Annotated in this window: 47 protein-coding genes and 1 pseudogene (1 of these 48 running past the window's edge); 12 read left to right on the top strand and 36 right to left on the bottom strand. The window is 57.1% G+C overall.

Annotated features, from left to right (window positions below; genetic code table 11):
• Positions 1-62: 62 nt before the first annotated feature.
• The 6 genes from Q675_RS20355 to Q675_RS20380 all read left to right on the top strand — a co-directional run bounded on the left by Q675_RS20355 (position 63) and on the right by Q675_RS20380 (position 8254).
• A complete protein-coding gene (locus Q675_RS20355; RefSeq protein ID WP_023010315.1) occupies positions 63-1805 on the top strand; it encodes a LysM peptidoglycan-binding domain-containing protein in 1743 nt (580 codons plus the stop codon).
• Positions 1806-1817: 12 nt separating this feature from the next.
• Positions 1818-3647: an extracellular solute-binding protein gene (locus Q675_RS20360; RefSeq protein WP_031210929.1), complete on the top strand. Its 1830-nt coding sequence runs from the start codon at positions 1818-1820 to the stop codon at positions 3645-3647.
• A 43-nt stretch (positions 3648-3690) separates the two neighbouring features.
• Positions 3691-4776, top strand: coding sequence for a microcin C ABC transporter permease YejB (locus Q675_RS20365; protein ID WP_023010126.1), 1086 nt, complete (start codon positions 3691-3693; stop codon positions 4774-4776).
• Positions 4777-4778: 2 nt separating this feature from the next.
• The gene (locus tag Q675_RS20370; RefSeq protein ID WP_023010317.1) at positions 4779-5801 is read left to right on the top strand and encodes an ABC transporter permease; all 1023 of its coding nucleotides are present in this window, start codon (positions 4779-4781) and stop codon (positions 5799-5801) included.
• 1 nt (position 5802) lies between these two features.
• Positions 5803-7401, top strand: a complete 1599-nt coding sequence (locus tag Q675_RS20375; RefSeq protein ID WP_023010318.1) for an ABC transporter ATP-binding protein — start codon at positions 5803-5805, stop codon at positions 7399-7401.
• A gap of 67 nt (positions 7402-7468) precedes the next feature.
• Positions 7469-8254 carry an enoyl-ACP reductase gene (locus Q675_RS20380; protein ID WP_022991189.1) on the top strand — a complete coding sequence of 262 codons (786 nt, stop codon included), beginning with the start codon at positions 7469-7471 and terminating at the stop codon, positions 8252-8254.
• A 56-nt stretch (positions 8255-8310) separates the two neighbouring features.
• On the opposite strand, the gene Q675_RS20385 is transcribed toward Q675_RS20380, so the two are convergent.
• Positions 8311-8727 carry a PilZ domain-containing protein gene (locus Q675_RS20385; protein ID WP_022991188.1) on the bottom strand — a complete coding sequence of 139 codons (417 nt, stop codon included), beginning with the start codon at positions 8725-8727 and terminating at the stop codon, positions 8311-8313.
• An 8-nt stretch (positions 8728-8735) separates the two neighbouring features.
• On the bottom strand, positions 8736-10562 hold the full coding sequence (locus Q675_RS20390; RefSeq protein ID WP_031210931.1) for a DUF1631 family protein: 1827 nt from the start codon (positions 10560-10562) through the stop codon (positions 8736-8738).
• Positions 10563-10745: 183 nt separating this feature from the next.
• Between Q675_RS20390 and Q675_RS20395 the strand changes: the two genes are divergently transcribed.
• Positions 10746-11825 carry a 3-deoxy-7-phosphoheptulonate synthase gene (locus Q675_RS20395; RefSeq protein WP_011785031.1) on the top strand — a complete coding sequence of 360 codons (1080 nt, stop codon included), beginning with the start codon at positions 10746-10748 and terminating at the stop codon, positions 11823-11825.
• Positions 11826-11841: 16 nt separating this feature from the next.
• Here Q675_RS20395 and cobA read toward each other — a convergent pair.
• The 20 genes and pseudogenes from cobA to leuC form a co-directional block, all read right to left on the bottom strand.
• Positions 11842-12648 (bottom strand): annotated as a pseudogene (gene cobA / locus Q675_RS20400) (uroporphyrinogen-III C-methyltransferase); the annotation flags it as partial.
• Between the two features lie 41 nt (positions 12649-12689).
• A complete protein-coding gene (gene serS / locus Q675_RS20405) occupies positions 12690-13964 on the bottom strand; it encodes a serine--tRNA ligase (protein ID WP_011785033.1) in 1275 nt (424 codons plus the stop codon).
• A gap of 114 nt (positions 13965-14078) precedes the next feature.
• Positions 14079-15413 (bottom strand): replication-associated recombination protein A, encoded by a 1335-nt coding sequence (locus tag Q675_RS20410; RefSeq protein WP_023010319.1) that lies wholly within the window; start codon positions 15411-15413, stop codon positions 14079-14081.
• Positions 15413-16033 (bottom strand): outer membrane lipoprotein chaperone LolA, encoded by a 621-nt coding sequence (gene lolA, locus Q675_RS20415; protein ID WP_023010320.1) that lies wholly within the window; start codon positions 16031-16033, stop codon positions 15413-15415. The genes Q675_RS20410 and lolA overlap by 1 nt, the downstream gene beginning before the upstream one ends.
• A 40-nt stretch (positions 16034-16073) precedes the next feature.
• Positions 16074-18674, bottom strand: coding sequence for a DNA translocase FtsK (locus tag Q675_RS20420; RefSeq protein ID WP_023010321.1), 2601 nt, complete (start codon positions 18672-18674; stop codon positions 16074-16076).
• A 22-nt stretch (positions 18675-18696) separates the two neighbouring features.
• Entirely contained in the window at positions 18697-19920 is a 1224-nt protein-coding gene (locus tag Q675_RS20425) for an O-succinylhomoserine sulfhydrylase (protein WP_011785037.1), read from the bottom strand.
• 27 nt (positions 19921-19947) lie between these two features.
• Positions 19948-21471: an amidophosphoribosyltransferase gene (gene purF / locus Q675_RS20430; protein WP_011785038.1), complete on the bottom strand. Its 1524-nt coding sequence runs from the start codon at positions 21469-21471 to the stop codon at positions 19948-19950.
• Between the two features lie 34 nt (positions 21472-21505).
• Complete coding sequence (locus Q675_RS20435) at positions 21506-22075, bottom strand: CvpA family protein (RefSeq protein WP_011785039.1); 570 nt, start codon at positions 22073-22075, stop codon at positions 21506-21508.
• A 93-nt stretch (positions 22076-22168) separates the two neighbouring features.
• The gene (locus tag Q675_RS20440) at positions 22169-22840 is read right to left on the bottom strand and encodes an SPOR domain-containing protein (RefSeq protein WP_011785040.1); all 672 of its coding nucleotides are present in this window, start codon (positions 22838-22840) and stop codon (positions 22169-22171) included.
• 92 nt (positions 22841-22932) lie between these two features.
• Positions 22933-24249 carry a bifunctional tetrahydrofolate synthase/dihydrofolate synthase gene (gene folC / locus Q675_RS20445; RefSeq protein ID WP_023010322.1) on the bottom strand — a complete coding sequence of 439 codons (1317 nt, stop codon included), beginning with the start codon at positions 24247-24249 and terminating at the stop codon, positions 22933-22935.
• Positions 24230-25159, bottom strand: coding sequence for an acetyl-CoA carboxylase, carboxyltransferase subunit beta (gene accD / locus Q675_RS20450; protein WP_023010323.1), 930 nt, complete (start codon positions 25157-25159; stop codon positions 24230-24232). The genes folC and accD overlap by 20 nt, the downstream gene beginning before the upstream one ends.
• Before the next feature lie 38 nt (positions 25160-25197).
• Positions 25198-26010: a tryptophan synthase subunit alpha gene (trpA, locus tag Q675_RS20455; RefSeq protein ID WP_014421380.1), complete on the bottom strand. Its 813-nt coding sequence runs from the start codon at positions 26008-26010 to the stop codon at positions 25198-25200.
• 17 nt (positions 26011-26027) lie between these two features.
• Entirely contained in the window at positions 26028-27236 is a 1209-nt protein-coding gene (gene trpB / locus Q675_RS20460; protein ID WP_197536003.1) for a tryptophan synthase subunit beta, read from the bottom strand.
• Positions 27229-27858 carry a phosphoribosylanthranilate isomerase gene (locus Q675_RS20465; protein WP_023010324.1) on the bottom strand — a complete coding sequence of 210 codons (630 nt, stop codon included), beginning with the start codon at positions 27856-27858 and terminating at the stop codon, positions 27229-27231. The genes trpB and Q675_RS20465 overlap by 8 nt, the downstream gene beginning before the upstream one ends.
• Positions 27855-28763, bottom strand: a complete 909-nt coding sequence (gene truA / locus Q675_RS20470) for a tRNA pseudouridine(38-40) synthase TruA (RefSeq protein WP_023010325.1) — start codon at positions 28761-28763, stop codon at positions 27855-27857. The genes Q675_RS20465 and truA overlap by 4 nt, the downstream gene beginning before the upstream one ends.
• Before the next feature lie 84 nt (positions 28764-28847).
• On the bottom strand, positions 28848-32015 hold the full coding sequence (locus tag Q675_RS20475) for a FimV/HubP family polar landmark protein (RefSeq protein ID WP_023010326.1): 3168 nt from the start codon (positions 32013-32015) through the stop codon (positions 28848-28850).
• 313 nt (positions 32016-32328) lie between these two features.
• On the bottom strand, positions 32329-33444 hold the full coding sequence (gene asd / locus Q675_RS20480) for an aspartate-semialdehyde dehydrogenase (protein ID WP_031210934.1): 1116 nt from the start codon (positions 33442-33444) through the stop codon (positions 32329-32331).
• Between the two features lie 126 nt (positions 33445-33570).
• Complete coding sequence (gene leuB / locus Q675_RS20485; RefSeq protein WP_011785049.1) at positions 33571-34644, bottom strand: 3-isopropylmalate dehydrogenase; 1074 nt, start codon at positions 34642-34644, stop codon at positions 33571-33573.
• Positions 34645-34662: 18 nt separating this feature from the next.
• The gene (gene leuD, locus Q675_RS20490; RefSeq protein ID WP_011785050.1) at positions 34663-35310 is read right to left on the bottom strand and encodes a 3-isopropylmalate dehydratase small subunit; all 648 of its coding nucleotides are present in this window, start codon (positions 35308-35310) and stop codon (positions 34663-34665) included.
• A 17-nt stretch (positions 35311-35327) separates the two neighbouring features.
• Entirely contained in the window at positions 35328-36746 is a 1419-nt protein-coding gene (gene leuC, locus Q675_RS20495) for a 3-isopropylmalate dehydratase large subunit (RefSeq protein WP_023010328.1), read from the bottom strand.
• A 365-nt stretch (positions 36747-37111) separates the two neighbouring features.
• On the opposite strand from leuC, the gene Q675_RS20500 reads away from it, so the two are divergent.
• A complete protein-coding gene (locus tag Q675_RS20500) occupies positions 37112-37999 on the top strand; it encodes a LysR family transcriptional regulator (protein ID WP_023010329.1) in 888 nt (295 codons plus the stop codon).
• Here the strand turns inward: Q675_RS20500 and Q675_RS20505 are convergent.
• From Q675_RS20505 to Q675_RS20550, 10 genes are all read right to left on the bottom strand, one after another.
• Positions 37993-39147 (bottom strand): MFS transporter, encoded by a 1155-nt coding sequence (locus Q675_RS20505; RefSeq protein ID WP_031210935.1) that lies wholly within the window; start codon positions 39145-39147, stop codon positions 37993-37995. The genes Q675_RS20500 and Q675_RS20505 overlap by 7 nt on opposite strands.
• 18 nt (positions 39148-39165) lie before the next feature.
• Positions 39166-40260 carry a chorismate synthase gene (aroC, locus tag Q675_RS20510; protein WP_023010331.1) on the bottom strand — a complete coding sequence of 365 codons (1095 nt, stop codon included), beginning with the start codon at positions 40258-40260 and terminating at the stop codon, positions 39166-39168.
• 37 nt (positions 40261-40297) lie between these two features.
• Positions 40298-41203, bottom strand: coding sequence for a 50S ribosomal protein L3 N(5)-glutamine methyltransferase (gene prmB, locus Q675_RS20515; protein WP_023010098.1), 906 nt, complete (start codon positions 41201-41203; stop codon positions 40298-40300).
• Between the two features lie 75 nt (positions 41204-41278).
• Complete coding sequence (locus Q675_RS20520; RefSeq protein ID WP_023010332.1) at positions 41279-42487, bottom strand: patatin-like phospholipase family protein; 1209 nt, start codon at positions 42485-42487, stop codon at positions 41279-41281.
• Positions 42488-42491: 4 nt separating this feature from the next.
• On the bottom strand, positions 42492-43400 hold the full coding sequence (locus Q675_RS20525) for a DUF4892 domain-containing protein (protein ID WP_023010333.1): 909 nt from the start codon (positions 43398-43400) through the stop codon (positions 42492-42494).
• Positions 43393-44313, bottom strand: a complete 921-nt coding sequence (locus Q675_RS20530; RefSeq protein WP_011785058.1) for an alpha/beta fold hydrolase — start codon at positions 44311-44313, stop codon at positions 43393-43395. Before Q675_RS20530 ends, Q675_RS20525 begins: the two co-directional genes overlap by 8 nt.
• Positions 44314-44325: 12 nt before the next feature.
• Positions 44326-44676 (bottom strand): PilZ domain-containing protein, encoded by a 351-nt coding sequence (locus tag Q675_RS20535; protein ID WP_008171779.1) that lies wholly within the window; start codon positions 44674-44676, stop codon positions 44326-44328.
• Positions 44677-44741: 65 nt separating this feature from the next.
• The gene (gene holB / locus Q675_RS20540; RefSeq protein ID WP_011785059.1) at positions 44742-45773 is read right to left on the bottom strand and encodes a DNA polymerase III subunit delta'; all 1032 of its coding nucleotides are present in this window, start codon (positions 45771-45773) and stop codon (positions 44742-44744) included.
• On the bottom strand, positions 45766-47856 hold the full coding sequence (locus tag Q675_RS20545) for a DUF3488 and DUF4129 domain-containing transglutaminase family protein (protein ID WP_023010335.1): 2091 nt from the start codon (positions 47854-47856) through the stop codon (positions 45766-45768). The genes holB and Q675_RS20545 overlap by 8 nt, the downstream gene beginning before the upstream one ends.
• Positions 47853-48875, bottom strand: coding sequence for a DUF58 domain-containing protein (locus tag Q675_RS20550; RefSeq protein ID WP_031210936.1), 1023 nt, complete (start codon positions 48873-48875; stop codon positions 47853-47855). The genes Q675_RS20545 and Q675_RS20550 overlap by 4 nt, the downstream gene beginning before the upstream one ends.
• A 254-nt stretch (positions 48876-49129) precedes the next feature.
• On the opposite strand from Q675_RS20550, the gene Q675_RS20555 reads away from it, so the two are divergent.
• Positions 49130-49741, top strand: coding sequence for a hypothetical protein (locus Q675_RS20555; protein ID WP_014421359.1), 612 nt, complete (start codon positions 49130-49132; stop codon positions 49739-49741).
• A gap of 126 nt (positions 49742-49867) precedes the next feature.
• Here Q675_RS20555 and Q675_RS20560 read toward each other — a convergent pair whose 3' ends face one another.
• Both Q675_RS20560 and Q675_RS20565 read right to left on the bottom strand, forming a co-directional pair.
• A complete protein-coding gene (locus Q675_RS20560) occupies positions 49868-50680 on the bottom strand; it encodes a DUF6160 family protein (RefSeq protein ID WP_023010337.1) in 813 nt (270 codons plus the stop codon).
• 159 nt (positions 50681-50839) lie between these two features.
• Complete coding sequence (locus tag Q675_RS20565) at positions 50840-51388, bottom strand: hypothetical protein (protein ID WP_023010338.1); 549 nt, start codon at positions 51386-51388, stop codon at positions 50840-50842.
• A gap of 215 nt (positions 51389-51603) precedes the next feature.
• Between Q675_RS20565 and pabB the strand changes: the two genes are divergently transcribed.
• On the top strand, positions 51604-52953 hold the full coding sequence (pabB, locus tag Q675_RS20570) for an aminodeoxychorismate synthase component I (RefSeq protein ID WP_023010339.1): 1350 nt from the start codon (positions 51604-51606) through the stop codon (positions 52951-52953).
• 48 nt (positions 52954-53001) lie between these two features.
• Here pabB and thrH read toward each other — a convergent pair whose 3' ends face one another.
• Positions 53002-53616, bottom strand: a complete 615-nt coding sequence (gene thrH, locus Q675_RS20575; protein ID WP_023010340.1) for a bifunctional phosphoserine phosphatase/homoserine phosphotransferase ThrH — start codon at positions 53614-53616, stop codon at positions 53002-53004.
• Between the two features lie 206 nt (positions 53617-53822).
• Here thrH and Q675_RS20580 point away from each other — a divergent pair, with 206 nt between their 5' ends.
• The gene (locus Q675_RS20580) at positions 53823-54548 is read left to right on the top strand and encodes a phosphoadenylyl-sulfate reductase (protein ID WP_022991155.1); all 726 of its coding nucleotides are present in this window, start codon (positions 53823-53825) and stop codon (positions 54546-54548) included.
• A gap of 73 nt (positions 54549-54621) precedes the next feature.
• Here the strand turns inward: Q675_RS20580 and cysB are convergent, their stop codons facing one another.
• Positions 54622-55599 carry an HTH-type transcriptional regulator CysB gene (gene cysB, locus Q675_RS20585; RefSeq protein WP_014421354.1) on the bottom strand — a complete coding sequence of 326 codons (978 nt, stop codon included), beginning with the start codon at positions 55597-55599 and terminating at the stop codon, positions 54622-54624.
• 260 nt (positions 55600-55859) lie between these two features.
• Here cysB and Q675_RS20590 point away from each other — a divergent pair, with 260 nt between their 5' ends.
• Positions 55860-57671, top strand: the 5' portion of a protein-coding gene (locus Q675_RS20590; protein ID WP_023010341.1) for a LuxR C-terminal-related transcriptional regulator. It continues 939 nt past the right edge of the window; only the first 1812 of its 2751 coding nucleotides appear in the window; it begins with the start codon at positions 55860-55862; its stop codon lies off the right edge, out of view.

The raw sequence follows: 57671 nt of genomic DNA on the forward strand, positions 1-57671 counted from the left end.
CCTTTTAAATATGCCGGCTATTTTTACAGATACCCGCCGGCTCCACCCGGAACCCTGTGTTTATGCCGGTAAAACGACTGCCCTTCATCCTTCTCGCGTCAACCCTTTTCAGCGGCTGCAGTACCAGTCAGATCGCCGAAAACTGGCATACACCTTCGGCCTGGTTCGGGACCGAGGAAGAGAGTCAGCAAAAAGACCCCCTGGACTCACAGCAAGTGGTTGTTGCCAAGGGCGATGAGGACCTCAAGGCTGACGTCGCTGCCGGCAATGGAGAGGACAGTGCCAGCGGGGCACCATTAGATGACGCCATCTCCCCGGAACTTCAGGCCAAGGCCCAGCAAGCTCGGGAAAAACTGGACAATCCCGCCCGGCAATCCGACGCATCCACCAGAACAGACGATCTGTGGTCACGACTTCGCGCCGGTTTCACCATGGATCACTCCGTCGACAATGCCAGGGTACAGGCTCAATTGGACTGGTACGTGCGCCACCCCCGTTACATCGATCGCGTGGTGGAAAGAGGCTCCCGGTACCTGCATTACATTATCAATGAAACCGAAAAACGCGGCCTGCCCAGCGAACTGGCTCTGTTGCCAGTGGTAGAAAGCGCCTTTGATCCTTTTGCCTACTCCCACGGTCGCGCTGCCGGGCTTTGGCAGTTCATCCCGTCTACCGGCAAATACTTCGGGCTGACCCAAAGCTGGTGGCATGATGACCGACGGGACGTGATTGCGGCTACCGATGCTGCCCTGACTTACCTGGAGCGCCTGGCCAACCGGTTCGATGGCGATTACACCCTGGCCCTGGCCGCTTATAATTCCGGGGGCGGGACCGTATCCAGCGCCATGCGTCGTAACCGCAACGCCGGAAAATCCACAGATTACTGGTCTCTGACATTACCGACGGAGACGCGCCACTATGTGCCCAAACTGATTGCCCTGGCAAAAATTTTCGACGATCCGAAAGCCTACGGTATCGACCTGCCACCATTAAAAGACGAACCGTATTTCGAAGTGGTGGATACCGGCTCCCAGCTGGATCTGGCCCAGGCCGCAGAATTAGCCGGCGTGGATATTGATGAAATCTATCTGCTGAACCCGTCCTACAATCGCTGGGCAACCAATCCGGATGGCCCCCATCGCTTGCTGGTACCCAAGCAACAGGCCGAGGCATTCCAAACCGCGCTTGCAGAGTTCCCAAGCGAACAGCGTGTATCCTGGCAGAACTATAAAGTCCGCAAAGGTGACAGCCTGAACACCATTGCCCGCAAGTTCTCCACTACCCCATCGGTCATTCAGCAGGTCAACAAGCTCAACAGTGACCTGATCCGGATCGGCCAGCAACTGCTGATTCCGTCCTCCACCAAGGGCTCCGACGCCTATGCCCTAAGCCAGGCCCAGCGACTGGAGCGAACTCAGGAACGCAAGCGTAGCGGCAACAAGGTACGGTACACCGTGCGCCGGGGCGATACTTTCTGGGATATTGCCAGGGAGCACCGGGTTTCGGTTCGGGAAGTGGCTGCCTGGAATGGCATGGCACCGGGAGACCCCCTGATTCCAGGCAAGGAACTGGTGATCTGGTCGAAAACTTCAAAGCCGACCATGGTAGCTTCGAATACCCGGGGCAAGGCCATGGTGCGCAAGGTGGGATACCGGGTTCGCAGCGGCGACTCCCTGTCCGCCATCGCCAGCCGGTTTTCGGTGAATGTGCGTGACATCGCATCATGGAACGATCTTAATACGGACCGTTATCTCCAACCCGGCCAAAGTCTGGTACTCTACGTGGACATAAGAAACAGTCCGTAACGTGCGAGAACCATGACAAAAAAACCAGAAGCACCCTTGCTGACCAGAATTACCGCGACGCTGGCTCTGGCAGCGTCTGCCTGTTTCGCCTCAGCCGATGAAGGCGTCACCGAAAACCCCACTCCTGTGCATGGCATCGCCATGCACGGTGAACTGAAGTACCCTGCGGATTTCAGTCACTTCGACTACGTCAACCCGGAGGCCCCGAAAGGCGGCGAACTGAAGTTATCTGTGGTTGCCAACGGCTTCGATAGTTTTAACCCCTTTGTCATCCGGGGCATCTCTGCGGCGGGTATTAACGCCTACGTGTACGATACCCTTCTGGAGTCCTCTGCCGACGAGCCTTTTTCCGAGTACGGGCTGATTGCCGAATCCGTTGAAGTTCCGGAAGACCGCAGCTTCGTCATCTTCAATCTCAATAAAGAGGCCCGCTTTCAGGACGGTGAACCAATCACCGCTGAAGACGTGGAATTTTCCTACCGGATTCTGACCACCGAAGGTCACCCGTTTTACCGCAACTACTACGCGGATGTAGACAAGGTGACCATTGAAAACAGTCACCGGATTCGCTTTGACTTTGCGCAAACCAACAATCGGGAACTGCCCCTGATTCTTGGCCAGATGCCCGTCCTGCCAGAACATTTCTGGCAGGATCGAGAGTTTGAAAGCAGCGGCCTGACCATCCCGGTGGGCAGTGGCCCTTACCGGATTGCCTCTTTTGACGCAGGCCGCTCCATTACCTATCAGAGGGTCGACGACTACTGGGCCAAAGATCTGGGTGTACGCAAGGGCCGATTCAACTTCGACACCGTTTCCTACGAATACTACAACGACGACACCGTCGCCCTGGAGGCATTCAAGACGGGCAACTTCCACTTCCGCCAGGAGACCTCAGCCAAGAACTGGGCCACTGCCTATACCGGTCGTCAGTTCGAGAGCGGCGATATTGAGAAAGAAGCCATTGAGCACCACCGCCCCACCGGAATGCAGGGCTTTATCTTCAATACCCGCAAGCCGGTGTTTCAGGATCCCCTGGTTCGGGAGGCGCTGACCTACGGTTTTGATTTCCAGTGGGCCAACCAGAACCTGTTCTTTGGCCAGTACACTCGCACCAGCAGCTATTTTGAGAACAGCGATCTTGCCTCATCGGGCTTGCCTGAAGGGCGAGAGCTTGAAATTCTTGAAGCCTATCGGGATCAACTAAGCCCCGACGTTTTCACAGAGGCCTATGTCCCACCGGATACCGGAAACGGCGTCAGCCTGCGGGACAATCTGCGTACCGCACTGAAACTCCTGACGGAAGCCGGGTATCAGATCAAGAATGGCAAAATGGTCCATCAGGAGACCGGCAAACCACTGGCATTCGAGATCCTTCTGTTCCAGAAAAGCTTTGAACGAGTGGTTCTACCCTTCAAACAGAATCTTGAAAAGTTGGGCATCGATGTGTCGGTGCGCCTGGTCGACAGCAACCAGTATGTTCAGCGGGTTCGGAGTTTTGATTTCGACATGATCACCCAGGTGCTGCCTCAATCTGATTCTCCGGGTAATGAACAACGGGACTACTGGCACTCGAGTAATGCCGATGTACCCGGCTCCCGCAATTTCATGGGCGTTAGCGATCCTGTCATCGATGAACTGGTCAACATGGTCATTCAGGCGCCGGACCGGGAAGAGCTTGTACACCGGGTGCACGCGCTGGATCGTGTACTGCTGAATGGCCATTACGTGATCCCGCACTGGCATTTGCGCAAGGATCGGGTGGCCTACTGGAACCATCTGAAACGCCCGGCCAACACGCCCAAGAACGGCATCGACCTTAACAACTGGTGGACTGAACGCTGATACCGTTCGCTATCACGACGCTGTAGTAAGGACTGCTCCCTGAATGGGCATTTACATACTCCGCCGCCTCGCCCTGATCATCCCCACCCTGGTGGGGATCATGCTGTTGAATTTTGTCATTGTTCAGGCCGCTCCCGGTGGCCCCATTGAACAGATTCTCGCGGAGATGGAAGGCCACGGCAGCAGCGCTCTGGCGCGCGCCGGTGGTGGCGATGTCGGCAGTGAAGTGGCGAGCAGTTCCGGAGACAGCCGGGCCTCCCGGGGCCTGCCGCCCGAACTTCTGGAAGAACTTGAGGCCATGTACGGCTTCGACAAGCCTGCGCACGAACGCTTTTTCAAAATGCTGGGCGATTATGCCACCTTCGATTTCGGCGATTCCTTTTTCCGGGACAGAAGCGTCGTCGAACTGATTCTCGACAAGATGCCGGTCTCCATTTCACTCGGCCTCTGGTCCACGCTGATTATCTACCTCGTGTCCATTCCACTGGGCGTCCGTAAGGCGGTCACAGATGGCTCCCGGTTCGATGTCTGGACCAGTTCTGCGATCGTGGTCGGCTACGCCATTCCCGGATTCCTGTTTGCCATCCTGCTGATCGTATTGTTTGCCGGCGGTAGCTATTTCGATCTGTTCCCGCTCCGGGGCCTGACCTCGCCGGATTTTGACCAGATGACCTGGTACCAGAAGGTTGCTGATTATTTCTGGCATCTCGCCCTGCCCGTGACCGCAAACGTGATCGGCGGGTTCGCTACCCTCACGCTGCTGACCAAGAACTCGTTTCTGGACGAAATCAGCAAGCAGTATGTGGTCACCGCCAGAGCCAAGGGCCTGGAAGAAAAGCAGGTGCTTTACGGCCATGTGTTCCGTAATGCCATGCTGATTGTCATTGCCAGTATGCCCGGCGTTCTGGTGGCGCTGTTCTTTACCGGGTCGTTGTTGATTGAGGTAATCTTCTCACTGGACGGCCTCGGCCTGCTTGGTTTTGAGGCTGCCCTCAACCGGGATTATCCGGTCATTTTCGGCACTCTCTACATCCTGACGCTGATGGGGCTGGTGATGAAGCTGATCAGCGACCTCACGTATGTCGCTGTTGATCCGCGCATCGATTTTGAAAGCCGGGAGGGTGCGTAATCATGGCAACCCTCTCTCCGATTCAGCGCAGACGACTCAATAACTTTACCGCTAACCGGCGCGGTTTCTGGAGTCTCGGGATTTTTCTGGTGCTGTTTGGCCTTTCGCTATGTGCCGAACTGATCGCCAACGATAAACCTCTTGTAGTTTCCTACCACGGCGACTGGTACTTTCCCGTCATTCAGCAGGTGCCCGAAGAAACTTTTGGTGGGTTTCTGCCCACGGAAGCCGATTATCGCGATGACTTCATCGCGGACGAAATCGAAAGCAATGGCTGGATGCTCTGGCCTCCCATTCGCTTCAGTTATAACACTATCAACTACGATCTGACTGTTCCCTCACCTGCGCCGCCCAGTGCCGAGAACTGGCTGGGAACCGACGATCAGGGTCGGGATGTGGCCGCCCGGGTGATCTATGGATTTCGCATTTCGGTGTTGTTCGGCCTGACGCTCACCATCGCCAGTTCCATCGTTGGCGTTGCCGTTGGCGCACTTCAGGGCTACTACGGTGGCAAGATCGATCTGTTTGGCCAGCGCTTTATCGAGATCTGGTCTGGTTTGCCCATGTTGTACCTGCTCATCATTCTGTCTTCGATTGTTCAGCCCAATTTCTGGTGGTTGCTGGGCATCATGCTGCTGTTCAGCTGGATGGGGCTGGTGGATGTCGTGCGGGCTGAGTTTCTCCGCGCCCGTAACTTCGAGTATGTGAAAGCCGCCAGAGCGCTCGGCCTGGACAATCGCAGAATCATGTTCCGGCACATTCTGCCCAACGCCATGGTGGCAACCCTCACGTTCATGCCGTTTATTCTCACCGGCGCCATAACCGGGCTCACGTCTCTGGATTTCCTGGGGTTCGGCCTGCCCTCGGGCTCACCGTCACTGGGCGAGCTGATTGCCCAGGGTAAAGCCAACCTTCATGCACCCTGGCTGGGTATTTCCGCATTCGTGTCACTGGCCGTCATGCTTACGCTGCTGGTGTTTGTGGGAGAAGCGGTTCGCGATGCCTTTGACCCGAGAAAGAACTGATATGAGTGACCTGCTTTCCATCTCGGACCTGTCCATCACCTTCGACCACGGCCCACGGGTGGTTGACGGGCTGTCATTCAGCATCGACAAAGGCCAGACTCTCGCGCTGGTTGGCGAAAGCGGCTCCGGCAAGTCGGTATCTGCCCTGTCGATACTTCGGCTGCTGGATGAACGTCATGCGGATTATCCCGCCGGACAGATCCTCTACAAGGGCGAAGACTTGCTGCAGGCGCCGGTAAAGCGCCTGCGTCAGATTCGTGGCCGGCATATCAGCATGATCTTCCAGGAGCCGATGACCTCGCTCAATCCGTTGCATACCGTTGAAAAGCAGATTTGCGAGACCCTGGAACTACACAAAGGCATGCGCGGCCCCCAGGCCCGTAAACGCTGCCTGGAATTACTGGAACTGGTCGGGATTCCGGCCCCGGAGACCCGCCTGACGAGCTACCCACACCAATTATCGGGTGGGCAAAAACAGCGGGTAATGATTGCCATGGCGCTGGCCAATGAACCCGATCTGCTGATTGCGGATGAGCCCACAACGGCTCTGGATGTCACCGTGCAGAAACAGGTGCTGGAGCTGTTGAAATCGCTGCAACAGAAGCTGGGCATGGCGGTGTTGCTTATTACCCATGATCTGAGCATCGTGCGTCGGTACGCTGATAGCGTGGTGGTCATGGAGCGCGGGAAAATGGTTGAACAAGGCGCGACGGAAGCCCTGTTCGCGTCGCCCACTCATGCCTACACCCGCAAACTGATAGAAGCGGAACCACCGGAGCACCCTCTGCCTGCCGCCACCGGCACCGAAACCCTGATGACCGTAGACAACGTGAATGTGCATTTCCCCATTCGCAAGACCCTGCTGGGCAAGGTAAAGGAAAGCTTCCACGCGGTACAGGATGCCAGCTTCCGGCTGCGGGCCGGTGAAACCCTCGGCGTTGTCGGCGAGAGTGGCAGTGGTAAAACCACACTGGGCCACGCCTTGCTGAAACTCACCCCGAGCACCGGCCAGTTCAGCCTCTGCGGTACCGAGCTGTCGTCCCTCTCCCAGAAAGCGTTCCGACCATGGCGACGGCGCGTTCAGATTGTGTTCCAGGATCCCTTTGGTAGCCTCAGCCCGCGGATGTCCGTTGAAGAAATCATCCGTGAAGGCCTGGAAATCCACGAGCCCGGCAGTTCCCGGCAGCACGAAGCCAAGGTTATCCGGGCACTTCAGGATGTAGGCCTGGATCCCGACGCACGGCATCGGTATCCACACGAATTCTCCGGCGGCCAGCGCCAGCGTATTGCCATAGCACGCGCGCTGGTTCTCCAGCCAGACCTGATGATTCTGGATGAACCCACCTCCGCCCTCGACAGAACGGTACAGAAGCAGGTGATCGAGCTTTTACGGGAAATTCAGGCCCGATATAGGCTAAGCTACATCTTTATCAGTCATGATCTGGCCGTTGTTCGCGCACTCAGCCACAAACTGCTGGTACTCAGGCAAGGCCGGATTGTGGACTACGGCGATGCAGAGGCCATTTTCCGGGAACCACAACAGCCGTATACCCGGGAACTGCTGAATGCCGCATTTTTCTATCAGTCTACGACCAATTGAGCGTTACCCGACCCTGACAGGTCGGGGATAATGCGCCGAAACCACGGAACACAGGGAGCAGAAACCCATGGGAATCCTCAGTGGCAAAAAAGCACTGATTGTTGGCGTCGCCAGCAAACATTCCATTGCCTACGGCATTGCCGAGGCCTTCGCTCGTGAAGGCGCCGAAATGGCCTTCACCTATCAGAACGAGAAACTGCAGTCCCGCGTTGAGAAGTTCGCGGAACAATGGGGCAGCAAACTGACTTTCCCCTGTGACGTCGCCAGCGACGAGCAGATTGACCAGGTATTCGAGCAACTGGGCAAACACTGGGACAACATCGACATCATCATCCATGCGGTTGGTTATGCCCCAGCCCATGAGCTGGATGGAAACTACGTGGACGTCACCACCCGTGACGGATTCCGGATTGCCCACGATATCAGCTCATACAGCTTCGTGGCCCTCGCCAAGGGCGCGCGTAAGATGATGCACGAAGGCAGCAGTCTGCTGACCCTGAGCTACCTGGGCGCCGAGCGGGTGCTGCAGAACTACAACGTGATGGGTCTGGCCAAGGCATCTCTCGAAGCCAACGTACGCTATATGGCCGCCAGCCTGGGCAAGGAAGGCGTCCGGGTGAACGGTATCTCAGCGGGCCCGATCAAGACCCTGGCCGCTTCAGGCATCAAGAGCTTCCGCCGCATGCTGGCCGAGAACGCCAAGCAGGCCCCCCTGCGTCGTAACGTGACCACAGAAGAAGTCGGCAACGCCGCCGCCTTCATGTCATCCGACCTGGCCTCAGGCATCACCGGTGAAATCCTGTACGTGGACGGTGGTTTCAACATCACCGGCATGGCGGAGATGGACGCCTGATCGGTTCCTGACTTCCGCCATAGCAAAAGAGCCGGCGCGATGCCGGCTCTTTTCGTTCAGCTTTCCGATAGCGCCCTGGCAACCGCCTCGATCCAGTCCAGGTAGTCGGTTTCATCGGACTCAAGTACCCGGACACCAATCAGGTAGCCCCACTCAGCCTCGCGGCACCACATCACCTCAACACTCAGCCGGAAGTGCTGTGCGTGTTCGCCCAGACTTACTTCCGCAATCAAAATCGACCCGATACTGAGCGACTCCTCGCACAAAAGACTGATTCCACGCGCTGATATGTCACGCACCTGGCATTCCAGTCTGCCGGACACGCCATCCGGTGTAGTCGGCTCGACCTCTGGTTCCGGAGATTCCGGCAGTATCCAGGCCCGAGCCCGGGCCGTTAACCGATATTCCTCCCGAAGGTCTTTCCCTGACGGCAACTCGTCCTCTATTCCGAACCCATAATCATCATCGATCATCGTTCACCTCAGTTCCGACCAACACGGATACGCCCGACAACACGGCTCAGGGTGTCATCAAACTCGGCCGAACTGCCAAGCACACGAATTCGCCCTTCCACGATCCCGTTAACCAGTTCGTCCTGGAGAAATTCCCGGCGATTGAGCCCCAGGCGATCCACAAACACATATTTCCGCGAGGCAGAAATCTTGACGGCAAGCTTGAGCCGGACAGGGTCGTCATCCCGGGTTTCCTGGGTAAGCACAATCCAGCCACCGAGAGCGATACCTTCAACCTGTTTGGTGGCCACCAGCGCGGCCTCTTTTCGCAAACGCTCCTGCTCCGCCTTCTCATCCGCCACCCGTTGGCGCTCAACCTCTTCACGCTCCCGTTCAAGTTCCTGCTGACGTGCGAGCTCTTCTTCCCGACGGCGCTGCTCGGCCGCTTCCCGTTCCTTCCGAAGCGCTTCGGCCCGGGCACGGGCTTCCTTGGCCGCCTTTTCCCGTTGTTCCAGCTGCCTGGCGCAGACTTTCGATAGCACTTCGAGGGTTTCTACAAGTACCTGACCGAAGGCCGTTGGTTCTGGAAGCGGCCTGAGCGCACCGCGGCCAAGCTCGGCCTGGAACTCGGCCCACGGCTGCAGTCCGAGTTTAACGCCGGCACCATTGGTCCAGAGCACTTCCCCGCTATCAGACAACAAAGCAAAGAAAAAACGTCGCTGTTCCCTTGCCCCTTCACCCTCTACAAACCACTGACCGACCAGAGGTTTGGCGTGGTCGGCCGAGACCGGCTCATTTGCCAGCCAGGTGCTGTCCCAGGCAAAATCTGAACCGGTGGCGAGCGCGGGCTCCAGTTCTGGTGTCTCTCCTCGAATTCGAGCCACAATTACCGCCTGGATCTCGTGTAATGCCTGTTCAGGAGCATCCTCACCCAGAGCGCGAGTCCAGACTTCGCGCACACGGTCGCCGAGTTGTTCCCCAACGTGGTACAACCGGTTACGATCCCGATCAGAAAGCTGGGGGTCGCCCACCCAGACCAGCCACTCCAGTAATTTGTTGGCGTGCCGATGCACTTCACTGTCCGCGCCTTCGGCCCAGACACTCTGTTTCAACACCTTGTACCAGTCGGTCAGGATAAAGCGGGTAATGGCCGGCGGTAGCTGACGGCCCGTCAAGGCGCGGCCGATCAGAGCCCTGGCCACCTGATCTGACAAACGCTGGCGTGAAGCCCCCTGCTCGGTTTCCAACAAACGTTCCCGTAGCCGCGCCACCTGATCATCCCGCTTTCGGGTATCAGCAAGCCATTGGCTGCAGTAGTGCTCCAGCGGATCGCGGCTGCCAGCCTCAAAGCTGCCGGATACAGTAATAACCAGGCTATCGAGCTGATCCAGCAATACGCGGGATGATCGACCACCGGTATCACTCCAGCCACGCCATTCCTGAAGGTTATCAAGCCAGTCCAGAAGCACCCCGCTGAACACCTCCGCACCACACAGATCCAGTTGCCATGCCAGCCAGAACCGCAAGCGCGCTATGCGCCCCACCAGGGCGGCATGCAGGCCTGAGGTTTTCAGGAAGACATCCATGATCCGGTCGGAGAGGTAGGCCGCATTCACCTGTCGGACGGTCCACTCAATCTGAACCGAACGCAGCACTTTGGTTACCCGCTCATCCCGCTGTTCCGTCCAGCAGGACATCAATAAGGGACGCCAGTCCGGTTCCTGCTCCGGAGAAGACTTACTGGCGGGGTATGGCAGATCGGGCACCCGGATCCCGGACAGAACCTGGGTAATCCTTTCTGAAACCACCTTTCGGGAGGGAGCGACAGCCTGTGGTTTCGTTGATGAAGGCGACATCCGTTACCTGTTGTCCTGAAGCGTTGAGAAGCGTTGAAAAGGGCCTGCAAATAACGCAGTATAACCAACTCGCCGGGGTTTACTGCAACCTAGTATCCCACTCGCACTTATTATTCAATCATCCGGACAAAAGAATGAATATACCGGGTGAGGTAACGACAAGATTCGGGGAAGCACAACAAGATGTCGGGTAAGAAACTGGAAAACCTGAACGTGGCCAGCCAGGAAACACTGATCACTCCTGAAGCACTGAAGCAAGAGATGCCACTGTCAGACAAGGCAGCCGAAACCGTTGCCAATGGTCGGCAAGCCATCTACGACATTATGGATGGCAAGGATCATCGTTTGTTCATTGTCGTAGGCCCCTGCTCGATTCACGATGTAGAAGCTGCCCGCGATTATGCCGCCCGACTGAAAAAGCTCGCCGATGAAGTCAGCGATACACTGTTGATCGTCATGCGCGTGTACTTCGAGAAGCCACGCACCACCGTAGGCTGGAAAGGCCTGATCAACGATCCGCACCTGAATGATACCTTTGATATCGAGCAGGGACTGCACATTGGTCGCCGGCTGCTGCTGGACATCAATGAGATGGGCCTTCCGGCCGCCACTGAAGCCTTGGACCCCATATCTCCCCAATACCTTCAGGACACCATAGCCTGGTCTGCTATCGGTGCCCGTACCACCGAGTCCCAGACCCACCGGGAAATGAGCAGCGGCCTGTCCATGGCCATCGGCTTCAAGAACGGCACCGATGGCAGCCTCGACGTTGCGGTTAACGCCATGAAGTCAGTCTCTCATCCCCACAGCTTCCTGGGCATCGACCAGCAGGGCAAAGTTGCCATTATTCGCACCAAGGGCAACAACTACGGCCACGTCGTACTTCGCGGTGGTGGCGGCAAGCCAAACTACGACTCCGTCAGCGTAGCCCTGTGCGAACAGGCACTGGATAAGGCCAAGCTGCGCAAATCCATCATGGTGGATTGCAGCCACGCCAACTCCAGCAAGGATCCGGCTATTCAGCCATTGGTAATGCAGGATGTGACTCACCAGATTCTGGAAGGCAATCAGTCTATCCAGAGCCTGATGGTGGAAAGCCACATCAACTGGGGTAGTCAGTCTATTCCGGAAAACCTGGCTGACCTGAAATACGGCGTATCCATAACCGACGCCTGTATCGACTGGGAAACCACCGAAAAAGCCATTCGCGACATGCGTGAGAAGCTGAAAGACGTTCTGCCCAAGCGGACCGCCTCTGCCTGAAGTCTGAAGCCGGGCCTCAGCGCCCGGCTTCTGCTCCAAGCCAGTCCAGACGGTTTCGAAGAGAAACCACATTGCCGATAATCACCAACGTCGGCGCCTGAGCCCCCTTCTCCTGAACCCGATCCACAATCGTTTCCAGAGTGCCGGTAATCACTTCCTGTTCCGGCGTGGTGCCGCGGGATACCAGTGCCACAGGCATATCCGCCGGCATGCCGTGTGCCATCAGTTCCCGGCTAATGATCGGTAAACCGACCAGGCCCATGTAAAACACCAGCGTCTGGTTATTCTGAACAAAATCCTTCCACGGCAGATCACAGGTGTCATTCTTCAGGTGCCCGGTAATAAACCGCACCGACTGGGCGTGATCCCGATGGGTCAGCGGAATGCCGGCGTAAGCAGCACAACCTGAGGCGGCAGTGATACCCGGCACAACCTGGAAACGGACGCCGGCCGAGGCCAGGGTTTCAATCTCCTCGCCGCCACGGCCAAAGATGAACGGATCGCCGCCTTTAAGGCGTACCACCCGATAGCCTTCCCGGGCCAGATCCACCAACTGTTGATTGATCTGATCCTGTGGCAACGTGTGGTTCGAACGTTGTTTGCCAACGTGGATCTTCTGGGCGTTTTCAGGAATAAGAGCCATGATTTCCGGGGAAACCAGGCGGTCGTACAACACCACCTCCGCCGACTGGATCAAACGCCAGGCTTTCAGGGTAAGCAGTTCCGGATCACCAGGGCCGGCACCGACCAGGGCAACTTCCCCGGCCGAGTTGTTGGGGTTATCCGTAACCGGGTTGGTCCGGTACCTTGCCGGTGCAGAGCCGACGGGTACGCCCTTTACTGGTGCATCCCTGGATTGATCATTCATTGAATACGCTCGACGCCTCCCATATAGGGTTTGAGTACCTCGGGCACCAGAATACTGCCGTCCGCCTGCTGATAGTTCTCCATCACCGCAATCATGGCGCGACCTACGGCCAGGCCGGAACCATTGAGGGTATGGACCGGTTCGGGCTTTCCAGTGTCCGGATTACGCCAGCGGGCTTGCATACGCCGTGCCTGAAAATCACGGGTGTTGGAACAGGAAGAAATCTCACGGTATTTACCCTGCCCTGGCAGCCAGACTTCCAGGTCGTAGGTTTTCGCGGCGGAAAAGCCCATGTCTCCGCCACAGAGGGTGACGACGCGGTAAGGCAGTTCGAGCAGTTGCAGGATCTTCTCGGCGTGTCCGGTCAGTTCCTCCAGCGCCTGCGTGGATTCATCCGGCCGAACGATGTGCACCAGCTCCACTTTGTCGAACTGATGCTGACGAATCATGCCCCGCACATCCCGGCCATAAGACCCTGCCTCACTCCGGAAACACGGCGTATGGCAAACCAGGCGCAACGGCAATTCAGCATCATCCAGAATGGTATCCGCAACCAGGTTCGTGGCCGGCACTTCCGCGGTAGGAATCAGGTACAGGGGATTGTCGCCGGCTGTGCGGAAAAGATCTTCTTCAAATTTCGGCAGCTGGCCCGTACCAAACAGAGTGTTGGCATTCACCAGATAAGGCACATAGGCCTCGGTGTAACCATGCTGCAGAGTATGCTGATCGAGCATGAACTGAGCCAGTGCACGGTGCAGGCGCGCCAGCTGTCCGCGCATAACAGCAAAACGGGAATGGGCCAGCTGAGTGGCCTTCTCAAAGTCCAGGCCTTTCAGCTGCTCACCCAGGGCCACGTGATCCTTAGGCTCAAAATCGAATTCACGGGGCGTACCCCAGACACGCGTCTCGACGTTGTCGTCTTCACTGGCGCCCGGTGGCACGTCGTCGTCGGGAAGGTTGGGAATACCGGCAAAGAAGGCATTCAGGGATTCCTGCACGGAACGCAGTTCGTCCTCGGCGTCACCACGTTGCTGCTTCAGGCTTTCGACTTCTTCCAGCAACGGTTTGATATCCTCACCGGCCGCCTTGGCTTTGCCGATGGATTTCGACCGTTTGTTCTGCTCGCTCTGCAAGTTTTCCGTACGAACCTGAATGGCCCGGCGGCGTTCCTCAAGCTGCTCGAAGGTGGCAATATCAAACTCGAAATTCTTGATAGCCAGCCGACGGGCGATCTCTTCAGTCTGTGTACGGACACGTTTCGGATCGAGCATGTTGTTCCTGATTTCCGGTTAACGAATGAATGGTTATGCGGGCATTATACCTGCCGTGAATGCGCTGACCACCACCGGCCGGGCACAGGCAGGAAAATTGGCAAGGGATGGGGCTTAGTATCGCTTTTTCGGGCTGTTGGCATCCAGCGAGTCCAGCCGTTCGCGCTTCTCAGCCAGCTTGATTTCCAGTCCCCGCTGGACCGGTTGGTAATAGCGGCGCTGATGGATCGCCTCCGGCAGGTAGGCTTCTCCTGCCGCATAGGCATCCGGCTCATCGTGGGCGTACCGGTACTCTTCTCCGTGCCCCATGCTTTTCAGCAGTTTGGTGGGCGCATTGCGCAGATGTACCGGAACTTCATAGTCCGGATCGCTGCGGATATCCGCGATGCATTGATTGTAAGCTTTGTAAACGGCATTGCTTTTGGGGGCAAGGGCCAGGTACGTAACGGCCTGCGCCAGTGCCAGCTCACCCTCCGGGGAGCCCAGACGTTCCTGAGCATCCCAGGCCTGCAGGGTAATCTGGAGCGCCCTCGGGTCGGCATTACCGATGTCTTCACTGGCAATACGAACCAGGCGCCGGGCGACATACAGCGGGTCGCAACCTCCGTCGAGCATCCGGCACAACCAGTAAAGTGAACCGTCCGGGTTGGAGCCCCGCACCGATTTGTGCAGCGCCGAAATCTGGTCGTAGAAGACATCCCCACCTTTATCGAAACGGCGGAGACTGGTCTGCAGTACCTGTTCGAGAGTTTGAGCGGTAACCAAATTATTCCCGTCATCGTCCGGCTCAGCGAGGTCGGCGGCCACTTCCAGAATGTTCAGCGCTCGCCGGGCATCGCCACCTGACGCTTCCGCCATGGTCGCCAGCACCGACTCATCTACCCAAAGCTGGCCAGCGAAGCCCTGTTCGCTCTCAAGGGCACTGTCCAGCAACCGTCGTATATCCGCTGCCTCCAGGTTTTTCAGGACATAAACACGGGTACGGGACAGCAGGGCGCTGTTCAGTTCGAAGGATGGGTTTTCGGTGGTTGCGCCCACGAAAATAAAGGTGCCATCTTCGATGTGGGGAAGGAATGCATCCTGCTGGCTTTTGTTGAAGCGATGCACTTCATCCACGAACAAAAGCGTATCCCTGCTCTGGGACTGTTTACGGTTACGAGCGCGCTCCACCACCTCGCGAATTTCCTTAACGCCACTGAGGACTGCAGAGATGGTTTCGAAGGAAAGGTCGCCGACATTGGCCAGCAGGCGAGCAAAGGTGGTTTTTCCGACTCCGGGCGGCCCCCAGAGAATCATGGAATGCAGCTGCCCCTGCTCCACAGCCCGGCGCAGGGGTTTTCCAGGGCCGACCAGGTGAGCCTGGCCGACATAGCCTTCGAGAGAGGTCGGCCGCATACGAGCGGCCAGGGGCTGAAAGCCGGTCTCAGTCTGAAACAGGCTGTCCTGCATCAGGCACCATCCCGAATCACGTCAACCCCCTCCGGATAATCGAGGCGGAAGACACTGGAATCGAGTGCCTGATTCAGTTCAATATGGTCGAAGCTGAGAATGCTCATCTGGGACAGTGAATCCCGCATGCGCATTTCCTGCAGCTCTCCGTCATAGAAGCTCAGTCGCAGAGAGGTAAACAAAGAATCCTGGCTACGGGGTACCAGAGTGAACTCACGGGTGCTTTCGCCAAGATCCCGAACGCTCACTTCGTAACTCTCATCCAGGTTCTCCACTTCCCCGCTCAACAGCAGTGCCGGCGTGGTCTGCACCCGCTCATCAAGGGAATGAACGGTTACCTGCTCCAGATCAGGATCGTAGACTTCGACTTTGTCGCCATCGCTGACAATAAACTGGGACAAGGGTGCACCGGCCTCCCAGTAGAACAAACCAGGCCGTTTGGCTTTGAGCGATCCACGGGTTTCCTGAACCTGACTGCCATTCTCGTTGACGACAATCTGTATGAAATCCGCCTGATAGGTCTCGTAGCCTTTCAGAATCGAGGTCAACTGCTCAGCCGCACCCCGGGATGCCTGTACGCTCTCAGCCTGGGACAGGCCAGACCACGTTGCTGCCAGCATCAACAGGATTCCTGAAAACATTCTGATCATCTGATAACTCCTAGTCTCTGGGGGGCGGCGGTGCGAGAACTTCTCTGGCACCGTTGTGGCCCGCCGGGCTGACTACCCCCGAAGCTTCCATGGCATCCACCAGATTGGCGGCACGGTTGTAGCCGATCTTGAATTTACGCTGGACCGACGAAATAGACACTCGCCGGTTTTCAGTGACAAAAGCCACCGCTTCGTCAAACAGGGCATCACCCTCTTCGCCACCACCGGCGCCGCCTTCGCTAAGCGTGGGTACGCCTGGAAGGTGCTCGCCCTCGGCGCCATTCAGTACATCATCCACGTACTCTGGTTCGCCCCGCGCTTTCCAGGCACTGACCACACGGTGTACTTCGTCATCGTCGACAAAGGCACCGTGCACCCGCACCGGCAAACCTGAGCCTGGTGGCAAATACAGCATGTCGCCGTGGCCCAGCAACTGTTCAGCCCCGCCCTGATCAAGAACGGTACGGGAGTCAATCTTGGACGATACCTGGAACGACATCCGGGTGGGAATGTTGGCCTTGATCAGGCCGGTAATCACATCAACGGAGGGCCGTTGGGTTGCCAGAACCAGGTGAATGCCGGCCGCCCTTGCCTTCTGGGCAATCCGGGCAATCAGTTCTTCCACTTTCTTGCCGACAATCATCATCATGTCGGCAAATTCATCGATCACCACCACAATGAACGGCAGTGTATCCAGCTCAGGGCGTTCCTGCTCATCATTGGCCAGGTATTCATCCGGCTTCCAGAGTGGGTCCAGCAGCGGTTCTCCCTCCGCCCGGGCATCTTTCACCTTCTTGTTGTAGCCGGCAATATTGCGAACCCCCAGGCTGGCCATCAGCCGGTAGCGGCGCTCCATCTCGGCCACACACCAACGCAGGGCATTGGCGGCCTCTTTCATGTCGGTGACTACTGGCGCCAACAGATGCGGGATCCCGTCGTAAATGCTCAGTTCAAGCATCTTCGGGTCAACCATGATGAACCGGACCTCGTCCGGAGTGGCCTTCAGCAACATGCTCAATAACATGGCGTTCACCCCCACCGACTTACCGGAACCGGTGGTGCCGGCGACCAGCAGGTGGGGCATCTTGGCCAGATTGGCAACCATGGGGTTGCCCCCGATATCATTCCCCAGAGCCAACGTCAGTGGAGAGGAAGATTCGGTGAACACTTTGGCACCCAGCACTTCGCTCAAGCGTACAATTTCACGCTCCTCATTGGGAATCTCGATGCCGACCACGGATTTGCCCGGAATCACCTCGACCACCCGCACACTGAGCACGGCCAGGGATCGGGCCAGGTCTTTTGCCAGGTTGGAGATCTTGCTGACCTTGACCCCGGGCGCCGGTTTGATCTCAAAGCGGGTAATCACCGGGCCGGGGTTAACCTCGACTACCTCAACCGACACCCCGAAATCGCTGAGCTTCTCTTCGAGCAAACGGGACATGTGCTCCAGAGACTCTTCCGAATAACCTCTTTCTTTGTGCTCCTCGGGAGGATCCAGCAATGAAATCGGCGGAATCGGGCTTTCAATGTCTTCCAGCAGAGAGCCCTGGCGCTCATCACCCTTTTTCGGCGCACCGCCCTGCTCTTCTTTCTTGAACGGCGAAATCTTCAGGGAACGGGCCTTGGCCTTTTCAGCCGGGGGAGGCGATGGCTCTGACTTTACATCCCGAGAGCTGAAACTCTCCAGGTGCTCTGGTTCCGCTATGGATGCAGGCAGCCCTTCGATAGCCGGTTCTTTCCGCTCGCGCTGGGGCTCCCGGGTCCTGGTATCCTCTGCGGGTTTTGCACGACGAGCAAATATCCGCTGCCACCAGCTCTGCTGGCCTGACTTTCGGTCATTTTTATCCTTCTCGAGAGCCCGGACTTTGTCACGCACAACCGGGGGTTCCGGTTCGGGCTTTGGTGCTTCCGCCCTGGCTGCTGGAGTTCCCTGGCCGGTGTTTTTTTCAGACTTCTTTCCTGCCCCGGCGAATAAAGCTTTGGCGGCCAGGGCAAACTTCAGGGTCAGGCCTCCCACCTGGTCCATCAACCGGAACCAGGACAAGCCGATCGTCACCGTCAGGGCAAACAGAAAGATGGCAATCAGCAGGAGCGTGGTCGCCGGAAGATTAAAAAACCGCACCATGGCTTCAGACACGGCAGTGCCCAAAACGCCACCAGAGGAGGCGCCCAGGCCAAATACGGAGTAGAGAGAAAGCAGACTGGTCGCAGACAGCAGAATAAGAACGAAGCCACCAAAGCGAACCATGAACAGTGGCCAGTGCATATCGAGCGGTTGGTGCCGACGACGAATAAGCATGATGGCGTAACCGGCAACCATCACCGGAAACAGCCAGGACACATGGCCGAAGAAGTCCATGAACAGGCTCGCCAGCCAGGCACCGGTGCGGCCTGCGTAATTCTGCACACGGATATCATGGCCAATACTGGCCCAGCCTGGGTCAGCCGGATTGAAGGTAAACAGGGCCATGGCGAGATAGATGCACAGCACAATCAGCGCAATAACTGCGCCTTCTCTGGCTCCCTGGGCCATCAGGCGACGAAATCGCTTCTGCTTGTCGGTCAGTTCTGTGGCTACTGCTTTCTTCGCTTTCGCGGATTCCGCCATGAATGCTCAAACCGTCCGGTTGTTAGTCTTTCAACGCCTGGAAACCTCTGTCCAGATCGGTTTTCAGATCCTTGATGGATTCGATACCGACGGACAGACGAATCAGATTCTCGGTAATGCCTGCCCTCGCCTTGTCCTCGGGAGAGAGGCGTCCATGAGTGGTTGTCGCCGGATGAGTGATGGTGGTTTTCACATCTCCCAGATTGGCGGTGATGGAAATCATCCGGGTCGCGTCAATGAACTTCCACGCCTGTTCCCGACCACCCCTTACCAGGAAGGAGAGCACGCCACCAAAGCCGTCCTGCTGTTTTTTCGCCAGCTCGTGCTGCGGATGGCTCTGCAAGCCTGCATAGTAAACTTTCTCCACACAGTCCTGCTGTTCCAGCCACAAAGCCAACTCTAACGCATTGTCGCAGTGGGCGCGCATACGAATCGGTAAGGTTTCCAGGCCCTTCTGAAACACCCAGGCATTGAACGGACTCATGGTCGGGCCCGCGGAACGGATGAAACCATAAATCTCGTCCAGGTACCTGGCCGGCCCAACCACCACGCCACCGACACAACGGCCCTGGCCGTCGAGATACTTGGTGGCTGAATGGATAACGATGTCGGCGCCCTGCTCCAGTGGCCGCTGCAGCACAGGTGTGCAGAAGCAGTTGTCGACCACCAGCAAGGCATCGTTTTCGCGGGCGATCGCAGACAAGGCAGCAAGATCCGCCACTTCACACAGCGGATTGGACGGGGTTTCCAGAAACAGCATCCGGGTGGCGGGACGAATCTCAGCCTTCCACTCATCGGTGTTCGTCAGGCTGACAAAGCTGGTTTCTACGCCAAATCGGGCCATGTACTTCTGAAACAGTACGTTGGTCGTCCCGAACACACCTCGGGAGCAAATCACATGGTCGCCGGATTTCAGCAAAGACATGCAGGTGCTGAGAATCGCAGCCATACCCGAAGCGGTCGCAACACCACGCTCTCCCCCTTCCATGGCGGCAATTCTGGCTTCAAATGCCTGCACGGTCGGGTTGGTAAAACGGGAGTAGATATTACCGGGCTCTTCACCGCCGAAACGGGCGGCCGCCTGGGCAGCGCTGCCATAGACGAAGCTGGAGGTCGGGAAGATTGCATCGCTGTGTTCGAGCTGCCCGGTACGGATCTGCCCTGCCCGCACGGCCAGGGTATCAACCGACATGCCTTCCAGGTCCGATTCGGGAATCCAAACGTGTTCGTCTCGGCCGAACGTCATGGCAGTCTCCTGGCGCAGTTGCGGGTGTCAGTCTTCATCGTTGTGCAGGTCAATAATGGCGTTGTCGTCATTGGCCACCTGGCTGGTTGAGCGCTTCTCGTCCTTGCGAAGATCCTCCAGCCTGGTCAGGTAAGCTTCATCCACGTCGCCGGTAATATAATCCCCGGTGAACACCGAGCATTCCCAACCATTAATATCTTCGTTGACATCGTTGACACAGGAAATCAGGTCATCCAGGTCCTGATACACCAACCAGTCGGCGCCGATCAGATCCCGAACCTCTTCCACCGTGCGGTCATGGGCAATCAGTTCGCTGGCCGAAGGCATGTCGATGCCGTAAACGTTGGGATAGCGCACGGGGGGCGCAGCCGACGCGAAATAGACATTACGTGCTCCGGCATCCCGGGCCATCTGAACAATTTCCTTACAGGTAGTGCCCCGTACGATGGAATCGTCCACCAGCATGACGTTCTTGCCACGGAATTCCAGGTCAATCGGGTTGAGCTTCTGGCGTACCGATTTCTTACGCATTTTCTGGCCGGGCATGATAAAGGTACGGCCAATGTACCGATTCTTGATAAAGCCTTCGCGATACTTCACGCCCAACTGATGGGCCATTTGCATGGCGGACGTACGACTGGTGTCCGGAATGGGAATGACCACGTCGATATCGTGGTCGGGCCGCTCGCGCAGGACCTTGTCTGCCAGCACCTCGCCCATCCGGAGCCGGGCCTTGTAACAGGAAACGCCGTCCATGATCGAGTCCGGACGGGCAAAATAGACATGCTCGAAAATACACGGATAGAGCTTGGGTGATTCGGCGCACTGTTCTGAATACAAGGTGCCATCGGTTTCAATATAGACAGCCTCGCCCGGAGCAATGTCACGAACGATGCTGAAACCGGCAGCATTGAGGGCGACGCTTTCCGACGCGATCATGTATTCCTTCTGGCCCTCTTCATTTTCCCGGACACCGTAGCAGGCGGGCCGGATACCGTTCGGGTCCCGGAAACCGACGATGCCATAACCGGTGATCATGGCGATAACAGCATAGGCACCTTTGCAACGTTTGTGCACTGCGCGTACAGCGGAAAAAATCTCGTCCTTGGTGGGGTTCAGCTTGCCCAGTTTCTGCAGTTCGTGGGCGAACACGTTCAGCAGAACTTCAGAATCCGAGTTGGTGTTGATGTGGCGCAGATCGGTTCGGAACAGATCGCTGCTCAGCTCATCGGCATTGGTCAGGTTGCCGTTGTGCGCCAGAGTAATGCCGTAGGGGCTGTTCACATAGAAAGGCTGGGCCTCCGCTGAACTGGAGCTACCCGCCGTAGGATAACGCACATGCCCGATGCCCACGTTACCCACCAACCGGCGCATATGGCGAGTATGGAAAACATCCCGCACCAGTCCATTGTCTTTACGCAAAAAGAATCGGTTGTCCTGGAAGGTAACAATACCCGCCGCATCCTGGCCACGGTGCTGAAGAACAGTCAGTGCATCATAAAGAAGCTGATTGACGTTGGAAGTACTGACGATACCGACAATGCCGCACATGGCTGGATATATCTCCGAGTGTTAAAACTGAATGTTAACGGGATGCAGACGCGGGTTCCACGCCTTCAGGTTCTGCGGACGCCTCCGGGGCTGTCTGAGCGCCCTGCTCCGGACCGAGGAAGCGGGCAAACTCGTCGCCGAGCGTGCGCCTGGACCAATCCTCAACTACCGCAAGGCGTTCAATCATGACCGAAGTTCTCCACCAGGTATCCTCGGCCAGCGGCGTGTAGCGCGTGAAGGCAATGGCGACAATCACAACCACAACCCCTCTGAGAAGGCCAAACCCCATGCCGAGTACCCTGTCCGTTGCTGACAGGCCGGTCGCACGCACCAGGTGGCCGATCATATTGTTGATGATCGCGCCAACGATCAGGGTGCCAAAGAAAAGGATGGCAAACGCTGCAATCAACCGCACCAGCGGTGTTTCCACCGTGGACTCCAGAAGCGATTGCATCTGGGGGTGAAACGTCCGGGCAATGATAAATGCACCAACCCAGGTAACCAGCGACAGCGCTTCACGGACGAAGCCCCGCTTCAGACTGATAAGCGTGGAGACGGTAATGAGGGCAATGATGACCCAGTCTATCCAGATCAGCGCTTCCATGGAAAACCCGGTGGAGAAAACGAAAGGCGGATTCTAACAGGAAACCGGGTGACACCAAACTGCCGAAGCCAGATTAAATCCGGCAACGGCCAGTTATTTGTCGCCGGTGGTGACCAGGCTGTTCAAGCCGAAGGCTTTATCAAGGGCCGCCTTGGCTTTCTGGGCATCGTCTTTGTTGACGAACGGGCCGCTGAATACCCGGGTCAGGGTGCTATCGCCGCGATCAACCTGTTGCAGGTGGGCGCCGTACCCCATGTCGAGAACCTTGTCCCGCAAACGCCGGGCGTTGTCCTGGTTGCCAAAACTGCCAAGCTGCACCACCCACGCACCTTCAAGTGAACCGTTGAACTCGGCCTTATCGCCGCGTTCTGTACCGGCTGTGGAGGCAGCATCTTGCTGTTCGGCTGGCGCCGCAGGCTCCGGCTTAGCGGAGGATTCTGCCGATACTGGTTCCACCTGCTGGGAATTTGGCTCCGGGGCGGGCTCCTCCTCGGCAACAGCGTTTTCCTCGATGATCCGGAAACCGGCCGCCGGCTCGTCGTTAACGGACGGCGCGGAACTCCTGGGTGCCTCTGCGCCGACGGTCTCGCTATCCGGATACTGAGATTCAGGCATCTCAACTTCGGGGAACGGAGGTTCCTCGGGAATAGTGATGGGGGTTGACTGTCTCTGGGAATGGGGCTCGTCAAAAATCATCGGCACAAAAATAACCGCGAGTGAAACCAGCACCAGTGCGCCAATGATCCGCTGCTTCAGTCCATCCACCTGAGAGGGCCCCCGTTAACAACCTGTTTGATCACGATACTAACCGGCCACTCGCCAGAACTCAAAGCTTCCCGGGTACCTATGGACAAACTTTAAGACGCTTCCGAAGCCGGCAGAAGCTCTTCCCTGGCCAGAGCAACCGTGAAGAACGAACCGAACACCACGACCCGATCACCGGACATTGCCTCGCCCATGGCGGCTGCGAGAGCCTCGGACACAGAACCAAAAACGCCGGGCGTTCCATGAAGTGGCACGGTTGCGATACGCTTCATCAGGCTGTCGAAATCAAGCCCTCTGGCAACATTCAGGCCCGCCAGGTACCACTGATCAACGACGGACGACATGGCACCGACCACACCCTCCACATCTTTGTCTCCCAACGCGCCATAAACAGCCAGGATACGCCCGGGGCCTCCACACCGCAGTCTACGAAGGTTGTCAGCGAGCCAGGCGGCTGCATGGGGGTTGTGACCAACGTCTATGATGACATCCGGATCGTGATGAATGGTTTCAAACCGGCCTGGAACCCGCACATTTTGTATCGCATGCTGAAGGCTCTCCAGTGAAAGCTCGGGAACGAGTTGCCGGGAGAGCACCGCCGCAGCCGCCACGCTCTGGACAGGCAAGGGGCCGGCTGGCAACTCTATCTTCTCGTCGCCAATAGTGAGCAAAACCTGTCCGGGAGCACCGGGCGCAAGCGTATAATCACGGCCGGTGAGCTTCAGCGCCACCTTCTGCGCCGCGGCCTGTTGAAGGACCGAGGATGGAGGATTTGGATCCGCACAAACGGCGGGAATACCCGGCCTGAGGATCCCCGCTTTTTCAAAACCAATGACTTCCCGGTTATCCCCCAGAAAACCAATATGATCGATATCTACTGACGTGATCACCGCGTAGTCCGGATCCAGCACGTTGACTGCATCCAGGCGACCTCCCAACCCTACTTCCAGCACCCAATTCTCAACGCCGGCGTCTGCAAATGCGACAAAAGCGGCCAGCGTTCCGAATTCAAAATAGGTCAGAGTCACCCCTCGGCGAGCGGCCTCCACCCGCTCGAAGGCAGTCACCAGGGCCGCATCGGAAATTTCCTGGCCACCAATCCGAACCCGCTCGTTATAGCGAAACAGATGGGGGGACATATAAGCCCCAGTGCTCCTGCCGGCTGCCAGCAAAATCGACTCAAGTGCCGTAACCGTGGTGCCTTTGCCATTGGTCCCTGCCACGGTAATGATGCGAGCCTGAGGCTTGCGCGGGAACAGCCGCCGCAGAACCACCAGGACACGGTCCAGACCGAGATCTATTTCTGTGGGATGAATGGCTTCGAGCCAATGCAGCCATTCTTGAACAGACGCCCCGCGGGCCGGAGGCCCAACGGGGGCTGAGGAGGATTCACTGCCCTTCTGGTTCATCAACGTCCGGCTTTTCAGTAACTTCAAACTCGATGGGGGCTTCGGTGCCGGGCTTTTCCTGGGCAGTAAACTTTGCCAACAGATGGGCGATGCGCTCACGCATCTGATGACGATGCAGAATCATATCAATCGCACCATGTTCCAGCAGAAATTCGCTGCGCTGGAAACCTTCCGGCAGTTTCTCGCGCACGGTTTGCTCGATAACCCGCGGGCCCGCGAAACCAATCAGAGCGTAAGGTTCAGCAATATTGAGGTCACCCAGCATAGCGAGGCTGGCCGATACACCACCAAAGACCGGATCGGTCATCACTGAAATGTATGGTATGCCTTCCTGTTTGAGCTTCTCCAACACCGCCGCGGTCTTGGCCATCTGCATTAAAGACAGTATGGCTTCCTGCATGCGGGCACCGCCACTGGCGGAAAAGCAGACCAGGGGAATCCGGTGCTCAAGAGCCACATTCGCTGCCTGGACAAACTTCTCGCCAACCACCTGACCCATCGAACCACCCAGGAAGTTGAACTCGAACGCGCAGGCAACCAAAGGGACACCCATGGTTGTGCCACGCATGGCAATCAGCGCATCTTTTTCGCCGGTCGCTTTCTGCGCCGCCGCGAGTCGATCCTTGTAGCGCTTGCTGTCTTTGAACTTCAGCCGATCTGACGGTTCGAGGTGAGCTGCCAGCTCCTCACGCCCGTCTTTGTCCAGAAAGATATCCAGTCGACGACGTGCAGACACCCGCAGATGGTGATTACACTTGGGGCAAACGTCCAGGTTCTTCTCGAGCTCCGGCTTGTACAGGAATGCGCCGCATTTGGGGCATTTCTTCCATAACCCTTCCGGCACTCCGGTACGTTGCCGTGATTCCGAGCGAATCTTGCTCGGCATGATTTTGTCCAGCCAGTTACTCATGCTCTCGTCCTGTCCTTTGATGCCTGGATAATGCCCGCTCAGTGAGCGAGGCTGTCCAGCGCTTCGCGCATCGGGTGCAGCAGATCCGTCAGTGCGTTACGCAAAGCGTCAGGATCTGTCTGATGTCGGGCTATTGTATCGACCAGAACACTGCCAACAATTACACCATCGGATACTCTGCCTACTGCAGCGGCAGTTTCCGCATCCCTGATACCAAAGCCCACACCCACCGGTAACGCCGTGAGCTCGTGCACGTGGGCCACTTTCTTCGCGACTTCATCAACATCAATGGTTGCGGACCCGGTCACGCCCTTGATAGAAACATAGTACACATAGCCGGATGAGTGCTCGCTGATCGCCTTGATCCGGTCATCCGTGGTTGTCGGCGCCAAAAGGAAAACCGGATCGAGATGGCGGTCGGCAAACAGCGGTGCTACCTGATCAGCCTCTTCGGGAGGCAGGTCAACCGTCAGAACGCCATCGACACCTGCGTCCGCTGCCGCATCTGCAAACGCTTCATAGCCCATGGCCTCCATCGGGTTCAGATAACCCATCAGCACCACCGGGGTATCCGGATCGGTCTTGCGGAACTCCTTGACCATCGCCATTACCTGACGCAGCGACGTACCGTGCTTGAGCGCCCTTTCACAGGCCAGCTGAATCACCGGACCATCAGCCATCGGGTCCGAGAACGGCACGCCCAGCTCGATAATATCAGCACCGGCAGAGACCAGGGTATGCATCAGGCTGACCGTCTGATCCGGATGTGGATCGCCCGCTGTAATATAGGGAATCAGCGCCTTGCGGCCCTGCTCTTTCAATGCTTTCAATACGCCTTCAATTCGGCTCATGCCTGCTCCTGATACCTTCAGATCTCAATGCCATCAAGCTGGGCAATGGTGTGAATATCCTTGTCGCCGCGACCGGAGATGTTGATCACCAGCATTTGGTCCTTGTCCATGGTTGCGGCCAGCTTCACGCCATAAGCCACGGCGTGCGCGGTTTCCAGCGCCGGCATAATCCCTTCCACGCGTGTCAGTTTACGGAAGCCATCCAGGGCCTCGTCATCAGTCACTGACACATAATTGGCTCGACCAATGTCTTTCAACCAGGCGTGTTCGGGCCCCACTCCGGGATAGTCCAGACCAGCACTAACGGAATGTGTTCCGGCGATCTGGCCATTCTCATCTTCCATCAGGTAGGTCCGGTTACCATGCAGCACGCCGGGGCGGCCGGCACAAAGCGGAGCCGCATGTTGTCCGGTTTCAATACCCAGACCACCGGCTTCAACACCATAAAGCTCCACGGACTCATCCGCCAGGAATGGATAGAACATACCAATGGCGTTAGAACCACCACCGACGCAGGCCACCAGTGCGTCCGGCAGTTTACCCACTTTTTCCATCGCCTGTTTACGGATTTCTCGCCCAATCACCGACTGGAAATCACGCACCAGTAAAGGATAGGGATGCGGCCCTGCCACAGTGCCGATGATGTAGAAAGTATCATCCACATTCGCGACCCAGTCGCGCATGGCATCATTCATGGCATCCTTAAGGGTTTTCGTACCGCTCTGAACGGCATGGACGGTCGCGCCCAGCAGTTTCATGCGGTACACGTTCAGGGACTGACGCTTGACGTCTTCTGCCCCCATGAATACGTGACATTCAAGGCCCAGACGGGCACAAACCGTGGCGGTGGCTACACCATGTTGACCGGCGCCAGTTTCGGCAATGATGCGCTTCTTGCCCAGAAAACTGGCCAGCAGGGCCTGGCCAATGGTGTTATTCACCTTATGGGCACCGGTGTGGTTGAGGTCTTCGCGCTTGAGCCAGATTTGTGCGCCACCGGCTTCCCGAGTCAGGCGCTCTGCGAAATACAGCGGGCTGGGACGGCCAACATAATCGGCGAGGTCATTATCAAAAGTCGCCTGGAATTCCGGATCCTCCTTCAACCGAAGGTACTCCTTTTCCAGGGTCATCAGAGAATCCATCAGGGTTTCTGAAACAAACCGTCCACCAAAGGCACCGAAGTGACCTCTCGCATCAGGAAGCGCCTTCAACATTTCTTCAGTCAGTTTTACAGACACGGTGAACCTCTTTGAAAAATTGAGACAATTTGGTGGCGTCTTTCTTACCCTTGCTCTCTTCCACCCCACCGCTGACGTCAACAGCCCAGGGGCGTACCTGCTCAATCGCGCGGGCTACGTTATCAGATGACAACCCACCGGCCAATATCAGGGGCAATGACCTGCTTTCAGGAATCAGTGACCAGTTGAACGACTGGCCGGTACCGCCATAGCGGTTTGGATCCCAGGCGTCCACCAACAAACCGGAAGCCTGATGATAATCGGCAAACGCCTGTTCGATCTGCCCGGGCTCACGCACCCTGACAGCCTTGATCCAGCGCCGGCCAAAAGACTGGCAGAACTCCGGACTCTCATCGCCATGGAACTGCAGGAGATCCAGTGGCACAGCATCCAGAACTGCTTCGACATAATCCCGCTCAGGATTCACGAACAGTCCGGTAACCGCCACGAACGCAGGAACCTTGGCGGCCAGGATTCGGGCCTGCTCCAGATCGACCGCTCTCGGGCTCGGCGCATAGAACACCAGGCCTATGGCATCGGCGCCACAGGCTACCGCTGCTTCCACATCCTGCGGGCGCGTCAGGCCACATATTTTTACGCGGGCTGTCATGCCGGAGCCTTTCCCTGTTTCGGGTGTATGTGAGTTGGTGTGATCGGCGCGTTGCTGGCCGGGTCAAACCAGGGAGTAACGAACGCCGGTCCACACAATGCCTTGGGAATCCCGAAGGACTCAGGATAACCGACATCCACTAGGTAGAGCCCATAAGGAGGGGCGGTCACACCGGCAAGTTTGCGATCACGGCGCTCCAGAATATCACCAATCCAGTCTTCAGGCTGCTGACCATTACCAACCGCCATCAAGGCACCGGCAATATTGCGTACCATATGATGAAGAAAGGCATTGGCCTGCACATCTATTACGACAAAATCTCCGCATCGGGTTACCGAAATCTGCTCCAGAAACCGAACCGGAGTCCGGGACTGGCAACCGGCAGAGCGAAATGAGGAGAAGTCATGCTCGCCGACCAGTGCCTGGGCTGCACAATGCATTCTTTCGGCATCCAACGGACGAAAGGTCCAGGACACCTGTCCACGCTGGATCCCCGGGCGCACCGGATGATTGTAGATCACATACCGGTAACGTCGGTAAATCGCTGAAAACCTGGCGTGAAAATCGCCCCGGCCGTTCCCTGCCCAGTGCACAGAAATGTCATCAGGTAATGCCGTGTTCATTCCCATGACCCAGGAACGAAGGTTTCGAACCGATGGCGTGTCAAAATGGGCTACCTGAAAACTGGCATGCACGCCGGCGTCGGTGCGGCCTGCACACACCAGGTCGACCGGATGGTCGGCAACGCGGGCCGCGGCCCGGGAAAGTTCTGCCTCCACCGAACGCACGCCACTCTTCTGCAATTGCCAGCCATGAAAGGCCTGACCGTCGTACTCAAAGATGATGGCAACCCGTCCATTACCAATGGCGTTATCTGTGGTGAGAGGCTGAGGCGTGAGGAACAAGTGCTGACCCGATTGATGTCCACTGAAAAAGCAAAACGCCGGCTCAATGGCCGGCGCTTGCCGCGGTTAGTTGATTATAACGAATCAGGAGAGATTTTTAAGAAGCTCTTGCGCTTCTGCCTTCTGTTCTTCGTTACCCTCAAGAGCAACTTCCTCCAGAATATCCCTGGCACCGTCGCTGTCACCCATTTCGATGTAGGCCCGTGCCAGATCAAGTTTGGTGGCGGCTTCATCGGTACCGGCGAGGAAATCAAAGTCACCCTCGTCGTCCAGAGCGCTCTCATCAATATCCAACCCGCTATCACTGCGAGTGGAGCCTTCATCGAGTGAGTCTGACGCCACAGGCACTACTTCGTCCTCCAGCTCTTCAGGAGCCGGTTCGGCCTCAGCAACCTCTTCTGTCTGCTCCGCCAGCTCTTCCAGATTCTGCTGGTCAACGCCCGGCTCATCAGCCTCGGATTCGCTGAGCGCATCTTCCAGCCCAAGCTCATCTTCCAGGGATGGTTCGTCTTCCTGAGGAACTGCAGGCTCTCCGTTATCAGAGAACTCTTCCATCAGCGCCAGATCTTCATCAGACACATCCAGCTCCAGGTCATCCAGATCAGATTCGCCGAGCTCCAGTTCAGAGGGGTCTTCATCCTCGCCGGCAACCTTATCCAGCTCCGCATCAAGCTCGTCCAGGAAGGACTCGTCAAGCGAATCAGACTCCAGGTCCAGATCCGATACCTCGGTGTCCTCCGGCTTAACTGGCTCTTTTTCCATCGGCTCAAGGTCGTCATCAAGATCGAAGCCCAGCTCAAGATCGTCTTCCTGATCCGAAACGGTACCAGACTGATCCGCCTCAACCGGCTCCGCTTCATCGGTTTCCAAGGAGGGCTCATCTGAACCGGCGAGTGCGTCGTCTTCAAAGGCCGACTCGAAATCCAGACTGAAGTCCTCTTCTTTGGACTCGGAAGTCCCGGCTGCCTCATCCAGACCGGAATCCAGATCCAGAGAAGCGTAATCGGTTTCGGTGGCGGACTCGCCTTCAGACTCTGTTTCTTCACCAATGCCGGACAGATCGTACTCAATCAGATCATCACGGGTATCGGTTTCCTTACTGACATCGGATTCCAGCTCACCGAACTCGTTTTCCTCAGCGGGCTCGGAAGTGGCTTCAAATTCGTCCGCTTTCAGTTCGTCGGAGATATCCCAGTCATCAGAAGCTTGCTCTGCCGCCTGCTCCGGCTGACTGCCGAACGAATCAGAACGCAGTTGAGACTCGAGATCATCGATGCTGGGCATCGCTTCAGCCTCGGCCAGGCGCTCGCGCAGGGATTCGGCTTCTTGAATCGCCGCTTCATCGTCCAGCGCTTCAACTTCACGGTACTGCTTTTCAAACGCGTCACGGTCCTGATTGTCCGCATACACAGACAACAGCTTCAGGCGCAGATCAGTGCGGCTGGGCTCACGTGAAATGGCGTTCTCGAGCACCTGGGCTGCCTGATCGTGACGACCGTAGGCAACATAGGTTTCTGCTTCGGCAATGGCATCACCGGCTTCCGCCTCTGCCTCACCCTCATCTTCGAGACTGAGGTTGAACGAATCACCGCCTTCGCCTTCATCACTGTTCAACTGGTCGTAGAATTCTTTTTCGCGATTGGCATTGCGTCGTGCCACGAGCAGCAACAACAGAAGCAGAAGGATAAGGCCACCACCGAGGGCAATCTGATACATCGGATTGTTCAGAATACCGTCAATAATGTTACCCGGAAATGCCTTTTCAGGCGCCGTTACTGGCTGCTGCGGTTTTGGCTGCTGGGCCTGGGGGACGGCCGCTGGGTCAGGTTCAGATGATGATTCCTGCTCGGTAACGGCAGGCTGCTCTGCCACCACCTCATCCGCAGCGCCCGCGTCGACATCACCACCAAACGGCTCTTCACCTGCAATATCTGCTTCGTCCGGGGCCATGGCGCTATCTTCTTCCGCCATCGCTGTGTCGGCCGATTCACCATCAGCGGCTTCATCAACCTGGCCGTCTGCTACCGGTTCTTCTCCGGTGCCGGCACCCAGATCACCTTCTACAGGTGCTGTCGCCGGGTCAGCGTCAGACTCGGTCACGCCAGTGTCGGTCGGGGCCGGAGACTCTTCCTCCGACACCATACCCTGCATGTCCGCCAGCTGGCTGTTCTTCAGCTCCAGCAACCGCTGCAGGGTCTCAACCTGGTCCTGCAGATCCTGGACACGGGTATTGAGCTCGTCATTTTCGCGTTTTGCGGCTTCCAGCTCTTCCATCGCAACTGCGGAACCGGCATCAACACCGCCAGGCAGATCACCATCACCACCGGCAGAACCACCGTCTTCGGTAGACCGGGATTCCGATTCATCGGCAACCAGCAGGCGCAACTCATCACCCGCTGCCGCCTGAGTAGCGCCCTGGCCTGCTACGGCCTGGGCGGTATCCGTTGCATCAACGGTTCTCCGAGACTGGAATTCCTGGTTCTGCTGTGCAACTACCCGGTTGGCTTCAGCACGGCTACGGCTCCGAATCTGATCCAGAGAGGGAATCCGCAACACCTCACCACGCTTCAGGCGGTTAATATTCCCACCAATGAACGCGTTAGGATTCTGATCCTGAATCGCGAGCATAACCTGCTGCATGGAAACCGAACCATCCGGACGTGCCTGCTGGGCAATAGTCCAGAGTGTGTCGGAGGCACCTGTCGGACCAAACGTATCTGCCTGATAGCCCCGCGACACTGAGCCTTCGGCTGCCGCCTGACGGCGGACAGATTCCTGGCTGCGCGCCGGCTGCTGTCGGGTGGCTGTCGTGGCCGGAGCACTGATTTGCTCCTCAATACCAGATTCCTCGGCGTAGACCGGAGGATCGACCAGCACGGCATATTCCCGCATCAGGCGACCATTGGGCCAGGTCAGCTCGAGGAGGAAATTCAGATACGGCTCGCGTACCGGCGCCCGGGAGGAAACATTGATGGCCAGGTTGCCATCCGTCCCGGTAACCACTTCAAACCTTAATTGACTCAGAAACTGGTGGCGGTCCAGGCCGACGCGCTCATAGGCGGCCTCCGGTGCCACATTGACGAACACTTCACCGGGATCAACACCGCGACTCTGATTCAGTGATATTTCTGCATCCAGTGGCTCATTCAGCCAGGACTGGAGCTCAATTTCTCCAAGTCCAAGCGCCTGAGCCATTCCAGAGCCGAGCCCTCCCGCCAGCGCCAGGGCAACCGCAAGCTTGCGTACCTTCATGCTTATTCCTTTCCAGTCTCCGTTATTCTTTACTGCCGTATCTCAACAGAATCGGACGAGGTTGGATGACTTTCGCCTTGTTATTTCTCGTTTTTATATCGCAATTATACCGTTCGGTTTGGCAAGTATTGTTGATAAAACCCGTTTTATCAATCAATCAGCTGCAATCCTTGCACCGTTTTTTTATCTATCGGGCGGAACTCCTTAGCGCCCTTGAAAATAACAGGGGCGGACGCTGAAATCAGCCTCCGCCCCTGACCGGCTTGCAAAAAACCGGACACAGTTGGCATTAATTACCGCTGTGTAACACTTTTTAACGTTCCTGAAGGATTCGCAGCATCCGACGCAGCGGTTCTGCAGCACCCCACAGCAACTGGTCACCCACTGTGAAAGCGGAAATGTATTCCGGCCCCATAGACAACTTGCGAATACGACCAATAGGAATGCTCAGTGTGCCGGTCACTTTCGCCGGAGTGAGCTCCTGCATGGTGGCATCGCGATCATTGGGAATGACCTTTACCCAGTCGTTGGCCTTGGCCAGAATGCCTTCGATTTCGGAAACCGACAGATCTTTCTTCAGCTTGATGGTCAGCGCCTGACTGTGGGAGCGCATGGCGCCAATCCGCACGCAGATACCATCAATAGGAATCGGGTTATCGCTACGACCCAGAATCTTGTTGGTCTCGACGCCCGCTTTCCACTCTTCCTTGCTCATGCCGTTATCGAGCTGCTTGTCGATAAACGGAATCAGACTGCCCGCCAGCGGCACACCGAAATGCTCGGTAGGAAAATCGCCGGAAAGCATGGTATCGGTCACCTTGCGATCGATGTCGAGGATGGCAGAAGACGGATCATCCAGCTCAGATTTGACGCTCTTATTCAACGCGCCCATCTGGTTCAACAGTTCCCGCATATTCTGGGCACCAGAGCCGGACGCCGCCTGGTACGTCATCGGGGACACCCACTCGATCAGATCCTGCTCCAGCAGGCCACCCAGGGCCAGCATCATCAGGCTCACGGTGCAGTTACCGCCGATATAGTCCTTTACGCCCTTATCCAGGGCCGCATCAATCACGTTACGGTTAACCGGATCCAGCACGATCACAGAGTGATCGACCATACGCAGGGTGGATGCCGCATCAATCCAGTAACCGTCCCAGCCTGCATCACGCAGCTTCTGGTAAACCTCGGTGGTGTAATCGCCGCCCTGACAGGTAACGATCACATCCATCCCCTTGAGGATGTCGATATCGAACGCGTCCTGCAGTGGTGGAACGCCGTCTTTGCCTACGTCCGGGGCCGGCTTCCCTGCCTGGGAAGTGGTAAAAAACACCGGATCGATGTCGGCAAAATCATTTTCTTCACGCATGCGTTGCATGAGGACCGAGCCCACCATGCCACGCCAACCTACAAGTCCAACTCGCTTCATGTGCGACCTTTGAACCTCGTTTTATGCCCACCCTCTACCGTTATCGCTGGCAGGGACAGGATGGATGATCCCGCAACGGCTGCATCCTGCCGTTGTCGGGTCTCGATTAAGTAAACCAGTGGTGCGTTAAAGCGCGTTCAGAACCGCTTCACCCATGTCGCGGGTAGATACCTTCTGACCGCCTTCCGACATAATGTCGGCGGTACGCAGCCCCTGGTCCAGCACCTTGCTGACCGCCGCCTCGATGGCCAGGGCAGCTTTCTCCTCATTCAGGCTGTAACGCAACATCATTGCAGCACTGAGGATGGTAGCCAGCGGGTTGGCAATGCCCTGTCCGGCAATATCCGGCGCCGAGCCGTGACACGGCTCATACATACCCTGCTTGTCGGAATTCAGTGACGCAGAGGGAAGCATGCCGATAGAACCAGTTAGCATTGCCGCTTCGTCAGAAAGAATATCACCAAACATGTTGCCAGTCACAATCACGTCAAATTGCTTCGGCGCACGGACCAGCTGCATGGCAGCGTTGTCCACGTACATATGGGAAAGCTCCACATCCGGGTACTCGCGCTTCAGGTCTTCCATGATTTCCCGCCACAGCACGGTTACTTCCAGCACGTTGGCCTTATCAACCGAACACAACTTCTTGCCCCGTTGCTGGGCCGCCTCGAAGGCAACCCGGCCAATACGCCGAATCTCGGACTCGGTGTACTGGTAGGTGTTGTAGCCCTGGCGCTCACCGCTTTCCAGCTCACGCACACCACGAGGCTGTCCGAAGTAAATACCACCGGTCAGTTCGCGGACGATCAGAATGTCCAGCCCGGAAACCACCTCAGGCTTCAACGACGAAGCAGACGCCAGCTGCGGATACAGAATGGCCGGACGCAGATTGGCGAACAGCTCAAGGTTGGAACGCAGGCCCAACAGCCCTTTTTCCGGGCGCTTCGCCATCGGCAGGCTGTCCCACTTTGGACCGCCTACGGCCCCCAGCAGAATCGCATCGGCCTTACGGGCCTTCTCCAGGGTTTCTTCAGGCAGCGGCGTATCGGTTTCATCAATCGCCGCGCCACCAACAAGAGCAGACTCAAAACTCAGACCCAGACCGAACTGGTCATTCACCTTATGCAGAACCTTCTCCGCTTCTGCCACAATCTCCGGACCAATGCCGTCGCCCGGCAGGAGCAATACATTACGGGACATAATCCAATTCCTTGTTAGTCAGTTTCCAGTATTAAACAACCAGGGAGCGGTCTTGCGCCGGGATTCTTCATAAGCGCGAATGGTATCCGCATCTTCCAGGGTCACGCCGATGTCGTCCAGACCGTTCAGCAGGCAATGACGACGGAAATCGTCCACCTCAAAACTGAACGACTCGCCACCGGGCGTCGTCACCGTTTTCGCTTCGAGATCGACCGTCAGCTGATAGCCTTCATTCTCTTCGGTTTCCCGGAACAGCCTATCAACCACTTTTTCATCTAAAACAATGGGTAAAAGTCCATTCTTAAAGCAGTTGTTGTAGAAAATATCAGCAAAACTCGGCGCAATAATCACCCGGAAACCGAAATCATCCAGCGCCCATGGCGCGTGCTCACGACTCGAACCACAGCCAAAATTGGTCCGCGCCAGCAACACGCTGGCGTTTTTGTAGCGATCCTGGTTCAGCACAAAGTCCGGATTCAGGGGGCGGTTGGAGCAATCCTGATCCGGCTTGCCTTCATCCAGATAACGCAGCTCATCGAACAGGTTCGGGCCAAAGCCCGTGCGCTTGATGGACTTCAAAAACTGCTTGGGAATGATCATGTCCGTGTCCACATTGGAACGGTCCATGGGGGCAACAGTGCCCTGGTGTTGCGTAAATGCTCGCATGGTCTCTCTCCTGTGGCTCAGTTCATCAATTCACGGACATCAACGAAGTGGCCAGTCACCGCTGCCGCGGCGGCCATGGCCGGGCTCACCAGGTGAGTACGGCCACCAAAGCCCTGACGACCTTCGAAGTTCCGGTTGGAGGTAGACGCACAATGCTCGCCCTGCCCCAGCTTGTCGGCGTTCATGGCCAGACACATGGAACAACCCGGATCACGCCACTCCAGACCCGCCTCGATAAAGACCTTGTCGAGACCTTCCTGCTCCGCCTGGGCTTTTACCAGACCGGAACCCGGAACCACCATCGCCTGCTTGAGGCTGGCAGCCACCTTACGGCCCTTAACCACCGACGCAGCTTCCCGCAGATCCTCAATCCGGCTATTGGTGCAGGAACCGATAAACACGCGATCCAGCTTGATATCGGTAATCTTCTGGTTCGGCTGAAGGCCCATGTACTTCAACGCGCGGACGATCCCCTCGCGCTTGATGGGATCCTCTTCCTTTGCGGGATCCGGCACCGCGCCTTCAACACCAACCACCATCTCCGGCGACGTACCCCAGCTCACCTGAGGCTGAATGGCGGAACCGTCCAGCTCAACCACTTTGTCGAACACCGCATCATCGTCGCTGTGGAGTGTGCGCCAGTATTCAACCGCCTTGTCCCAGGTCTCACCCTTGGGAGAAAACGGACGACCTTTGACATACTCGATGGTGGTGTCATCCACTGCCACCATACCCACCCGGGCACCGGCTTCGATGGACATATTACAAATGGTCATCCGGCCTTCCATGCTCAAACCACGGATCGCCTCGCCACCAAATTCAATGGCGTAACCGGTACCACCGGCGGTACCAATCTTGCCGATGATCGCCAGAACCACATCCTTGCCGGTCACACCCGCGCCCAGCTTGCCGTTCACCTTTACCAGCATGTTCTTCATCTTCTTCTGGACCAGGCACTGGGTCGCCAGAACATGCTCCACTTCAGACGTGCCGATACCATGAGCCAGACAGCCAAAAGCACCGTGAGTAGAAGTATGAGAATCACCGCAGACAATGCTCATGCCCGGCAACGTCGCACCCTGCTCCGGCCCAATCACGTGCACGATACCCTGGCGCTGATCCTTGATCTTGAACTCGAGAATCCCGAATTCGTCACAGTTCTTGTCCAGCGTCTCCACCTGGGTGCGGGACACCGGGTCCACAATCCCGTCGATGCCTTTGTCACGATCCGTGGTCGGTACGTTATGATCCGGCGTGGCGATGTTGGCATCAATCCGCCAAGGCTTACGGCCGGCCAGACGAAGGCCTTCAAACGCCTGAGGTGATGTCACTTCGTGCAACAATTGACGATCAATGTAAATCAACGCGGAACCATCGTCCCGCTGTTTGACCAAATGGTCGTCCCACAATTTGTCGTATAAAGTCTTGCCCGCCATGATTCTCTCTCACTCTCTGGGGGTTTCTGTTTCTGCTTCGAATGGTGACATCATACCCCTGCGTCACGAATAACCTCAATTCATGTTTTTTATGCTTTGCATTCCAAACAGGAATCAACAATAGTAGAGCCATACTTCGGCGCAGGTCACGAACGGGCGGGTAAGGCCCCATACGCTCTGCGCGCCTGCTGGCATTTGTCACCAGACGGCATACTGTGATTACCGATAGCGGGTTTGGGTGGCCTCTCCCGAAAATGTCGGAGGCCATGGATGGCCGGAGAGAAGCGCACATGGATGTGCTTGTAGCGGTTTTCGGGAGAGGCCACCCAAAGCCGCGCTCACACCAACGTCAAAGGTTCTGCCCAATGGACGCAAACTCCCTGAAAGCATTCCTGACAATCGTCGACCAGGGTTCCTTCTCAGAAGCCGCTGAAACCCTGCACCTGACGCAGCCAGCCATCAGCAAACGCCTGGCCGCCCTGGAAACCCAACTGGACACCCGACTGATCGACCGCAGCAACCGGGAAATCCGCCTGACCGAAGCCGGCACAAGACTCCTCCCCCATGCCCGCAAAATCCTCGACGAAATCCACAACGCCCGCATGGCCCTGACCACCAGCGCCGCCAGCATCGGAGGCGAACTCCAAGCCATCGCCAGCCACCACATCGGCCTGCACCACCTGCCCAACTGGCTACGCCGCTATCGCCGGGAATACCCCCAGGTGGACCTGCATCTGCAATTCATGGAATCCGATGCCGCCTACGACCAGATGAACAAACGCAACGCAGAACTGGCCTTTGTGACCCTCAGCGACAGCATGAATCCGGAGTTCTCCATCCTTGCCCAGTGGCCAGACCCAATGGCCTTCGTGGTTGGGAAAGAACACCCTCTCGCAACACTGGCGAGCCCTTCGCTTTCTGACCTCGCTCCACACCCGGCGCTGCTACCGGATACCAGTACCGCCACCTACCGGGTGGTCAGCCGTCTGTTCCTGGAAGCCAACCTCACCCTGAAATCCCTGATGCCAACCAACTATCTGGAAACCATCAAAATGATGGTAAGCGTTGGCCTTGGGTGGAGCATTTTGCCGGTCAGCATGCTCGATAACAGCCTGAAAGTGCTTGAAGTGCCCCACCCTGTTACCCGGGTTCTGGGTGCCGTGGCGCTGTCCCGCCGACAACTGGGTAGTGCCGCGCAGGCATTGCTGCAGATAGTGGAACAGGAAGAAACACGACCAGAGTCCGGTCAATGAGCTAGCTGGGGTTCCGGCGGCGACTGCAAGCCCCGCCAGGTCACGATAATCGCAAGGGCCATTGCGGCGGCACCACCCCAGAACGCCGCGGAGGTACTGAAACCATCCACCAGGAAACCGGATAACCATGCACCGAGCGCCCCGCCGGCGCCGAAGGTCAGGCCACTGTATAGAGCCTGACCCTGGCCATGATGGTGCTTACCGAAAAAGCCCTGAATGTATTGGACGGATACGGCATGCAACGCGCCGTAAGAAGCCGCATGCAGCAGCTGGGCAAAGATCAGTACCGGCAATACCGACGTCAGCTCGGCGATCAGACCCCAGCGGATCATTGTCAGTACCAGCGCCCCCAGCACCACCTGCCGTACACTAAAACGCCGGGATAGCCTGTGCATAATCAGAAACAAGCCTATCTCTGCGATGACTCCGAGTGACCACAGCAACCCGATAGCCAGCTTGCCGTATCCATGCTGTTCCAGGTGGATACTGAAGAAGGTGTAGTAGGCACCATGTGATACCTGAAGCAGAAAATTCATCGCGAAAAAAGCGATCACAGCCGGATGAGTGACAATTGCTTTCAGGCTACCGACAGGTGCGGATTGCTGCTTGCGCTCACCACGCTCGGAAGGTACCAGAAATGCCGAGACGGCAATCCCTGCGAATACCGGCAATAACAGCCACGGCAAGTACTGAATCTCCACCAGTTCCAGTAGCCCGCCGATCAGAGCCACTGCTCCGATAAATCCTACAGAGCCCCAAAGACGAACCTTGCCGTACTTGTCCCGATGCTTGCCGAGTACCCGCAGGGTAATGACTTCATACAGCGGCAAAATGGCGTTCCAGAAAAAGGTGAACACCAGCATGACCAGCAACAGACCGTAGAATCCGGGTTCCAGAAACACGCCGGCGAAAAACAGCGAGCCGAAAATAGCACCAAATCGTACCAGGCGGACCCGCTGGCCGGTCCGGTCACCGATGTAACCCCAAACGCTGGGTGCGACGATCTTGGTTAGCTGGATGGTCGCCATCAATGTGGCAATCTGGAGATAGGAGTAGCCCTGCCCCTCAAGATAGAGGGACCAATAGGGCAAAAGCCCTCCAAGGAGGGCGAAAAACCAGAAATAGAGGTTCGACAGCCGCCAGTAGATGGTAGCGCCTCCCCTGAATCAGAGCTGGCCGAGGACCGGCGTGGTGACTTCTACATCGCCGTTCTGGCCGCGATGACGCAGGTAATGATCCATCAGGACGATCGCCATCATGGCTTCGGCGATGGGCGTCGCGCGGATACCGACACAGGGGTCGTGCCGACCAGTGGTGATCACCTCTACCTGGTTGCCGTCTACATCAATGCCCTTGCCGGGCAACCGCAAGCTTGATGTTGGCTTAAGGGCAATACTGGCAACAATCGGCTGGCCGGAGGAAATGCCGCCCAAAACACCACCGGCATTGTTGGAAAGGAAGCCTTCTGGCGTCATCTCATCCCGGTGCTCTGTCCCTTTCTGCTCGATGCAATCAAAACCGGCACCAATCTCCACACCCTTGACCGCGTTGATGCTCATCAGGGCGTGAGCAAGATCGGCATCCAGACGATCAAAAATCGGCTCACCAAGACCTGGAGGGACCCCCTCCGCAACCACATTGATGCGGGCGCCAATCGAATCCCCTTCTTTACGCAAAGCATCCATGTAGGCTTCCATCTCGGAGACCTTGTCTGCATCCGGACAAAAGAACGGATTCTGGTGAACCTGCTCCCAATCCAGCTTGTCTGCCTTGATCGGCCCTAACTGGGAAAGATAACCCCGCACTTTGATCCCGAGACGCTGCTCAAGAAACTTCCGGGCGACGGCGCCGGCAGCAACCCGCATGGCGGTTTCCCTGGCAGAAGAGCGACCACCCCCACGATAATCCCGGGCACCGTACTTGTGGTGATAGGTGTAGTCTGCGTGAGCAGGACGGAACTGGGCAGCAATCTTGGAATAGTCCTTGGAACGCTGGTCGGTGTTTTCGATAATCAGACCAATCGGTGTGCCCGTGGTTTTGCCCTCAAACACACCAGACAGAATCCGAACCTCGTCCGCCTCACGACGCTGGGTCGTATGCCGGGAAGTACCGGGTTTGCGGCGATCCAGGTCCCGCTGCATATCTTCTACTGACAGCTCCAGGCCCGGAGGGCAACCGTCGATAATGCAGCCCAGGGCCGCGCCGTGACTCTCACCAAAGGTGGTGACGGTGAACAGCTTTCCGAATGTATTTCCCGACATAATTCAGCACTTTATACAGGTTTTGTAATTTACGATCTTAGCTTTTTCGGGCCTGCCATTCACGCAGATCCCGGGCAGTGACCAGGAATACGCCATTGCCGCCGTTCTCGAATTCCAGCCAGGTTAACGGCAAATCCGGGTAGGCATCATCCATGGCACCCCAGGAGTTGCCAACCTCCACAATCAGGAGTCCGTCGTCGGTGAGGTAATCGGCAGCCTGGGCAACTATGCGGTGGGCAATGTCCAGCCCATCGTCTCCGGCGGCCAGGCCCAGTTCGGGCTCATGGTGATACTCGGCCGGCATGTCTGCAAGGTCTTCCGCATCCACATAAGGCGGATTACTGACGATCACGTCGTAGCGACCTTCAATGTTGTCGAAAACATCCGACTGAATCGCGCGTACGCGACCCTCCAGTCCATGAAGTTCAATATTGGACTCAGCTACGGCGAGGGCATCCGCCGAAATATCAGACAGATCCACTTCCGCCTCGTCAAAAACCGTCGCCGCGCCAATACCGATACAGCCGCTGCCAGTACACAAATCCAGAATTCGTTGAACCTGCGTAGCGCCCAACCAGGGCTGAAGACCGTTCTCCAGCAGTTCGCCAATCGGCGAACGGGGAACCAGAACGCGCTCATCAACGTTGAACGGCATCCCCATAAACCAGGCTTCGCCAAGCAGGTAAGCAATCGGAATACGCTCGTTGACCCGACGCTCTACGCGCTCGAGAATCAGTTCCCGCTCTGAACGGGTCAGTCGCGCATCCAGAAACAGATTGTTGTTTTCCAGCGGCAGATGCAGGCTGCGCAATACCAGCTGAACGGCCTCATCCCAGACGTTATCAGTGCCATGGCCAAAGTAGATTGGCGAAGCCGCAAAACGGGAAACCGTGAACCGAAGCAGGTCACGGATGGAGTGCAGGTCGTCAACGGGACTGGTCAAAACTTAGCTTCCTGGTCTGGCTAATGGTGCGCGGCATTATACGCGCATTGCGGCGCGGGCTGCAGCTCTTGTGGCTCAGAGAGCCAACGGGCCGGAGCTGCTGCGGCTTTGTTCAAACCGGTCCAGAGCGGCCAACATTCGCTCCCGGCCCAGTTGTATCAGCTCCGGGGCTTTGTGATAGTCGTAACTTCTGCAGGCATTCTTGGGAATGTTAACCAACAGATCCGGTGGGTAGCCGGCAATCTTGTACTGCACTAACGCGCTTTGCATGGTCTCGATGGTCAGGTTCATTACATCGAATTTGCCAATGCCCAGCTTGTCCCAGTCGATGGTCTCGTGCTCGTCACGATGTCTGGACCGCCCCGATTCGTCTTCACGCTTTTTCTCGGGCGCCGTCTTTTTTGCCATTTCCCGGCTTATTTTCTGTTCCGGCGACTCGCCGCTCTCGGATTTTCGTGAACCCAAGGTTTTCAGGGTATCCCAATCAAACCAGCGGGACGCCTTTTCGCGAATGGCATCGACCCATTCATCCATATCGCTACTGGTTTCTTCCGGAGCAAACGCAGCGTCTGGAATGCGCCTTTGTTGATCATCCTCACCGCTCAGGTTAACGGCCATCACCAGATCTGCATGGGCTGAGATGGTGGGAATAATAGGCAATGGATTGAGCAGTGCGCCATCCACCAGTACCCGGCCGTTGAGCACCAGAGGCGTCACCACGCTGGGTATGGCAATGGAGGCGCGGATAGCCTGGTCCAGCGGGCCTTCCTGAAACCAGATTTCCTTATGGGCCAGAAGATCTGTTGCTACGGCGGTGTAAGCAATGGGCAGATCCTCAATACGCGTATCGCCCAGAATATCCCGAACCACAGAAAAGACTTTTTCTCCACGAATAGCGCCGACAGAAGTGAAGGTCACATCCAGCAATCGCAAGACATCAAACTGGCCGAGCCCGGTCACCCAGTCCTTGTAGTCTTTCATCTTACCGGCACCGTACATGCCACCGATCAGGGCGCCCATGGAGCAGCCGGAGATGGCAACGATCTCGTAACCACGCTCCTGAAGGACTTCAATCGCACCGATGTGGGCATAGCCACGGGCGCCGCCGCTACCAAGGGTGAGTGCAACGGTTTTGCCCTTACCAGGCAATGGCTCCATGCGCTCGGTACTGGCCGGCGCTGACGCCGCAGAAATACCAGAACTGGTCACTACCGACGTGACGCCGTCCTGCGCGGCTGCGGTTCTGCCGGACGCTTCCTTTTCCGGGCTATCCTTTTCTGCCATTTCCTTACCTCTTGATAACCAGCACCTCAACCCGGTTACCCTGCCGAGTCGGGTCATTCATCGGGACGGCCGGCCCAACCGGAACAATGCGTATCTGACTCAGCGAAATACCCGTCTTGCCCAGCAGCGCGGCCAGGCTTTCGGCCGCAGCGCGGGAACGCTCCAAAGCCGCTTCGAGCGGCTCATCCTGCTCGAGATCGGTGAACGAGGCCAGCACCACTTCCGCATCATCGCCAGCCCAGTCATTCAGGGTTCGCCGATCATCCGCTGACCACTCAAAACGAAACGTCACTCCGCCGGACCAGGGGATCACCAAAGGCCCCTGAATCGGGCCAACTCCAATGGTATACCCGGGAATGGCCGCACCGAAACCAACATTCAGATGCTCAACCCAGACATACTCTCTCAGGTTGCCTCTTGTCACGGTGTAGACAAGGGTCAACCACTGCTGTCCGTCCTCTGCCGTTGTGGCGGCAACCAGGTAATCCTGAGTGGCGTCCCGCCCCAGAAGGCGGGATTGCTGGAAAATCTGGTTGGCCCAGACATTACTGCGGCCACAGGCGATGCCGGCACACTCAAATAGAATTTTCGCACCACCGGCAGACAATTTCTGGTAGTAATGGGCCCGCGCAGCCTGACGATTCGCATCCCTGGAGATTTCAAACAGCTGGCCCTGCCCCTGCACCGGCAAACGAGCCATGGTCTCGGAGCGGATTTCATCACGGATTTCCCGAACCGGACTAAAAAGCACCAGATGGCCAGCAGACTGTATCTCGACCGTGGATTCAAGCGTTGACTGCGGAAAAGGGGCTGGCGCGTCTTCAGGCCACGCAGCCATTGCAGGAATGGTAAAACATAACCATACAAGGCCGGCCAGCGCACCGACCATCGAGGAATTACCACGATCAATCATGTAAGAGAAACCTGTTAATCGCTTCGGCAACGGGAGTCACCTCCCCGTCAAGATGACAATGATGCCCACCAGGCACATCGACTGTTTCAAGGTTGGGGACCAGATCGGCACGACTATCGAGCCCGCCGCGGGAAACCAGCAACCCTTCTTCTGCCCTTACGAATAAAGTGGGTGTCTGGATGGCAGACAAAGACGCCCTCACCTGTTCTTCGGTCATCATCAGCGGTGTCGGGTGGCGTAAACGGGCATCCGTGCGCCATATAAACCCGCCAGTTTCCGTGCGCATGTTTCTGGGCACCAGCGTTCTTGCCGCCTCGGGGCTCAGGGGGCTCAGCCCGCCCTCACGGATTCGGGCCGCGCTCTGAATATCCGGATAGACCGCCGGAGCAGCCGAACCAGCCCTGCGTTTCTGCAATGCCCGCCGCAACTGGGGGATCGTCTCACGTGCTGGCCGACTGAGCGCGCCCAGACTGTCAATCATCACCAGTCTGCGCACCCGTTCCGGGAATGCGGCGGCGTATAGTGCGCAGACAATCCCGCCGAGAGAATGCCCCACAAGATCCAGAGGGTAACGTTCGCTTTCAGGAAAATGCCGTTCCACCAGTTCGGATAGATCCCCGACGTAGTCCATCAGCCAATAGCTGTAACCCGGTGGCCGATGGCCCGAGTGTCCGTGCCCTGCCATATCCACCGCATGTATCGTGGTGCTCTCGGCCAACAACGGCGCCAGTCGGGCAAAAGACATGGCATTGTCGAGCCAGCCGTGCAGAAGGATAGCCGGTGGTCGTGAGCTTTCCTCGCTGGAGCTCGGCCAGGTCAGACCCGAAAGAGTTATGTTATCCAGGGGCCAGTGCATTTCATGGCAGCCGGCCTGTGGTTCTGGAACGCTACCGGGCAACGAGGTCTCCGTCATTCAGTAGCGGCCTTACATGGTGTGGGTGGGACGATCGGAACTCAGCGAGCCGGCCAGGTAGGATTCAATCTTGGTGCGGGCAGTTTCGTCATCGCCATTGAACTGCACGCCAATGCCTGCGGCCCGGTTTCCCTGAGCACCCTTGGGGGTAATCCAGATCACCTTGCCAGCCACCGGGATTTTCTCCGGCTCATCCATCAGGTTGAGCAGCAGAAACACCTCATCGCCCAGCTGATATTGCTTCTGGGTAGGAATAAACAGGCCTCCCTGGCGGATATAGGGCATGTACGCCGCATAGAGAACCGCCTTGTCCTTGATCGTCAGGGTTAGAATACCGCTGCGTGCTCCGAATCCGGGCCCCATATCAAATACCTTTTACGCAAATTTACTGATATTTCGCAATGATAGCAGTTGATCCTGAACAACGCTCACGTTGTCTGCCGCTTCCGGGGCATCAACTCCCGCCAGGCCAGTAGAAGCTGAGTGGCCTCAAGCTCCGGGCTTGCGTTATATATGCCCGCACTCCGGCTTTCCCGAACCCGCTCCATCAATTGATGAGCGCGCCACGGCGGGTTGGCTCTGGCCAGATAGCCCAACATGTCTGCTGCCTCCGGGTCCTGAACTTCGCCCCCGGCACTGCACCGGGCCAGGTCCGCGGCCCAGCTTTCAAACAGCCATAATGTATCGTCCAGTCCCAGCGTTTTGAAGCGGCGGGCGGCGTCCCCTACCGTCATCTGGCCTTTCATGAACTGTCGAAATGCCTCGAAGGCCTCATCCCTCTGCGCAAGAAACTCGCCAGTGGCATACTCCAGCGCCAGCCTGGGAGCATTACCCGCCAGCATCAGGCTTTTGGCCAGAGTGTCCGGCGACGGGCGGATGGATTCCTCCAACTCGGATACCCGGGCAGACAGCCATCGCCCGGCATCCTCGGCATCAGGTAACGGTATGGTCAGGGCCTGGCAGCGGGATCGTATGGTGGGAAGTACCGGCCGCCCGGATTCCTGGAGCAGCAACAGGGTCACATCCGGCAAAGGCTCTTCCAGGGTTTTCAGCAATGCGTTGGCGGCGTTGATGTTGAGCTGATCCGCCCGGTCGACTATGGCCACCTTGCGGTGTGCAACCTGTGGCGAGGCCACGGCAAACGTCGAGAGCGCGCGGATCTGATCCACTTTCACCATCCGGGACTTTTCCGGTGAATACACCCGGACATCAGGATGGCTGTTCGCCGCGATCAACTGACACTGACGACACTGACCGCACGCAATCGGTGCTCCGTCGTCGAGGCCGACCTGCTGGTCGCACAACAGCAGCCCAGCGACGGCTTCTGCCCACGCCCTTTTCCCGACGCCCTGCTCACCAACGACCAGCAGCGCGTGAGGCAACCGATCCTGGGCCAGACGTTGCTGCACCGTGCTCCAGGCGCGGCCGAGCCAGGGCATGTCCTTCGCGATATCAGTCATGTCGGAACGTCCGTGAAGCGGGTTCAGGTTTACGACGGAGCTGTCGTTTCATCGTTTTCAATAGCCGGGTAAGCCTGCGCGCTTCGTGCGCGGAAGCTTCCTGTGTTGAGGCCGTATAGTAATGGCTGTTTACCGCCCGGGCAAAGAGACGGACCGAAGATTCAACCTCCGGGCGCGCATTAGCCAGGCGTTCTGCCAGCGTCGCAGGGGTTTCACCGGTACGGACCGGCACGCCAACCTGTTCGCACAGCCGATGCCAGGCCAACACCACCCGACCGAATGCATCCTTGCGGGCGCCGCGGCGAATCGAAAGAGCCGAGACAACACCTGCGATCAGCAGGGTGAAGCCAACCACTCCGGCCGTCAGGTAGCCAAGTTCCTTGAGCCCGAAATTGCCCGGCAACCGGGACATCAGATCCATCTGACTCTGCCCCTGGTAACCTACCACCCATCGCTGCCAGTGATAATTGATGCGATCGAGCTGGAGCGACGCCCATTGCAGGATCGCGACATCACCGTAGCGCTGCGGCGAGGTCAAATCATTTTCCAGGAACGAGCCCTCATCGGCCACCGCATCCCGCAATCCGGATTCAATCCTGCTTGGCGCAATGGCAGCTGTCGGGTCCACCCTCACCCAGCCCTGGCCTTCCAGCCACACCTCCACCCAGGCGTGGGCATCGTACTGACGGACAATGAGGTAATCTCCGCCCGCCCCGGCGTCGCCGCCCTGATAGCCGACCACAATTCGGGCAGGAATCCCGGCGGCCCGGAAGACAAAGGTCGCCGCACCGGCATAGTGAGCACAAAAGCCCCGTTTTTCATCAAACAACAGCGCATCAATACCGTCGTCTGGCATGGTGGGCGGGCGCAACGTATAGAAATAGGCTTGCTCCCGAAAACGCCGGAGCAACGTGTTGACGACTTCCCAATGGGACAGATCTTGAGACAGTTTTCGTGCCAGCTCCCGGGCCCGGGGGTTCCCGGATGGAGGAAGCTGGAGATAGCGCCGAGTTTCTGCCGGGGAAAGGGCTTCAGCCGGCGCTGGCACAGCGGAAACCCGGGCCAGGCGATAACGCACCGGGCTGTCGGCGGGGCGCTGAAAGCGGAACAAATCCTCCGGCGTACTTACCACGTTGCCCGAGACGGCTACCGAGTTCTCCAGAGCAAACGCCCACCGCTGGTCTGTTGGCTCCAGCAGGATATCGTATTCATTACTTCGCAACGGCCCGACACCACCGTCGTTGTCTACCCTGGCTGGCCGTCGGAAACCGTCGGGGTCGCTCTGGCGCCAGGTCTCATCATCCAGATAATCGAGAATCAGACCCCGCCAGTAACGTTCCCGATATGGTGGCGACTCGCCCCCGAAGGTTACCCGGAACGCCCTTTCACTACTCTGGGCCAGATTGGAAATATCGCCTGGTCGCATGGTATCCGAAATCCCGCTGCGGGCCTGGCCGGACACCAACGGAACACTCCAGAGTGGCGCCATCCGTGGGAAAAAGACAAACAGCAGGACAACCACTGGCAGGGTTTTCAGTAGCAGCAAACCCAGGCGCTTCCAGCCAGCCCTCAGGCTGCCGGGTAGATCCGGTGCATTGAGAATCTGAAGGCCCACCATCAGGCACCCAATGGCGGCGAACGTCAGCAATGCCCAGGCAATGTCCTGTTTGAACAGGAAGTTCACGGCCGCAAGATAAACCTGAATAAAAAACAGCACATAGAAATCCCTGGCGGACCGGGTTTCGAGCCATTTCAACCCAACGGCCAACACAAAGAACGACGCGGCGGTATCCACGGTGAATCGCCCCTGAACGGTGGCCGCATAAACACCAATCAAAGTCACCATGATTCCTGTGCGCAGCAGCCGCCCTGGCAGTCTCACCCGGCCCTTTTGTGCCAACCAGCGCCAGCTTGCCAGCACAGCACAGGCCGCGATGAGCCACCAGGGCAGGCGATCCCATTGGGGAACCAGGAGCAGTGCAAAACTGGCAATCAACCACAAAAGCGCGTTACCGGGGATGGCTTCGATGGGCGCCTGTTCTGCCGTTTTTGCGGAGAAAACTCTGGCTATGGTCGATCTCATCCAGATACTCCCGCTTTCGCATTCTCGGCCTGACGGGTACCAAAAGGCTGACCATCTGGATCCCTCGGCGGTTGCTCGCCCCACACCGCTAGCGCGCGCAGACAACGCTCTCCATGCAGTGAACCAGTGTCCGGCTCAATGGTATCGCCGGGCAAACTGAGACCGAACCTTGCGTTTTTCTGAACCCGATCTGCCACCATCCAGGCCAGATAACTCAGCCGCAACTCGGCATCAACGCCGGGAAAAGCCTGGAAATCCAGCCAGTGCGGGCTGCCCTGCTCGCCCTGCCAGTCGGCCACAATCATCTGGCCTGTACGGGCAAAGCGCTTCCACATGACCCGCTGACTCATATCGCCTTCACGCCAGGGACGAAGGTCGGCATTGTCCTGGCCGGCCACAGGCGCAGACGACGCGGCTTCGCTACTATCCTGCACGGTTCCGGCAGCATCGGGTGCCGCTAAAGGCCTGGGAAAGGCCACTCCGGCAGACAAAGGACGCAACCAGGACCAGGCCTTTAACAGCCCGAACGGAAAACGGGTTTCGATACGGATCCGATCCGGACGAAGATAGCCGCGATGGGCAGACGGCACTGGCAGCACCACGTCCCGGGATTCACCCGGCGACACATGCACGCTCTCAACCGATGAATCCTCAACCGACAGGCTCAGGCCAAGGCCTGAATCCTTCCCTGCAGTCACCCGCAGCACAAACGGAATGTCATCACCCGCCCGACCTTCACCGGGACGGACCAGGGCAACAGAAAGACCGGACAGATTTCTGTGGGTCTGGTGCATGGCTCCCACAAACAAGGCGCCGAGAATAAACGTAAGCAGATAGATAAGGCTGTTCTGGTAATTGATTCCGGTAATCAGCATGACCAGCAGCAACAAGCCGTACACCACGCCGGCCGCGGTGGGCAGAATGAAGATGTTCTTCTGGCTGAGGGTCTGGCTGTCTGCTCTCGGGATTCGGCGATTGATCCATCGTCGCCAACGGGCGTTTAAAGAGTTTCGCATCATGCTCCTGCGACTGGGTTCAGGCCCAAAAGTTCATGGAATGTGGTTGCAAGTAATCCGGACATAAAACCATAAACATAATGGTTCCTTAACTATTTACCCTCGAGCACCGGATTCTGATCACACACCAGGCACTTTACGGTTGAAAAACTGTCGGACAAACCGAATACTGAAAAGTGATAGTATGAAGCGTATTGGCTGAAGCAGTACACTCAGCAGCGCCTCTTTTGAACCGATTCAGCATGAGGCATTCACAAATGCGTCGCACACTGCTTGCAGCCGCGATCACGGCCACCACATTCACACCGGCCTGGGCCGGCGTACAAACCATGACCTCCGACGAGATGGTAGAAACCTACGTGGAGGATTCCGCCGTTATTATTGTCCCACGCCAGCAACAGAAGTCCGAAGCGGATCGTGAAAAGATTATCCGTGCCCTTACCATCTCGCCAGGTGAGCCCGTTCTGAGCGAAGCTGAAGAGGAAGCGTATCGGGAAGCTCTTCGGCGTTATCTTGATGAGGGCAAGAAAGATGCGCTCTCCGATGCCGAAGAGGAGTTCCTGCGCAGAGCCCTGCTGCTTCCGGTCGACGAACTGGCCAGAGCACAGCCTCCGGCGGACTTTACCCCGAGGACACTGCCCATTATCTTTGGTCAGCAACCGGAAATTCCGGATGAGCCCTTCACCCAGACGTTCCTGAATGATCAGTTGGGCATTGGCTTCGATGGCCAGAATCTGAATTTCAGTATCGGTAATCCTCCGGGCATCGATCAGATCCAGATCCCCGAAGCGATCAACGAAGGCCCCATTACATTGACTCCCCGTCCGGGCGGAGGGTTTGACCTTTCCATTCAGGTGCCCGACCAATAATTACCCAACCCCTGAAACGAAAAGCGGCGACCAGAACGGTCGCCGTTTTTTTTCTGCTGATTCGGTCAGACAAAAAAACGCCCCGCAGTGCGGGGCGCTATCACCACGTTAAGGTGTCAGGTCAACTTACTGGTGACCATAAACCTTCATGGTGGTGTTGGTCACAGCCAGGTTGTCCATGCGGAAGGAACCGATAGACTCACCACCGATCTCAACAGCGCCAACACCGATGTCAGCTACGAAGGAAGGAATGGTGATTTCCAGAGCGTCGCCACCAGTGGCAGCAGATGTGCCCTTGCCAACAGTCAGCTGGGCGAAAGCAAACATGCCCTGAGCACCGGGATCGCCTTCATAGAAAGCCGCACCCATTACGGTCAAGTCGCGAACATTCACACCCAGGAAGTCCACATCCATATCCATATCAGTCACGTTGAAGCCAACGTTCATGATCAGGTCATCAGTCGCAGTATCCACGCGAATGTTCAACTGGGCGAGGTTACCCTCAATGCCGATGTTGCTGGCAAGAAGAGTGGAGTCGCCGCTGCCGTCAGTAGCGTTCAGAGAGGCAGAGCCAACAGCCACGGCGAAGTCGATCGGAGCGCCAGAGATGCTGTGAACATCAATCACGGCATCGCCGTCTGCTTCAACATCGATGTCAATCAGCAGGTCATCCAGCATGCCGGATACGCCAGTTACCGCGCCGTTGGCATCACGCTCAACGGAGCCGCCACCGATGGAGATGTCGTTAACTGCCAGGTAACCTTCGTCAGTGTAGCGGAACTCACCGATGGAAACTTCGGTTTCCAGTTCGATGGTCACACCGGCCTGACCGGTCACGTTACCCATGGTGGTGTCGTCAAGCGCTTTCAGATCAGCTTGAGCGGCAAAAGGAGCTGCAGCAACGGCCGTTGCCAGTGCGATTTTTTTCAGGCCTTTCATAACGTTCTCCTAATTGGAACAGTTTGTTGTTATTTCCATCTCGTGCAGACTGTTTGGTGTACTTTTGTATCTGCACGGCTACAGAGTACTGCAGAGGTAACTGAATGTTCCGTGACCACCTTCACGTAATCGATACTTGGATTGTCGGACACAAAAACACTATTCAGCCGGCTCCTCATCCACATTGATGTTGAAGATCCTGTTCTCCATCTCCACAACAACCTGCTCGCCAAAAAGCGCTTTGCCTTCATCAATGGTGAAAGGCACCAGTTGGGCCAGCGTTGGTCCGAAGATATGCTCCATCTCGACCACCAGTACCCGGTCCGCCTCCGACTCTTTATTGGGATTGGCCGTTGTGTAGAACACTGCGGTCGCGCCGATCTTGCCTTTCTTTACCAGTGCAACGAGCGAACGCCGGAGTACCTCAAGGGCAACATCCGCCGGCATTTCCTCAATCTGCTTGATCCGAATCGTTTTGGTCTTGTCTCCCGTGTCGGTTACCACGGCAAACGGTTTTACCCCGCCAGTCACCACGATCCGGTTTTCAAGGTCATCGACCCCCTTCTGGTACATCCGCTCAAACTGCTCCTGAATCATCTCCTTGATTTCAGTTTCAGACGGCTGCTGGGCATTGGCGTATCCGGGTGCCATCAGCAGGGGAACCAGAAACATCAGAAAGGTCATCAAACGGGATTTTAGCTGTGTCATACCTACTCCACTTTCCTCAAAAGCTCGCACAACAGGAGCGCACGGCTTTTACATTGTTTTTATGCTGGGGGTGCCCTGCCATCTCGGTTAGAATAGCCACCGGCTTTTTCTCCCCGTCCGAACAGGACGCTATTTCATTAGATCAGTGCCGCCGCAAACGCTACAACGCTGTTTTTGTGGCCTGTTTATCATTTCAGCAAGATTCCGGAGGACCCTTGGGCCGGGCAACAACGCGGGAACTTACCCGGGCGACCTACCACCAGCTTCTGATGCATGCCTGCCGGGCATCCGATTTCGTCTTTCTGGGCAGCACAGGCGATAGCCCCCGTCGCGGCACCTTATGTAGCTTCTCGGCCATGGCCGTGTGCTCGCAGGAACTGACTGGTGACAGTTCGGCCCCCATTGATACCGCCAGTCTCGCTCGGGAAATGGAAGAGCTTGCCGCACCATTTCAGGTAGAGTTTGATGCCGGCCTGAGTCATCTCACTGGTGGCTGGATCGGCTATCTGGGGTACGAGCTGGGCTACGCCCGCGAACGGCGGCTGGCTCAACTGCACGACGCCTCCACCGTTCCGTTAATGCAAGCCGGCCTCTATCTCTGGACCGCAAGTTTTAACCGAAATAGCGGTCGCTACTGGCTCTGGATTCACCCGGCATGCCCTGCTTCGATTCAGGATCAGATTGAACAATGGCTGTCGACCCCGGCAAACCGCCAGATGCACTGGCACATGGAAGCCCCGTTCGCTCCCGTACAAACGCCAGAAGAATTCAAATCGGGTGTCGAAGCCGTCAAGCGCTACATAGAAGCAGGCGATTGTTATCAGGCCAACCTGTCCCAGGCATTCTCTGGCAAATTCTGCGGCCATCCATGGCTCGCCTTCGAGAAGCTCACGGAAGCCAACCCGACGCCCTACAGCGCCTTCCTGAGAGCCGGAGACGACTCGATTCTCTCCATATCGCCAGAGCGGTTTCTGAAAATAGATCAGGGTGTAGTCGAGACCAGCCCCATCAAAGGTACACGCCCCCGGGGCTCCTCGCCGGAATCCGATATCAAATTGGCAAATGAACTTCAGGCATCCGAGAAAGACCGCGCCGAGAACCTGATGATTGTGGACCTGTTGCGGAATGATCTCAGCCTCCATGCTGAGGCCGGAAGCGTGCAGGTTGAGCAGCTGTTTGCCCTTGAATCCTACGCCAATGTCCATCACCTGGTCAGCCATATCAAGGCCAGTTTAAAACCAGGAATCAGCCCGCTTCAGGCGTTGTTTGATGCCTTTCCTGGCGGCTCCATCACCGGCGCTCCAAAAATCCGGGCGATGGAAATTATTCGCGAACTGGAACCACACAGGCGAGGGCCCTATTGCGGTTCTGTCTTCTATTACGGACTTGATGGCCGGCTGGACAGCAACATCGCAATACGAACCCTGCTGTGTGAGTCCAACGGTACGATTCGTTGTTGGGGGGGCGGAGGCATTGTGGCGGATTCGGACCCGGAGGCCGAGTATCAGGAGACACTCACCAAGGTCAAACCACTGATGGACTTTCTGGAAAAGCTGAAGCTCTGATCTGCACCACAGCCGCACAGCCGCGGCGCAGATCAGCGATTCGAACGATCAGGCGCTGTGAATCGCGCTCGCCTTCAGGAATTCCTGTTTCAGATCGTCAAAATTGTGCACCGCTGGGAACTGCGGGAACTCATCGATAACGTTCTGGGGCGCGTGGAACAGAATGCCCGCCTCTGCCTGGCCCAGCATGGTGGTATCGTTGTAAGAGTCGCCAGCGGCAATCACCCGGTAGTTCAACAACTGGAATGCACGCACAGACTGGCGTTTCGGATCCCGCTGACGCAGCAGGTAATTGGTGATCTGGCCACTCTCCGCCACTTCCAGTTTGTGGCACAACAACGCCGGATAGCCGAGCTTCTTCATCAGCGGCATGGCGAACTCGTAAAAGGTATCCGACAGAATCACCACCTGGAAACGCTCACGCAGCCAGTCGATGAATTCTCGGGCGCCCGGCAGCGGGTCCAGAGTACCGATGACTTCCTGGATTTCCGGCAGCCCATAGCCGTGCTGGTCCAGAATACGCAGGCGCTGCTTCATCAAGACATCGTAATCAGGGATATCCCGGGTGGTTGCCTTGAGTTCTTCAATGCCGGTTTTTTCTGCAAAGGCGATCCAGATTTCCGGGATGAGTACGCCCTCAAGGTCAAGACATGCGAGTTCCACAACGGTCTCCTGAACGATAAATAAAAAGATGAGGCAACTGCGCCCCGGTTGGTGGGCGTATGATATGAAAAAGCGCGGCCAAATGCATCGTGTATCCGGTGTTACCCATCTTTGATGGCATAAAGATATAGATCCTCATTCCTTCAGGGCATTAAAGGTTTACTGCTAAGCTAGCCACACAAGTTATTGGTACAGACTGGATGATTATGACTGATATCGACTCTCTCCGGGCCGAACTGGATGGTCAAAGCCCCAGGGCGATCCTGAAAGCCGCCCTCGCCCACTATGGCAACATTGCCATTTCGTTCAGTGGCGCCGAGGACGTCGTGCTGATCGAAATGGCTCACAAACTGACCGACAATCTCAGGGTGTTTACCCTGGATACCGGCCGACTGCACCCGGAAACCTACGAGTTTGTCGATCGGGTGCGCAAACACTACGGCATCGATATTGAAGTCCTGTTCCCGGATGCCAAAGAAGTTCAGGACATGGTCAACCGCAAAGGCCTGTTCAGTTTTTACGAAGATGGTCATTCTGAGTGCTGCGGTATCCGCAAGGTTAACCCGTTGCGCCGGAAGCTCGCCACGCTTGATGCCTGGGTCACGGGCCAGCGTCGGGATCAGAGCCCTGGTACCCGGAATGAGGTGCCGGTGGTCCAGCTGGATACCGCCTTCTCAACCGACGATAAGCCATTGGTAAAATTTAACCCGCTGGCAAACTGGAGCTCCAAAGAAGTCTGGGATTACATCCGCATGTCTGAGGCGCCCTATAACCGGTTACACGAGCAGGGCTTTGTCAGTATTGGATGCCAGCCCTGCACCCGCCCGGTGCTACCTGGTCAGCACGAGCGCGAAGGACGCTGGTGGTGGGAAGAAGCCACCCACAAGGAATGCGGTCTGCATGCCGGCAACCTGATCGGCAAGTCTGGCTGAACTGCCCGAAGCTGTGCCCACAAAAAAGCCCGCGTCGCCTTAACGGCCCGCGGGCTTTTCATTGGCCCCAACCTCAGTAGGTTGGCAGCTCGATATCCTTGAACAGCTCCTGAATCTCGGAACGGCTACCCTGGTGGGCCACGGCTTCATCCACCTTTTCCTTGGTGAGATGGGGCGCGAACCGTTCCATGAAGTCATACATATAGCCCCGCAGGAAGGTGCCTTTGCGGAAGCCAATACGGGTGACCGAGGGCCTGAAAAGCTTGCTGGCGTCCAGCGCCACGAGATCGGTATCCACCTTGGGATCGAACGCCATACTGGCAATAATGCCGACCCCCAGCCCCAATCGCACGTAAGTCTTAATGACATCGGCATCAGCTGCAGTGAACACCACTTTCGGGGTCAGCCCCCGTGACTGGAATGCCTCATCCAGCTTGGATCGCCCGGTGAACCCGAACACGTAGGTAACCAGGGAGTACTCTGCCAGTTCCTCCAGAGTGAGTTCCTGGCCCTTGGCCAGAGGATGATCCTTGGGAACGATCACGCAACGATTCCACTTATAGCAGGGCATCATGATCAGGTCGTTGAACAGGTCCATGCCTTCCGTGGCGATGGCAAAGTCCACCGCACCGTTGGCGGCCATCTCTGAGATCTGCATCGGCGTGCCCTGATGCATATGCAGGGACACATCCGGGTATTCCTCGATAAAACCCCGGATCACCGGCGGCAGCGCATAACGCGCCTGGGTGTGGGTGGTCGCGATGCTCAGGTCGCCTTTGCGCTGATTGCTGAATTCCTGGGCAATCTTCTTGATGCCTTCCACCCGACGCAGGATCTCCCCCGCCTCCCGGATAATGATCTCGCCGCCCGGAGTAATGCGGGTCAGGTGTTTGCCGCTGCGGGCAAACACCTCAAGCCCCAGCTCGTCTTCGAGCAAACGAATCTGTTTGGAGATGCCCGGCTGTGAGGTGAACAGGCTCTGGGCGGTGGCGGACACGTTGAGGTCGTGGTGCGCAACTTCCCAGATATAACGCAGCTGTTGTAATTTCATTAATTCTGTCGCTCCCTGGATTTCCGGCCCTGAGTCAGTGCCTCAGGCTCAACTCGTGAACGCTGGTGGATTCATAACCGGATAATACGCATAAAGGATCAATTTTTCATTCTTTTTTGGTATACAAGGCAATCTGTATTCAGTGTAGACCAAATCTCTGGTTTCGCTGGCCCGACAACACCTTGCGTCAACACAGCCCTTGACTTGTGTGTGACAAAGCACACAATCGCTAATCAAACGTGCCCAGATCCCGGGAAGCCATGCTGCTGACAACCAAATTCCTCCGGCCAACACCCGATTCCAGAGCCGTTCAACGTCAACGGCTGGACGCCCTGCTGCAACCGGAATCCGGCAAACGACTGAATCTGGTTATTGCACCGGCGGGTTACGGCAAGACCACCCTGGCCAGCCAATGGTGCGCCGGCAACAGCATGCCCACCGCCTGGCTCTCACTGGACGAGCAGGACGACAAGCCAAGGCAGTTCTGGCAGTACGTGATTGGCGCCTTCGAGCATGCCGGCCTGATCGGACTGGAGGACTGCAAGAAACTGTTGGCCAGGCAGGACGACGACGAGCTCACACCCGCCATTACCGGCCTTTTGAATGTTCTCGCGGGAGATGGCAATGCCTGGTCTCTGGTGGTGGATGACTACCACGTTATCAGTAACGACACCCTCCACCGCCAGCTCGCGTGGTTTCTGGACTATCTGCCACCCGGTATTCTGGTGACCCTGGCGTCGCGAACGGAGCCACCGCTGCCACTGGCCCGCTGGCGCGTCCGCCGCCAGGTTCAGGACATCCACCCCGGTCTGCTGGCGTTTTCCGAAGAGGAATGTCAGGAATTCTTCTGCAGTACGATGGCCATGGAGCTGTCCGAGGACGACATTCGGTCGATATGCCGTAAAACCGAAGGCTGGGTCGCCGCCATGCAGCTCTCAGCATTGGCCGGCAAGAAAGAAGCCGTCCTGCCCGGTCAGGCCCTGGGCTCACCGGACAGCCGACTGATTTCCGATTATGTCCTTACAGAAGTGCTTGAGCAGCTTCCCGAAGATCTGACGGACTTCCTGCTGGAAACGGCTTGTTGTCCGCGCTTATGCGCCCCTTTGTGCAATTCCGTCAGGCAACGCCAGGACAGTCAGGAAAAGCTGTCCAGCCTTCTGTCCCAGAATCTCTTTCTGATCCCGCTGGACAACAGCAACGAGTGGTTCCGTTACCACGACCTGTTTCGGGAAGCCCTGTTACAGCGAATCCAGAGTGCCGCCCCCTCCCATGCCTCGGAACTGCAATCCCGAGCCATTGACTGGCTACTGCGCCATGGCCATGTCCAGGAAGGGATTGTCCAGATTGTCCGGCGCAACGATACAGACCATCTGGCGGCGGTTCTGGCGGAACACGGCAACAACCTGATTCATGGCGGCTATCACCTTCCTGTACTTGAATGGCTGGATGCTATCCCTGCGCACAAGATTCAGGACAGCCCACAACTGCAGATGCTCAGGATCTGGGGGCTGTTTTTCGCAAACCGGGTGGAAAGTCTGGACCCGCTTCTGCTGGAGGTTGAGGATCTGCTGGACCGCCGTGTCGCCGATTCACACCCTGACGCGGAAGGCGCCCTGGCGTTGCACAGCGAGATTTCGCTGGTGAGATCCTACCTGGCCCGCACCCGCAACGATGAGAAAAACGCCTCGGATCTTACCCGGCAGGTGCTGAAGGACATTGATCAGATCAGCATTCCCCTGAAGTCCGTCACCTATTACGGCCTGGGCCTGGATTATTTCGGCAAGGGCGAACTGAATGACGCCGAGGAGGCTCTGGAGTCTGCCGTTCATTATGGCCAGGTAGAGCGCAAAGCCAGTACGGTTCTGTCATCCGGCGGCCTGCTCGCCTGGATTCAATACCACCGTGGCGATACCGATCTTGCTCTTGAGACGACGGGGCGAGTACGACAATGGGTGGACGAACACTATTCGGACCCCAGCCAGCCGAGATTGATCTCCTGCTGGCAAAACAGTGCATTGACAGAAATCTATCGCGAGCGAAACCAGATCAGCACCGCTGACGGGTACCTGGCC

This window comes from Marinobacter sp. EN3 (assembly GCF_000475315.1).
Taxonomy (GTDB): domain Bacteria; phylum Pseudomonadota; class Gammaproteobacteria; order Pseudomonadales; family Oleiphilaceae; genus Marinobacter; species Marinobacter nauticus.

Coding starts and splice junctions, on each gene's coding strand:
- Q675_RS20355 (WP_023010315.1), top strand. CDS start 63: ATGCCGGTAAAACGACTGCCCTTCATCCTTCTCGCGTCAACCCTTTTC.
- Q675_RS20360 (WP_031210929.1), top strand. CDS start 1,818: ATGACAAAAAAACCAGAAGCACCCTTGCTGACCAGAATTACCGCGACG.
- Q675_RS20365 (WP_023010126.1), top strand. CDS start 3,691: ATGGGCATTTACATACTCCGCCGCCTCGCCCTGATCATCCCCACCCTG.
- Q675_RS20370 (WP_023010317.1), top strand. CDS start 4,779: ATGGCAACCCTCTCTCCGATTCAGCGCAGACGACTCAATAACTTTACC.
- Q675_RS20375 (WP_023010318.1), top strand. CDS start 5,803: ATGAGTGACCTGCTTTCCATCTCGGACCTGTCCATCACCTTCGACCAC.
- Q675_RS20380 (WP_022991189.1), top strand. CDS start 7,469: ATGGGAATCCTCAGTGGCAAAAAAGCACTGATTGTTGGCGTCGCCAGC.
- Q675_RS20385 (WP_022991188.1), bottom strand. CDS start 8,727: ATGATCGATGATGATTATGGGTTCGGAATAGAGGACGAGTTGCCGTCA.
- Q675_RS20390 (WP_031210931.1), bottom strand. CDS start 10,562: ATGTCGCCTTCATCAACGAAACCACAGGCTGTCGCTCCCTCCCGAAAG.
- Q675_RS20395 (WP_011785031.1), top strand. CDS start 10,746: ATGTCGGGTAAGAAACTGGAAAACCTGAACGTGGCCAGCCAGGAAACA.
- serS (WP_011785033.1), bottom strand. CDS start 13,964: ATGCTCGATCCGAAACGTGTCCGTACACAGACTGAAGAGATCGCCCGT.
- Q675_RS20410 (WP_023010319.1), bottom strand. CDS start 15,413: ATGCAGGACAGCCTGTTTCAGACTGAGACCGGCTTTCAGCCCCTGGCC.
- lolA (WP_023010320.1), bottom strand. CDS start 16,033: ATGCTGGCAGCAACGTGGTCTGGCCTGTCCCAGGCTGAGAGCGTACAG.
- Q675_RS20420 (WP_023010321.1), bottom strand. CDS start 18,674: ATGGCGGAATCCGCGAAAGCGAAGAAAGCAGTAGCCACAGAACTGACC.
- Q675_RS20425 (WP_011785037.1), bottom strand. CDS start 19,920: ATGACGTTCGGCCGAGACGAACACGTTTGGATTCCCGAATCGGACCTG.
- purF (WP_011785038.1), bottom strand. CDS start 21,471: ATGTGCGGCATTGTCGGTATCGTCAGTACTTCCAACGTCAATCAGCTT.
- Q675_RS20435 (WP_011785039.1), bottom strand. CDS start 22,075: ATGGAAGCGCTGATCTGGATAGACTGGGTCATCATTGCCCTCATTACC.
- folC (WP_023010322.1), bottom strand. CDS start 24,249: ATGAACCAGAAGGGCAGTGAATCCTCCTCAGCCCCCGTTGGGCCTCCG.
- accD (WP_023010323.1), bottom strand. CDS start 25,159: ATGAGTAACTGGCTGGACAAAATCATGCCGAGCAAGATTCGCTCGGAA.
- trpA (WP_014421380.1), bottom strand. CDS start 26,010: ATGAGCCGAATTGAAGGCGTATTGAAAGCATTGAAAGAGCAGGGCCGC.
- Q675_RS20465 (WP_023010324.1), bottom strand. CDS start 27,858: ATGACAGCCCGCGTAAAAATATGTGGCCTGACGCGCCCGCAGGATGTG.
- Q675_RS20475 (WP_023010326.1), bottom strand. CDS start 32,015: ATGAAGGTACGCAAGCTTGCGGTTGCCCTGGCGCTGGCGGGAGGGCTC.
- asd (WP_031210934.1), bottom strand. CDS start 33,444: ATGAAGCGAGTTGGACTTGTAGGTTGGCGTGGCATGGTGGGCTCGGTC.
- leuB (WP_011785049.1), bottom strand. CDS start 34,644: ATGTCCCGTAATGTATTGCTCCTGCCGGGCGACGGCATTGGTCCGGAG.
- leuD (WP_011785050.1), bottom strand. CDS start 35,310: ATGCGAGCATTTACGCAACACCAGGGCACTGTTGCCCCCATGGACCGT.
- leuC (WP_023010328.1), bottom strand. CDS start 36,746: ATGGCGGGCAAGACTTTATACGACAAATTGTGGGACGACCATTTGGTC.
- Q675_RS20500 (WP_023010329.1), top strand. CDS start 37,112: ATGGACGCAAACTCCCTGAAAGCATTCCTGACAATCGTCGACCAGGGT.
- aroC (WP_023010331.1), bottom strand. CDS start 40,260: ATGTCGGGAAATACATTCGGAAAGCTGTTCACCGTCACCACCTTTGGT.
- Q675_RS20520 (WP_023010332.1), bottom strand. CDS start 42,487: ATGGCAGAAAAGGATAGCCCGGAAAAGGAAGCGTCCGGCAGAACCGCA.
- Q675_RS20525 (WP_023010333.1), bottom strand. CDS start 43,400: ATGATTGATCGTGGTAATTCCTCGATGGTCGGTGCGCTGGCCGGCCTT.
- Q675_RS20530 (WP_011785058.1), bottom strand. CDS start 44,313: ATGACGGAGACCTCGTTGCCCGGTAGCGTTCCAGAACCACAGGCCGGC.
- Q675_RS20535 (WP_008171779.1), bottom strand. CDS start 44,676: ATGGGGCCCGGATTCGGAGCACGCAGCGGTATTCTAACCCTGACGATC.
- holB (WP_011785059.1), bottom strand. CDS start 45,773: ATGACTGATATCGCGAAGGACATGCCCTGGCTCGGCCGCGCCTGGAGC.
- Q675_RS20545 (WP_023010335.1), bottom strand. CDS start 47,856: ATGAGATCGACCATAGCCAGAGTTTTCTCCGCAAAAACGGCAGAACAG.
- Q675_RS20550 (WP_031210936.1), bottom strand. CDS start 48,875: ATGATGCGAAACTCTTTAAACGCCCGTTGGCGACGATGGATCAATCGC.
- Q675_RS20555 (WP_014421359.1), top strand. CDS start 49,130: ATGCGTCGCACACTGCTTGCAGCCGCGATCACGGCCACCACATTCACA.
- Q675_RS20560 (WP_023010337.1), bottom strand. CDS start 50,680: ATGAAAGGCCTGAAAAAAATCGCACTGGCAACGGCCGTTGCTGCAGCT.
- Q675_RS20565 (WP_023010338.1), bottom strand. CDS start 51,388: ATGACACAGCTAAAATCCCGTTTGATGACCTTTCTGATGTTTCTGGTT.
- Q675_RS20580 (WP_022991155.1), top strand. CDS start 53,823: ATGACTGATATCGACTCTCTCCGGGCCGAACTGGATGGTCAAAGCCCC.
- cysB (WP_014421354.1), bottom strand. CDS start 55,599: ATGAAATTACAACAGCTGCGTTATATCTGGGAAGTTGCGCACCACGAC.